Source organism: Embleya sp. L77, assembly GCF_055557415.1.
In genome coordinates this window covers 629,657-686,027 of sequence record NZ_CM145709.1, presented here as the reverse complement: position 1 = coordinate 686,027, position 56,371 = coordinate 629,657, and the positions used below count along the sequence as shown (strand labels likewise).

The window sequence follows — 56,371 nt, the reverse complement described above, 5'->3', positions numbered from 1 at the left end:
AAACCGGCGGCGATCAGGGTCGGGGTGCGGCCGTAGGCGCCGAGGTCGGCCGTGCCGTCGGCATTGCGGGCGGAGGTGTACTGGTAGATCTCGCCGTCGGTGCGGTCGCGGAACCACAGGTCGGCCAGACCGTCGCCGTTGATGTCGCCGGGGGAGGAAAGTTCCTGGGTCTGCCGGTCGATGCCGTCGAGGGCGGTGGCCCGGGGGGTGTTGGGAACATGCAGCCACAGGCGATGCACGCCCGTTGTCTCCGCCTCGACGGTGAGAAAGTCCCGGCGCCCGTCGCCGTTCACGTCGCCGGGGGCGACGAGTTGCTTCACCTGCGACCAGTTCTGCCGGTAGCCGACGCAGACACCGTTGGCCTGGGTGAGGTCGGTGCATCGAGGCGCGCGGGAAACGAAGAGCGTGCTGTCGCTCCTGAAGTACCCGTTGGTCGGGTTCAACGTGTTGCGGTAGAGCGAGATACTTGTGCCGTTGAAGGCGTAGAGGTCGTCCGCACGTCCTTCGCCGCCGCGGTGGCTGATCAGCGCGCCGGTCCAGGTGTGGTCGGCCATCGGTCCTTGCAGGGCCGACGAGGCGAGGCCGCTGCCGGTGGTCGGATCGCCACCCGCACTCTGGAATCGAAGGGCGCCGCCGGCGTCGGTACGGAGTACGTCCACCTTGCCGTCGCCCGTGATGTCACCGGGCTTGGGCGCGGGCGGGTTGGGGTCGGTCGGGACCTGGAACGAGTAGGTCACCGACCAGGAGCGATTGCCCGCACGGTCCACGCTCTGCGCGACAAGGCTGTTGCTTCCCCATTGGCTCACGGTCAAGGCCGGTGTCCGCCAAGTGCCGGACGGCGCATCGTAGATCGCCTGGGAGCCACCGCCCACCGGCATCGTGCCGTTGAGGACGTACCTGACCTCCGTCACGTCGGCCCCGGCAGCGCTTGCGTCGAAGACGAAGACGCCCTGCTGCCCCGCGTACTTGCCGCCGCCGTTGACCGGGAAGTCCGTGCTGGTGACGGTCGGCGCGCCGGGTCGCGTGCTGTCGACTGTGAATGTGCAGCCTGCGGTGCGCACCGGATCGGGCTGTCCGGCAAGCCCTGCCTCGACGCTCCACGCGTAGGACTTGCCGTCGGTGAGTGCACCGCCCGGCACCCCGGCGGTGGCCGAATGGGCGCCGTACTGCTCCGAGACCCACCCACTGTCCCAGGTGGTCGGGTCCCCGTTGCCGACCTCGTGGAGTTCGAAGTGGGCAGCAACCAAAGGCCCGTTCGGCTCTCCCACCGTCGCGGTCAGGTCCAGCGTGCCGGAGTCGCCGATTCCGGGGAGATAGCCGCACGTTCCGGTCGAGCCGTTGATTGGGGTCGGGTTCATCCGAAGGTCGGTGGGGGCGGTGGTGGTCGTGGTTGTCGCGCCGGCCGGTGCGGTCAGCAGGCCGCAGGCCAGGATGCCGACGACAAGACCGCCGGCCAGGGTGGGCAATCGGCGGCTGTGCGGGAAGGGTTTCCTGCGGTTCATGTGCACTCCTCGTGTCGCCGGAATCACCGGACGGCGGTAGGCAACCAGTCGCCTGGGACACTTGCAACGGGTATGCGAGGCACGGTGATCCACCATGATGACGGAGTGCTTTCGATCGACTCCGGAAGGCGATGGGGCCTGTCGTGATCCATCCATGTATCCGAATTGCCGGTCCGGGCGACGCTTGGGACGGCCGACGGGTTGTAGTGAGAGATGGCACATCGCGAGGCCGGCGCGGAAAATGCGTGGCTCGGGGGTCGGGGGCCTGACAGCGTGGCGCGCCACGGTGATGTTGCGGCAGGTTCGGGCCGATTTCGATGCCACGTCATTGGTGGTGTACCAGGCGTACGCGCCGGCCATTGCCGAACCGGCGTTGCGGGAGGGGCGGTTCGTGGCGCCGTTCTCGTTCGGGCGGATGACGTGGGTCAAGCCGTCGTTCTGCTGGCTGATGCACCGCAGCGATTGGGGCCGGAAGGCGGGCCAGGAACGGGTGTTGGCCGTGCGGATCAGCCGGGCGGGGTTCGAGCACGCGCTCGGGCGGGCGGTGTCGACCGAGGGGTCGGTGGCGGGTGCGGCGGTGCACGTGCAGTGGGATCCGGAACGGTCCCTGCGTGGCGCGGCGTTGAACCACTACAGCATCCAGGTCGGGATCGGGCGCGAGCTGATTCGCACCTTCAACGACGAGTGGATCGTCGGCATCACCGACCTGACGCCGTTGGTGCGGCGGGTGGCCGGGCTGCTCAAGGACGGCCGCGCGGCACAGGCACAGCGGTTGTTGCCGGCGGAGAAGCCGTATCCGCTGCCTGCGCCTCTCGCCCGGCGGGTGGGCGCGGACGGTTGAGGGGCCTCGGCGTCATCGCCCATGGGGTGTGTGGCCCGGGTACGCGGTTGGGTGAGCGCGCGTACCCGGGGGGCCGTCAGGCGTGTGTGCCACCGTCCACCCGGATTTCGGTGCCGGTGATGAAGGCGCCGTCGTCGGAGGCGAGCATGGCGATGACGCCGGCGATGGCGTCGGGGCCGGCCATCGGGGCGCCGCCGGATTCGAGGTCGGTGGCCAGGATGGGGGAGAGCTTGGCGAACAGCTCCCAGTCGGTGTCCGCCGGGAGGTAGCCCGAAGTCGCGTCGGTGATACCGGACTTGATGCTTCCCGGGGCGACGTTGACGGCGCGCAGACCCTGCTTGCCGTATTCCAGGGCGAGGGCGTGCGTGAAGGACTGGATGCCGCCCTTGCTCGCGGCGTAGGCCGCCATGTACGGGTGCGCGAAGGCCGCCGAGGTCGAGCTGAAGTTCACGACGACGCCGTTGCCGGCGGCCAGGAGGGCGGGCAGCGCCTCGCGCGTCACCAGGAACGTGCCGGTGAGGTTGACCGTGATGATCCGGTTCCACAGGTCGAGCGAGGTGAGGTGGGTGTGCTCGGCGCGCAGGATGCCGGCGGCGTTGACCAGGACGTCGAGGCCGCCGAGTTCGGTGACGGCGGTACGGACGCCTTCGGCTACGGAGGTCTCGTCGGCGATGTCGACCACGAGGGTGGTGAGGCGCTCGGCGGTGCCTTCCTCCGTGGCGAGGTCGCGGGTGCCGGCGAGGCCGTCGGGGACCACGTCGGCCGCGACGACCCGGCCGCCTTCGCCGAGCAGCCGTAGGGCCGTCGCCCGGCCGATGCCGGAGCCGGCGCCGGTGACCAGGATGCGGCGGGTGTCGAAGCGGTTCATGTGCGTCCTTCTTTCCGGGCGAGTAAGTCGGGGTCGTCCCCGTTCTTGCACGCTACGCCCAACGTGCACGTTGTGCCATTAATTCCCCGAGTGTCATTAGACTGGGCTGATGGATGCTGCTGCGGTCGGTTCGAATTCGGTCGGCTCGGACCCGGTGGGTTCGGTGGGTTCGGTGGATTCGGATGCGGTCGGCTCGGATCGGGTGGGTCGGCGTGGGGGGTCCGCTCGGGTCGGGCGGCCATCGTTGACGGAGCGGCGGAAGGCCGATACCCGGACCGAGGTGTCGCGGGCGGCGATCCGGTTGTTCGCGGAGCGCGGGTTCGACGAGACGACCGTGGAGGACATCGCGGAGGCATCCGGAATGGCGCTGCGGACCTTCTACCGCTACTTCCGGAGCAAGGAGGAGACCGTCGCGCCGGTGTTGTCGGCCGGGATCGCGGACTGGGTGGAGCGGCTGGCGGCCTGTGATCCGGCGGTCGGACTGCTGGAGGCGATGACCACCAGCTATCGCGCGGCGATGCGGCATGCGCGGGAGGTGGACGGGGTGGACGACGCGCAATTGCGGGTCGTACTGCGGACCGCGGACGGGCACCCGGCATTGCGGGCGGTGTGGTTGGGGGTGCACCACGACTGCGAGGAGCGGTTGCGGCCGGTGATTGCGGCGCGGGTGGGCGCGGCACACGCGGGGGCGGCGGAGGTGGACGGGCTCGCGGTGGACCTGGCCGCGGGAGCGGCGAACGTCGCGGTTCGTGTGGCGATGCGGCGGTGGGCGGCGGAGGGGACGGGCGATGCGGCGGACCGGGTGGCCGACGCGTTGTCGCGGGTCGCCGACGGGGGCCTCCTGCGCACGTGAGGGTGGGGGGTTCGGCCTCAGTCGCCGGCCGGGCTTGGCCTCAAGCGCCGGCCGGGCTGATGGGACCCGGCCTCCGGCCGAGGTGGCCTCAAACGCCGGCCGGGCTGGATTTGGTCTTGGCGTGCGGTGGGCGTTGGTTGCTTTGGGTTGGCCTCGAACGCCGGCCGGGCTGATTTCGTGTCGGTTTGCGTTGAGCGTTGGTTGCTTTGGATTGGGCTTGAGCGCTCGTCGGGCCGAGGGGGCTCATGTGCCGGAGGGGCCGATGGGTTCGAGTGGCGGCCGGGCCGGATCCCGGGTCTCGGCCGGTGTTCGGCGTCGGTTCGGGTCGTGGGGTGCGGGGGGTGGTTTGGGGAGGGCTATGGCTATGGTGAGGCCGCCGTGACGGTTGGCCGTTGTGCTGATGTGGGCTGCGTGGGCGTGCACGATGGCTTGGACAATGGAGAGGCCCAGGCCGGAGCCCCGGGCGGAGCCCGTGCGGTTGGGGCGGAAACGGCGGAAGGGCTCGAAGAGTTCGGGGATGCGGTCGGCGGGGATGACCGGACCGGTGTTGCGGACGCGGAGGGACCCGGCCGAGACGCCGACCGTGACGAAGCCGCCCGCATGGTTGTGGCGTACCGCGTTCTCGACCAGGTTGGTGACCAGTTGACGCAGCAGCAGTGGGTCGCCGGACACCACGCTGCCGGCGAGGTTCGCGTCGACCCGGATGCCGGCCTGTTCGGCCGCGGGCCGGGTCTGCCGGAGCACGTCGGCGGTCAACTCGTGCAGCGCGACCGGCGATGCCTGGACGTTGCCGCGCTCGCTCACCGCCAGGTTCAGCAGGCCGTCGATCAGACGCTCGGTGCGCCGATTCAGCGCCAGGAGTTGTTCGCGCGTCTCGACGATGTCCTGCGGCGAGTGCGGGTCGGCAAGGCCGATCTCGATCGCCGTGCGTTGGATCGTGAGCGGGGTGCGCAATTCGTGTGACGCGTTGGCGACGAACAACCGCCGGCTGTCGAAGGATTTCTCCAGTCGGTCGAGCATCCCGTCGAAGGTGTCGGCGAGTTGCTTGAGTTCGTCGTCCGGCCCGGGCATCGCGATCCGCTCGTGCAGGTTGTGTTCGGACAACCGGCGCGCCGTCGCGGTGATTCCGTGCACCGGGCGCAGCACCCGGCCGGACATCCACCAGCCGACCAGGATCGACGCCGCGGCCAGCAGCAGCAGCGCCGCGCCGAGCACGGTCAGCAGTTGACTCATCGTCACGTCCTGGCCGACAACGGTGGCCCGACGGATCGAGTCGGCGGGGATCATGGTGACAAGTGCCGTACCCGGCAAGGGTTGGGCCGGTTGGGCCTGGCCCGCGATGGTCTGGGTCTGGTCGTAGCCGTACGGGGAATCCGCCGCGAACGTCCTGGCCATCGCCCCCGGCAACTGCTGGGACAGTCGCTGATCGACGAACCAGTACACGATGCCCAGCAGCACCGTGCCGACCACGAGCGACATGCCGCCGTACATCAGCGCGAGCCGGGCCCGCGCCGACGGCCGACGGAACAGCGCCCGGAGGATCAGCCGCCCGTCCGCGACCAGCCGGCTCGTACCGGTTGTCCTCGTCGAGCTGCTCGTGGTGGTTGCCGCCCTCCGCCGGCTCTTCCCGGCTGCTGCCCTGGGGCCGCTCGCGCCGGGTCTCCGCAGGCCGCTCATATCAGGTATCCCGAGCCGGGCACGGTGCGGATGACCTGTGGGTCGCCGAGTTTGGCGCGCAGCTTGGACATGGTCACCCGCACGGTGTTGGAAAACGGATCGATGTTCTCGTCCCACACTCGCTCCAGCAGCTCCTCGGCGCTGACCACCGCTCCGTCGGCCGCCATCAAGGTCGCGAGCACCGCGAACTCCTTGTGTGCGAGCCGGATGTACTCGCCGTTTCGGGTGACCTGACGCCGAGCGTTGTCCAGCACGATGCCGTGCTTCCGCAGCACCGGCGGTACGGCCGGCATGGCGCGTCGGCCCAGCGCCTGCACGCGGGCCAACAACTCGGCGAACTCGAACGGCTTGGGCAGGTAGTCGTCCGCGCCCAGGCGCAGCCCCGCAACCCGCTCGGGGACCGTGCCGGCGGCGGTCAGCATCAGGATCCGGGTACGCATCCGACCGGCCACGACGGCCTGACAGACGTCGTCGCCGTGGGTGCCGGGCAGGTCACGGTCGAGGACCAGTACGTCGTAGTCGTTGACCGCGAGCCGCTCCAGCGCGCTGTCGCCGTCGTACGCGACGTCCACCGCGATCGCCGCCCGGCGCAGCCCTCGGGCGACCAGGTCGGCCAGCAGTTCCTCGTCCTCGGTCACCAGGACTCGCAAGGTCTCGTCGCTCCGCTTCGGGCCGGGGGAAGGGGGGTTTGCACACATCGGACCAACCCCACCGTTTATACGCGACCCCGTGTTAGCTCCGGATAACCAATTCGGGAGACGGCCGGGTAACCCGCCGCCGCGTAGACCTGCTGTCGTACCCCTCGCCGTCACGGCGAGGGGTGGCCACACGACCGACGGTAGGACAACAGGCAGGAGCGGCAGTGATGACGAGGTTCGGGCGCACGGGATCGGGGCGGCCCTTGGCGCTCAGGTTGGCGGTCGGGGTGGTTCTCGCGAGTAGCCTCGCCTTGACCACGGCCGGGTGCGGCGACGACGGCGGCTCGCCGAAGAGCAAGGTGGCCTCGGGCGGCGGCAGCGGCGGCGCGAAGGCCGAGGGCAGCGGCGGCTCGGACTCGGGCAAGGGTGACGACGCCGAGCGCCGCGACCAGATGGTCAAGTTCGCGAGCTGTATGCGTGAGCACGGGGTCGACATGCCCGACCCGGAGCCCGGCGAGGGCGGCGCGATGCGGATAGGGGCGATGCCCGCGGACGAGGGGTCGTCCAAGACGGAGGACGCCATGAAGGCGTGCGAGAAGTTCCAGCCGAAGAGCGACTTCGACCCGAACGACCCCAAGTTCAAGGAGTGGCAGGCCAAGCACATGGACTGTCTGCGCGAGAACGGGGTGAACGTGGGCGACGGCGCGGGGGGCGCGATGCTCACCATCGACGCCGGCGACGAGAAGGTCACCAAGGCGATGGATTTGTGCAACAAGAAGGTTCCGCCGCTGACGAAGAAGAAGTAGGGGCGGCCTCGTGGTTTCGATCGACACCCCACAGCAGTACGAGTACGACGGGGAGCCGGTGTCGGCTCCGGCCGAGCCGGACCGCACGGCATACCCGCGCGAGCGTCGGCGCCACCGTCGGCGCCGGGCCCTCGCCGCCGCTCTGGTGCTGGCCTCGGCGGGCGGCGCGGCGGCCGTACTGCTCTCCGATGGTGGCGACGGCTCCGATGCCTCCGCGAACCGTACGAAGCTGGACGCGGTCCCGGTGACCCGCGCGGACCTGGTCGACCGGCAGAACGTGGACGGCAAGCTCGGGTACGCGGGCACGTACTCCGTGAACGCGGCCGCGCCGGGCCCGGACAAGGAGACCCCGCCGGCCGGCGACGACAAGAACAAACCACAGGGCGGCGGCACTCCGGGGCCGAGTCGGAGCCCGGGCGGCGGATCCGCCCCGGGTACCGGGGGTTCGGGTGGGGGGCAGGGCGGTTCGCTTCCGGACACCGGGAACAACGCGGGTCCCGGCACCATCACTTGGCTTCCCGGCGTGGGCGAAACGCTGGCGCGCGGCGATCGGGTGTACGGCCGCGACGGTACCAAGGTGCCGCTGTTCTACGGCGAGACGCCGTTCTGGCGGGCGTTGACCGTCGGGGTCGACAAGGGGGTGGACGTACGGGAGTTGGAGCAGAATCTGCAGGCCCTGGGCTACGGCGGGTTCACCGTGGACGAGAAGTTCACCGACGCGACCGCCACGGCGGTGAAGAAGTGGCAGAAGGACATGGGCCACAAGCAGACCGGCCGGTTCGATGCCGGAGACGCGGTGGTGCTGCCGGACTCGGTGCGGGTCAGCGAGGTCACCGCGGTTCTCGGCTCGACCTCGCAGGGACCGCTGCTCAAGGCGAGCGGCACCGGTCGTCGGGTCACGGTCAACCTGCCGGTCAACAAGCAGACGTTGGCGAGCAAGGGCGCCAAGGTGCAGGTCACCCTGCCCGGCGGCAAGACCGCGACCGGCACCATCAGCCAGGTCGGCACGGTGGCCAAGGAGGGCGAACAGTCCCAGGGCGGTGCACCGCAGGGTCAGGACAAGGCCACCATCCCGGTCGACATCGCGCTCGACCAGCCCAAGGACGCCGGCACCCTGGACGGCGCGCCGGTCACCGTCGGCTTCACCGGCAAGGAGAAGAAGGGCGTGCTCACCGTCCCGGTCAATGCGCTGCTCGCGCTCACCGAGGGCGGCTACGGCGTCGAGGCGGTCGAACCGGACGGCAGTACCCGACTGCTGAAGGTCGAACTCGGAATGTTCGCCAACGGCCGGGTCGAGGTGACCGGCGACGGCGTGACCGAGGGCCTGAAGGTCGGGGTGCCCAAGGGATGAGGAGGCATCGCAGAGCGCCGGGCAAGGCGGCCGAACCGGGGCCGCCCGGCGTCCGCGGCACGGTACCGGTGATCGAACTCGACGGCGTCGGCCGGTCCTACCCCGGCGGAGTGCGGGCCCTGATCGACGCGAACCTGACCATCGAGGCGGGCGAACTGCTCGCCGTGGTCGGGCCGTCCGGCTCCGGGAAGTCGACCATGCTCCAGTTGATGGGCACTTTGGATCGACCGACCGAGGGGGTGGTGCGGCTGCTCGGGCACGACATCGCCGGCCTGAAGGACCGTCAACTCTCCGGAGTGCGGGCGAACTGGATCGGTTTCGTTTTCCAGCAGTTCTTCCTCACCGAGCACTTCACCGCCGTGGACAACGTGGCCAACGGCCTTTACTACCACGGGATTCCGGTACGCGAGCGGCGTGAACGCGCGGCCGACGCGCTGGCCCGGGTCGGGCTCGGCAGCCGGCTCGACCACGTCCCGCGCGAACTGTCCGGCGGTGAGCGTCAACGCGTCGCGATCGCCCGCGCCCTGGTCGCCCGGCCGGCGCTGGTACTGGCCGACGAGCCGACCGGAGCGCTCGATTCGCGCTCCGGGGCGACGGTGATGCGACTGCTGCACGAACTGCACGCGGACGGGACCACGATCGTGGTGATCACCCACGACCCCGGGATCGCCCGGTCGTTGCCGCGCCGGGTGGAGATCCTGGACGGCCGCATCCACGCGGACAGTGGTGCGTCGAGTGCACTGCCGGCGGGGGTGCTCGGATGACGACGACGGATCAGGACACCCGTGCCGCCCGGCCGACGCCGGTGCCGCTGCCGGACACCGCGCGGCTGGGACCGGTCGACGTGGTGCGGGTCGGCCTGCTCGGGGTACGCGGCCGGCCGATGCGCGCGATCCTGTCCGGCCTGGGCATCGCGATCGGGATCGCCGCGATGGTCGCGGTGCTGGGCATCGGTACGGCCAGTCAGGCCCGGCTGACGGACCAGATCCGGAGCCTGGGCACGAACATGCTCTCGGTCGGACCCGGCGACTCGATGTTCGGCGGCAAGGTGCCGCTGCCCGAGGACGCGGTGGACATGGTGCGCCGGATCGGCCCGGTGACGTCGGCCAGCGCCACCGCCCAGCTGGACGGCCGGAGCGTACGGCGCACCGACCGGATCGACCCACGCGTGACCAAGGGCATCACCGTGGCGGCCACCCGCGAGGACCTGCTCGACACGATCGGCGGCCGGGTGGCGAAGGGCCAGTGGTTCAACGCGGCCAACTCGCGCTATCCGACGGTCGTGCTCGGCGCCCGGGCGGCGGAGCTGCTTGGGGTCGACGGGCCGAACCGGCAGGTGTGGATCGGGGAGCGGTGGTTCACCGTGATCGGCGTCCTGGCCCCGGTGCCACTGGCGCCCGAGGTGGACCACTCCGCGCTGGTCGGCTGGTCGGCGGCGCGGGACCTGCTCGGCTTCGACGGGCATCCGACCAGGATCTACGAGCGCTCCGCCGAGGACGCGGTGGCCGACGTGCGCAACGTGCTCGCGGCGACGGCCAATCCGGCCGACCCCGCCGGGGTCAAGGTCAGCCGGCCGTCCGACGCGCTGGAGGCACAGCTCGCCGCCAAGAACACCTTCACCGGGCTGTTCGTGGGCCTGGGCGCGGTCGCGCTCCTGGTGGGCGGGGTCGGGGTGGCCAACACGATGGTCATCTCCGTGCTCGAACGCCGCCAGGAGATCGGCCTGCGCCGGGCCTTGGGCGCCGGGCGGGGCCAGATCCGCCTGCAGTTCCTGACCGAGGCGGTGACCCTGTCCGGCCTGGGCGGCGTGGCCGGCGTGGTCCTCGGACTGATCGTCACCAGCGGGTACGCCCGAGCCCAGGGTTGGCCACTGGTGCTGCCGTGGCCGGCCATCCTGGGCGGAGTCGCGGCATCGGTGGCGATCGGCGCGCTGGCCGGCCTCTACCCGGCCGGCCGAGCGGCACGGCTGCCACCGACCGAGGCACTCAGCTCGGGCTGAGGGCGGGCGCGGGCGCGAGTCGGGTCGGTGGGGCCGGTCGGCCCCACCGACCCGACTCCGGATGCCGCCTGTACGGAACCTGGGCAAAACCTGGGCACCAGCTGGGCAAGATTCGGCATTGATTCGGTATCGGCCCGCGCGCCGGCCGGGTCGGTGTCGATGCGGCGGGCGTCGACTCGGCCCGGATTCGCATCGCGTTCGACTCGATCCGGTCCGTTTCGATCCTTTCGGTGACGCTCGGCACCGGTTCGACTCCGGTACGAACGCGCACGTGTGTAGGCAACCACGCTCGACCGCCCGCACACGCAACCGCAGGCAACTGCGCTCGACCGCACGCGACCACACGGCAACCAACCGCACGCGACCACGGCAACCGCACCACACACGTGACCGACCGCGCTCGACCGGAAGCGCCCATTCCTCGGCGAAGCCGCCCGCTCGTGAATCCAGCCATTCGCGATCGGGCGGCGTTCGGCGTTCGGATTCCGGTTGCTCACCACGTGTTTTCCGGCCAACCCGGCGCCGAATGGTCGGCCCGGGCGGGTAGGCAACGCCGCCCGATCGGCATCGGTGCAGGTCGGCGCGGGAGGGGAGGTGATTCGTACGACCAGATGATGACGCAGGCATGGTGAAGTCATCGATTGGGTTGACGATGGCCCGCGCCGGCAGTCGGTAATCTTTGAGTCGGAAAGCGGTTCACCACCCCCCGCATCGCCCGGCCGACCGGAAATGTCGCAACCGCGGAGCGTCCGCCCAGCGTCAATTCACCGACCGGTGTGTCGTGTCCTCGTTTTACGATGACGCAGCTGAGGGCAGGGCGTGGTGCATGCCACACATCGCCACCGGCCCGGGTCCGTGGCCGCCGGACTCGACGAGTCGTTGGGGGTTGATCAGCAGTGTTGCGCGTTCTCGACGATTGCCGGGACGACGGCGACGGCGTCGCCGGCGGATCCGCCCCGACCGGCACGCTCACGCGGGCCCGGGTGCCGGAGGCCGCCGAGGTCCGGACCGCGGATGCCGCGAAGGCTCCCGGCGGCGGCGATGCGAAGACCGTGCGACGCGACTGGCGCGGCCGGCTGTGGTCCGCCCCCTGGCAACTGGTGCTCTTCCTGTGGCGAACCCTGTGCGGCGAGTGGCGCGGCATCGTCGCGGATCCGGTTCGCCAGTTGTGGCGCAGCCGCGGCAAGGGGCTCGCGCTCGCGGTCGTGGCCAGCTCCGCGGTGATCTTCTTCCACGCGATCGGGCAGACCCCGGCGGGCAAGACCGTGGTCCGCATCCTCGGTGGGGTCAGCGCCGATCTGCCGCTGTGGCTGGCCCTGTTGCGGACTCCGGTGTCGCTGTTCGTACCCGCATTGAACCTGCCGGTCTGGGCGGGCATCACGCAGTTGTTCCTCGCGTTCGCCATCGCCCAGCTCTCGCTCGGCGCGGCCCGCACGCTGATGGTCGCCTATGTGACCACCCTGGCGGGCACGATGGGCGCCCGGATCATGATCGCGATCGGTCCGGACCACGCGCTCGGCCTGCCGTCGTCGGCCGCGCACGTACTGGACACCGGCCCGTCGGCGGCGGTGGTCGGTCTGTTCACGTACCTCTCGATCATTCACCGCGCGCCCATACTCTTCACCATCACGGGCGGCTCGATGGTCCTGGAGTCGATCATCCTGCCCAACCTGGCCGGCCGTGAACACCTGATCGCGGTGGGCGCGGCGATCGTGCTTGGCCTGTTCGCGGGCCGCACTCGACCGGGATGGTTGGCCTGGACCGACGGCCCGAGGGCGCGGGTCCGGGCGGTGACGGCGGGTCCGCGAGCGCGGGCGCGGGCACTGAGCGCGAAGCCGGGCGAGTTGTTGCGGAGGTCGCGGAGGTTGCGGGGCGCGCGGGGTCGGTCGGGGTCGGTGGCCGATGCGGGCTCGGAGGCCGAGGCCGTGGTCGGCCGAACGCGCGAGAACGCCTGATTCGGCAGGTTGGTGCACCCACCCGCTCCACGCGTTGCGACGGATGCGGAGGCTGGGGTTCCACAAGCACCGCCCCGGCCCCGCAGCCCCCACGCCGACACCCTCGAACCCCGGCCGACCACCTCGGCCGCGTCGCACGAAGCCGGCACCCCGACTCCGGGGGCCCGGCCGACCACCTCGGCCACCCTCCACCAAGCCGGCACCCCACCCCCGGGCCCACCACGCAGCCGCCGCCGACGACAGCCACCCGCTCGTACCGGACGCGACGACGGCCCTGCCACCAGCGCCCCCGACCCAGGCCCCACCCCTCGTCACCCAGACACCCGAACCCGCCCCCGCCCCTCGCCTACCCCCAGGCGCGTCAGCGCCCCCGACCCGCGCCGCCCACGCGATCGACGCGCGAAGCGCGGAGAGCGGCGGAGCCGCAAAACCAAGACTTCGTGCCCCGGAGCGAAGCGGAGGGACACGAAGTCACGAGCGAGGGGCCACTTTTTTCTCGGAGGAGCGAAGCGGAGGAGAGAAAAAAGTGGTGCCTCGCGAGCCGGCGCCGAAGGCGCCCAACAAAGAGGTCCAGACCAATATTGCAACTCCTTCGGCCCGATGGATACCTTCGAGGCACCGCGCCGGACGTCGTTCCGGGGTGTTCGAGGCACGTCGGGTCCACCACTTCGTGCTCCGCTTCGTCGCAGCCGGAGGTATCACCCCATGCCCGCTTCTCCCGTGCCCGGGTCGGTGATGGCCGGTGAGATCGCGGCCCAGCCCGAAGGGTTGGCTCGGATCCTGACCGAAGGGCTCGACCCGATCCGTACCGTCGCCGCGGAAATCCGGGCGCGCGACCCGAGGTTCGTCCTGTTCACCGGGCGGGGGACCTCCGACAACGCCGGGTTGTACGCGCGCTATCTCACCGAGGTGCTGCTCGGGCTGCCCGCCGGCCTCACCTCGATGTCCACCACGACCGCCTACCGCGCCCGGCAACGCCTGGCCGGCTGCCTGGTGGTGACGGTGAGCCAGTCCGGTGGTTCGCCGGACCTGATCGCCTCCGCCCGACAGGCCCGCGCGGACGGTGCACTCACGCTCGCGGTGACCAACAACGCCGATTCCGTGCTTGCCCGCGAATCCGATCTGCATCTGGACGTGCTGGCCGGTCCCGAACTCGCGCTGCCCGCGACCAAGACCTACACCGCCGAACTACTCACCCTGTTCCTGCTGGTCGACCACCTTCGAGGTGGTACCGGCGAGGCCGCCCGCGCGCTGCCCGAGGCGGCGCACGCGATCCTGGATCGGCAGGCGGAGATCGAGGCGCCCGCGGAGCGCTACCGGTTCGCCGATCGGCTCGTGGTCACCGCGCGCGGCTACGGGTATCCGACCGCACGCGAGGCGGCGCTGAAGATCATGGAGACCAGCTACATCGGCGCCCAGGCGTTCTCCGGCGCGGACCTGATGCACGGCCCGCTCGCGATCGTCGACCGGGCCTGGCCGGTGCTCGCGGTGGCGCCGGACGGCGCGGGCGGGCAGGCACTGCGACCCGTGCTCGACCGGCTGCGCGAGCGAGGCGCGGACCTGTACGTGATCGGGTCCGCCGAGTCGGTGGCCGAGTACGGTCGGGGCTTCGTGCTGCCGACCGGGCACGCCGAGGAGGTGTCGCCGATCCTGGAGATCCTGCCGCTGCAACTGCTCGCCCGCGAGGTCGCCTTGGGCCGCGGCTGCGACCCGGACGCCCCTCGGGCACTGGCGAAGGTCACCGAGACGCGCTAGGCCGTGTCCGGCGGATCTTGGTGGGGCCGTGCCGCCTGGCATCCGCCCTTCGGGCTCGTCGCTGCGCTCGTCTCGCCGCACCGGAGAAACAGCCGAATAGAACCACTATGCGGCTGCTTCTCCGGCACGCCGAGCCACGGCACCAGACGACGCGACCTCATCCACCAAGATCCACCGGACACGGCCTAGCCGTACCGGGCCGCCCCTTCGGGTCGCGATCCGAGGGGGCCGCGCCCCGCCGCCCCGCCCGCTTCGGGGCACGTGGTCCGGCCGGAGCGGCGCGGCTCACGCGGCCGGGCTCACGCAGTCCGGTTCAGGTCCGTGGATGCCTCGCGTGCGTCGAGGAGTTCGTCCCAATTCGCCGCCGTCCACGCGCAGGCGGCGTCCATCGGGACCAGCATGCTGCGTCCCAGTGGGGTGAGGTCGTAGGTCACCCGGCGGACCGGGGTCTCGTGCTCGGTGCGGCTGACCAGGCCGTCGCGTTCGAGCGTACGCAGCGACTGGGTGAGCACCTTGGCGGTGATGCCGTGCAGGGGCACCCGCAGTTCGGAGAAGCGCCGCGGACCACCCTCCAGACAGCGGATGATCATCCCGGCCCACTTGTCGCCGAAACGGATCGGGGACAGGTCCGACGGACAGACCGGGTCGAACATGTCCGCGCGCAGGGGTTCTCGGATGGCCTCGCTCATGGGTCCACCGTAGTCGGTATCCGGGAGGTAACCACCGCCCTGGGTAGCGTGCGTGGCGGTGGTCGGAGCAAGGGCTCGACCCGGACGAGCGGGGGTGGATCGATGAGCGACATCATCGTTTTCGGCGCGGGTGGACGGACCGGACGCGCGGCGGTCGCGGAGGCGCTGCGTCGGGGGCACCGGGTCACCGCCGTGGTGCGCGAGCCGGCGAAGTACCCGGACCTGGCCGGCCCGGACGTGCGGGTGCTCGCGGGCGACGTGACCGACGCGGACTCGGTGGCCGAACTCGCGGCCGGGCACGATGCGGCGATCGCCGCGGTGTTCGATCCGGCGGCGATGCTCGGGGACTTCTTCGCGCGGGCGGTCCAGGCGCTGTTGGACGGGCTGGCCCGGGCGGGCGTCGGGCGGCTGGTGTGGGTGGGGCTGGCCTCGGTGCTGCCGACCGCCACCGGCGAACCGCTGATGGACGCGCCGGGCTATCCGCAGGAGTACCGGGCGTTCTTCCTCGCGCATGCCGAGGGCAACGCGGCACTGCGGGCGGCCGGCGGGTCGGGCGCCTCGGGTGTCGGCGACGCCTCGGGTGCCGTGCCGGAGTGGGTCGTGTTGAGCCCGGCCGGCGACTTCGACCACGAAGGCGTCCGTACCGGCTACTACCGCCCGGCACCCGGCGCAGCGGAAAGCCGGGTGTCCTATCCGGACTTCGCGATCGCGCTGCTGGACGAGATCGACGCGCCGAAGCTGCGCGGGGTGCATGTCGGGATCGAGGACGGGCGATGACCGAGCCGGTCGCGGCCCATCCCGATCCGTGGGTGGCCGCGCACATCGAGCGCTTCCTGGCCACGGACGGACGGCCCCGGGAGGGCATCGACGACCTGCTGTTGACCACGCGCGGGCGGCGCTCGGGACTGCTGCGGCAGACCCCGCTGGTGTACGTGCGCGACGGCGACGGGTGGATCGTGACCGGCTCCAACCGGGGCGGCGATCGGCATCCGGCCTGGTACCTGAACCTGGTCGCCGAGCCGATCGTCACGGTCCGGATCGGCGGCGAGACCTTCACCGCGCGCACGCGCACCGCGACGGCGGCGGAGAAGCCGAGGTTGTGGGCGCTGATGGTGGCGGCGATGCCGGCGTACCGGGCCTATCAGGAGGGCACGACCCGGGACATTCCGGTGGTGATCATCGAGCGGGTGCCGGCGGGAGCGGAACCTGCCTCCTGCTGACCGGGCGGCGGCGGTCGCGGGCCCGTGTCTTGACCGGGCATCGCGGTCGGGCCCGTTTCCTGATCGGGCGGCGGCGGTCGAATCCGTGTCTTGACCGGGCACCGGCCGTCGAATCCGTGTCCTGAGCGGGTGTCGGCGGTCTGGACGCGCGCCCCGACCACGTGGCGAGGGCCGAGACCCCGCGTCCCCGTCCGCGCGGCGGTGGCCGCCGGGCCGGTCCGTCCCGACCGCCGCGGTCCGCGAAAGGTCGTGTCAGGCCCTGGCGGAGCCCGTGTGTTCGACCGCGAACAGGCGGTTCTCGACCCGGTCGAGGGCCACCCGTACCGCGCCGAGGGCCACGCCGTCGGCGCCCAGGGCGGACAGTTCGACGCGCGGCATCCGCAGGCACAACCGGCGCAGCTCGGTGGTCAGCGGCGGGACCGCGTCCGCGAGGCCGGCCGCCCAGCCGCCGATCACCACGATCTCCGGGTCCAGCGCCAGCACCAGCGCGGTGACGTCGTGGATCAGCCGCTGGACGAATCGGTCCACCGCCTCGGTCGCGGTCCGGTCGCCCTCGGCCGCGTGCCGGAAGACCTCGCCGACGGCCGCCTCGTCCAGTGGCGGCAACGGCGTGCCGGTGGTGGACAGCAGGTTCTCCGGGGTGACCTGGCGGCCCAGCAGGTGCAGTGCGCCGATCTCGCCGGCGGCGCCGCCGAAGCCGCGATGCAGGCGGCCGTTGATGAACGAGCCGGCGCCCGGGCTGAGGCCGGCCATCACGTAGACGATGTCGTCGGAACCGACCGCGACGCCCTTCCAGCGTTCGCCGATCGCGGCCAGGTTGGCGTCGTTCTCGACCTGGACCGGACAGCTGAACGAGCGGCCGAGTCGGCCGCCGAGGTCCAGGCCGGTCCAGCCCGGCATCGCCGAGGACAGCGTGACCACGCCCTCGGTGTCCACGATCCCGGGCGTGCCCACGCCCACACCCCACAGCGAACCCCGGGAGACCTGGGCCCGGCGCAGGGTCTCGCTGACCAGGCCGCGCACACGTTCGAGCCGGTCCTCGGCCTCGCAATCCTCCTCCACGGTGCGTGCGGCCCGGCCGACGATCGTGCCGGCGAGGTCGGCGAGCACGACCCGGATGTGGTGCACGCCGACGTCGATGCCGAGCAGGTGACCGGCCTCGGCGTGGAAGCGGAAGCGTCGGGCCGGACGACCACGCGGTCGACTGCCGTCCTCGCTCTCGGCGGTGGTGGTCTCCACGACCAGACCCTCGGCGAGCAGGCCGTCGACGACTTGCTCGACGGTGGGGCGGGACAGACCGGTGGCCTCCATCAACGCGGTCACGGTCAACACCTCGCCGGCGCGCAACGTGCGCAGGGTTGCCGCGGAGTTGATCCGCCGGACCACGGAGGAGTCTCCGCCGGTCGCCTGTGCCACAGCTCTTGTCCTCTCATCGCGCCGGCGCGCGGTACGTCCGTCCGGGCCGCCGCGCCCGTCGTACACGTCGCTGCTCAGGCGCGGATGGTACCCAGGTTTCGCGTCGAATCAGGACGCGGGCCGCAACGCGGTCGGCCCCGTCTCGGCGAACGCCAGCCGGCAGGTGTCCGCGCGGTAGGTCGCCACGGTGACCGCGGCGGTCCGGCCGAGCGCGGTGTACGTCGTGGTCACGATCAGCACGGCGGTACCGGGCGGACGCTCCAGGTAGCGCGCCTCCTCGGCCTCGGCCACGCCCAGCTCGACCGCGCGGTGCCGGCTCTCCAGGCGGTGCCCGCGCAGTTGACGCAGCATCAGCGAGGCCCGCTCGAAGCCGGGGACGCGGGTGGACAACGAGGGCACGACGGCGCGGGAGACGTACAGGCATTCCAGGCCGACCACCTGGCGCATGGAGAACTGGCGGCGGCGCAGCCGGTGTACCAGGGCGGACGGGCGGCCCTTGAGGGTGTCCGCGAAGTCGTCGGTCACCGGCACGGTGGCGCAGTCGATCACCTCGCGGTCGCGCAGGTCCACGCCCGGCCAGCCCTCGCCGTCGGCGCTGAGCGAGACGTCCACGCGCGGTCCGGCGACGGTGGTGCCGGCGCCGCGCTTGCGGACCAGGCGGCCTTCGAGTTCGAGCTGCTCCAGCGCGTGCCGCAGGGTGGCCCGGGCGACGCCGAAGCGGGCGGCGAGGTCGCGCTCGTTGGGGAGGATGTCGCCGGAGCTGAAGTCCTCCTCGATCGCCTTCAGCAGCGAGGTGCGCAGTTGCCAGTACTTGGGCTCGCCGAAGACCGCTTCGTCCGGCAATGTCGCCATGCTGCTCACGGACGCCCCCTCGGCTGGCCGACGCCTGCGCGGCGCGGACTTATTGCATGCTCGGTTTAGTAAAGACGGTTGAATATAACCGCGTCGGACCACGAAAGGTCCAGACCAAGTCGGCCGAAGTTCCCGGTGACCTGGCTCACATCACCCTGACCGGACCGCCGGCGCCTAAGCTGACCTGCGCGAATGGTTCACGCCCCCGACCGGGGTGCGTGTCGCAAGAGGGAATCCGGTGCGAGTCCGGAACTGCCCCGCAGCGGTGAGTGGGAACGAGAGCCGTCAACACGCACTGGACGCCGAGCACGGCGTCCGGGAAGCGACGGCCGGTAGGTGTCGGTGCCCGGACGGGCCGACGTGCCCACGAGTCCGAAGACCTGCCTTCGCCCGTGCGCGGCCCGACCGTGCGCGGCCCGACCGGAGCCCGGTGGGAGGGTGGGTCGCGTGTTCGTGGCCGGCTCCGCCGCGTCGTCTCGGTCGGGACCCGGATCGAACTCGCGAAGGAGAGTTCCCATGACCCGCTCGGACCGCTCGCAACGTGCCGCTCGTCGTGATCGCGCGGCGCAGTCGAAGCAGTCGAAGCAGCCCGCGCCGCCCGCCGGTTCGGCCGCCTGCACGATCACCGTGTGCCGGGGCTGCTGTTGCGGCACCGCCAAGATCGCGGGTACGGATCACGCGGGCCAACCGGCCGCGCTGGGCGCGGCCCTGACCGGCACTCGGGTCGCGGTCCGGCTCAGCGACTGTCTGGGCCCGTGCGAACGCGGCAACGTGATCGTGGTGCAACCCTCGCCGACGGGCCGTGCGGCGGGCGGCCGGCCGACCTGGTTCGGGACGGTCAACGACCCGGACACGACCGGTGAGATAGCGGCGTGGGCGGCGGCGGGCGGCCCGGGGATCGCGGACGCCCCGGGGGTGTTGGACCTGTACGAATTCACACCGAACCGCAAGGCCCGGCAGGGGTTGGACTCCTGACGAGGGCTCATCCCCGAAGCCTGCCCGGCCGCGAAGACGACCCGACGAAAAGGCCGCCCCACCCGGGCAACGCCCGGACGAACATCGGGCGCCGGACCGGCCGGGCGGCCGACACCGACGCGGAACATCGGGAAAATTGGTCCAGTCCAATGTATTGACGGGCCGGAAGCGGAAGGCCACCCTTTGGCCATTGGTCTATACCAAGTCCATCGAGGGAGTCCCCCGTGGCACGTCGCTACGTCCCCGTCCTGGCCGCCGCCGCCGCGTCGGCCGGATTGATCTCGCTGTTCGCATTCACCGGTGGTGCCACCGCCGCCGGTCCCGCCGCGTCCCCGGCGGCCACCGGCATCGGCAGCAACTGGTACGCCGCCGCCCCATACCTGATGCCGCTCGACAACGACCCGCCGGACGCCGGCGCGGTGATGGACGCCACCGGCCTGAAGGCGTTCCAGCTCGCCTTCATCCTGGCTCCCAACGGCGGAGGTTGTACGCCGACTTGGGACGGCACCAAGCCGACCTCGACGGATACCGCGGTGGCCGGTGTGATCGCCGCGATTCGAGCCAAGGGCGGTGACGTCTCGGCGTCCGCCGGCGGCTACGGCGGCACCAAGCTCGGCCAGACCTGCGGCACCCCCGAGGCGACCGCAGCCGCGTACCAGCAGGTGATCGACAAGTACTCGCTCAAGGCGCTGGACTTCGACCTGGAGGAGCCCGAGTACGAGAACGCCGCGGCCATCCACAACGAGATCGGCGCCGCAAAGATCATCCAGCAGCGCAACCCGGGCATCTACCTCTCGGTGACCACGGCCGCCACCGCCGACGGCACCGGCTGGTTCGGCAAGCAGATGTTGAACGAGGCCAAGGCGCAGGGCTTCGTCCCGGACAACTTCTCGATCATGCCGTTCGACGGCGGGTTCAACGGCGCCGCCGCGCAGACCTCGGCGCTGACCAACTTCAACACCATCCTGCGCGACACGTTCGGCTGGGACACCGCCACCGCCTATGCCCACGAGGGCGTTTCGCAGATGAACGGACGCAGCGACACCGGCGAGTACTTCCACCAGGCCGATTTCCAGACCGTGTACGACTACGCGGTCAGCCACCACATGGCGCGCTTCACGAACTGGTCGGTCAACCGGGACCGGCAGTGCACGCCTCCGGACAACAACGGCAAGACCTCGGGCGTGTGCAGCAGCGTGCCGCAGGGCGCCTACGACTTCACCAAGTTCTCCGTGCGGTTCGCGGGCGCCACGCCGCCCACCACGACCCCGCCGACGACGACCCCGCCGACCACCGTCCCGCCGAGCACGTGCAGCACGACGGCGTGGGACCGCGCCGCGATCTACGTCGCGAACAACTCCGTGTCGCACAAGGGTCATTCGTGGAAGGCGAAGTGGTGGACCCAGGGCGAGGAGCCGGGTACGACCGGTCAATGGGGCGTGTGGCAGGACCTGGGCGCGTGTTGACCCGGACCTTGCGCCGACCCGAACCACCGCGGGACCGGCGCCGCCGCGCGTGACGACGCAGCGGTGAGCGCGTGGACGGGTCGGAGTCGCCGATGCGGCGGCTCCGGCCCGTCGGCGTCCGCGGTTGCGGGGTGCTGCGGCCGACTCGGCGCGGCAGTGACTCGGTGACCCGGGACGAGAGCGGCTCCCGGCGCAGTCGCGCGGGCGCGGGGCTGTCGAGGGATGCGTCAGGGCAGGCACGCGAGCTGCCGAGAGCCGCGCCACGGCGGACGTGAGCCACGGCGGACGTGAGCCGAGGCAGAGGTGAGCCCCGGCCGATGTGGGCCCGGCGGCCGCGAGCCCGCGCAGCGCCACACCCGGCGCTGAGTCCGCGCGGCGCCGCCCGGCGCGGATACTCGCTCGTACCGATTCGGCGGCCTGCCTAGGATCGAGCGATGACCACTTCCGACCGCGCCGTCGTGCCGGACGCCGTGACGCAGGCCGTGCGCCGCGGCGACGTCGGCTGGCTCTCCGCCTACTTCGACGGGATGCCCTGCCCGGTCGCGGTGCTGCGGCAGTTGATCGGGCATCCGGACCCGGCGCTGCGCCACCTCGGCGTCGTGCTGCTCCGTGAGCGCGCGGGGCGACCCGATCAGGGCCTGCTCGCGGAGTCGGCGAGCGAAAGCCTGGTCGCGGAGTCGGCGAGCCTGCTGTCCGGGGTGTCGCCCGGGTCGGCCGAGACGGCGGCGGTACTGGCCGAGGCGTGCGCGCGACTGCGCGTTCCGGCGCCGGAATGGCGGTCGGCGGCGTGGCCGGCCAGGGTGCGGATCGCCTGGCTGCGCGCCGAGATCATCGGCCGACCCGAGCCGACCGTGCGGGCCGAACCGCTCGGCGAGGAGCTGTACCAGGCGGTGCGCCTGATCGACGCCGACGCGCCGGCCGACCTCGACGGCTACCTGCGCGGTCTGATCGCCCGGCCCGATCCCGTGCTGCGCGAGGCGGCGCTGCGGGTGCTGCGTGCGGCGGTGTACGGCGCGCTGCTGGTTCCCGAGCAGGCGCGCGGCCGGTTGGTCGAGCTGCTGGATCCGGCCGGCGGGGCGCGGGTGGTCGCGGGGGCGCTGGCCGAATTGGCCGAACCGTGGGCCCACGGGGACGCGCCGGCGGGCCTGGAACCGGCGTTGCGACGGGTGGTGTCGGAGTATCCCGAGGCCGTGGAGACGGCGGCCCGGTTCGGCCTGGCCGGGCTGCTGCGCGAGATCGCGGCGGATCCGGGATTGCCGGGGAACTCGCGGCGGCGCGCCCTGGAACTGGTCGGGGAGTTCGCCGAACGCGGCGATACGGCCGCACTGTCGGCGCTTGCGGGCACGGACCCGCTGCTGTTCGCCGCGCCGTTCGCCGCGTGTCTGCGGGCGATGCATCGACGCGGTCACTTCGTCCGAGCCGACGACGTGCCGGCCGTGATCGAGATGGCACTCGCCGACTACCGCGTGTCCACCGCGGACTTCGCGATCGTGTTGTTCACCGTGCGGCACGAGGTGTTGCGGGCTCTGACGGCGGTTCCCGACGACGACCCGCACTGGCCACGCTGCGCCGAACTGCTGTACGCGCTGGCCGCCCAGGGCGCGCCCGACCTGCCGGTCGGTGAGGTGCTCACCGCGCGACTCGCGGGCTCGGCGCGACCCGAGCCGATCCTGTCCGTCCTGCGCGAACTGCGGTACACGGACGCGGAGGGCGTCGTCCTCGCCACCCTGCCCCGCGCACCCCGGGCGGCGCTGCGCGCGTTGGAGGCGATCGGCGGGCCGGCCACGGTCGCGGCGCTGCGCGAGGCATTGGGCGTCACCGACCCCGACCGCGTGGTCGCGCCGTATCTGCGCGCGGTGGCGGACCTCGCGCTGGAGGTGTTGTGGCTCCTCACCGACGACCCGGCCGCGCGCCGGGAGTTGCGCGGTCGGCTCAATCGTCGCGAGCTGCCCGAACGGGTCGCGGCGGACCTCGGCATTCCCGACGCGGACGAACTCCCGGCGCTCACCGCGGACTTGGATGTGCTTCGACCGGACGACGCGCTGTGCCGACTCGCCGACCACGGCGATGCGCGCACCGTTCCCGTGCTCGCGGACCTGCTGCTGCGCGGGGTGAGCGAGCTCGTGGCCAACCGCGGCGAGGAGGTCGCCGAACCGGTTGTGCCGGACGGCGTCCGGCGATCGATCGGCGCACTCGGCGAACGCCTGTACCGACGGCGCGCGTTGCGCCCGGCCTGCCTGCTCGACGCGACGTCCGCGGAGGCGGCGCGGGACGCGCTCGTCGTGGATCTGACGCTCGATGTCCTGGGGCGCGCCGGAGTCACCGACGCCGAACTGGTCGTGCTGCTCGAACTCCTGGGCCGGGTACCGTCGGCACACGTCAAGGACCGCGTGCACCACCTGATCCGGCACCGCGATCCACACGTTCGCAAGCACGCCATCGCACTGCTCGCCCGGGACGCCGACGTGGACGCCGCACGTTCCCTGTCCGCGAGCCTGATCCCGCTCACCTCGGCCGCCGACCCGCAGACGGTGCGTCAGGCCCTGCACGCCCTCGGCCATGCGCGGGCCCGTTGGGCGGGGGAGTCGATCGCGGCGTGCCTGGACCACCCGGTGATGAACATCAAGAAGACGGCGGCCCAGGCGTTGATCGACGCCGGTACGCCGGCCCAGGTCCCCGCGCTGCTCCGATGGCTCGGCGGCCATGACAACCCGGGCCTGCGCGAGTCGCTGACGGCCGCGATCCGCGCCGTCGTGGGAAGGGCGTACGCGGCGTGCGTCCTGTCGGCGGCGGAACGGGCGACGGACGCGCGCGAACGCGAGCTGCTGCTCGATGCCTTGGACGGGGAGTTGTCCGTGCGGGCCGTGACGACCCTGGTCCGGCGCGGATCCCCGGTCGCGCAGCCGCTGCTGACCCGCTTGGCGGGCGGTGCGACGGCGTTGGGAGGTGGCGAACCGCAGGATCTCACCCGGGAGTTCGCGGCGTATGACATCGCCTGGACGCAGCCGTCGGCCGGCGAGGATGCCGAGGTGCGGGCCGATCTGATCACACTCGCCCGGCAGGGCAGACCCGGTCACGAGGCGCGCGCGGTGCTGCGCCTGGCCGAGCAGCCCGGGAGGATCGGGGCCGAGCAACGAGCCGCCCTACGGGCGGCGTTGCCGCAGTTGCTGGCCGTCGCGCGTGATCAACCCGCGGATCGGCCCGGGGATCGGGCCGCCGTGCTGCGCCTGGCGCTGGACGCGTGTCCCGCGCCCTGGTCGGCCGCCGAGCGCGGCGCGTTCGCGGAGGCGTGCGACGTGCTCGCGGCGGAACTCGGCGCCGTGGCCGGGGCGGGGGAGGTGCTCGAAGGGATCGCGGACTCGTTGTCCGAGGTCGCCGCGTTCGTCCTGGCAGCCCGCATCCGTGCGTTGCCCGCGCGATCCTTCGCGGGACGGACCCCGTTGGCGGTGCTGCGCCGCTGCGGAGCCGTACTCACCCGCGACGACGTGGACCGGGCGTTGGCCGGCGCGCGGCGGGGTCCGAACCCGTGGAAGGCGGAAGTCGAGGTGCTCAGGCTCGCGTTCGGGTCCGAGTCCCCGGCGGGCGCGGCGACCGGCGAGCGCGATCGGCGTGCCGGCAAGCCCGATCCGCGTGCCGGCGAGTCCGGCTCGGTCGAGGACCCTGCCGCACCCCCGGATCCCGACGCACGGGCCCGCGTCGCCGCGTGGCGGTCCGCGTTGCATGTCGCGGTGCGCTCGGCCCGAGCCTTCGCCGCCTTCCGCGCCCAAGCCGGCTCGGCGGACATCGACTCCCGATCGCGCGTCGACGCACTGCTCGAGGTCTTCCCGGATGCCGATCCCGAGCACCGGGCGGCCCTGCTCGACTGGTTGACGGAGCTTCAGCCGATCGACGCGCCTTCGTGGGTCCTGGCCGAACGAGCCGCGCGCGTCGTCGCGCCCACGCGCGTACCGGACCCGACCGACCTGGACCAGCCCCGCTCCACCCCGCAACGCGAACGTCTGCTCGCCCTGCTCACCGCCGAGGACCCGGCGCGCCGCAGCGCCGCCGCCCGCATGCTGAGCGACTGGGACGAGCCGCAGGTGCGGCGGGCGACCCTCGACGCCTGTCTGCGTGGCACGCTCGACCTGCCACCGCAGCTCGGACTTGCCCGGGGCCTGCTCGACATCGCCCACGGCACCGACTTCGCGGACTACGACGAGGGCGGTCGGGAACGCGCCGCCGAGCTGAGCGCGGTGCTGCCCGCGGACGACCTGGAGCAACTGGCACCGCAGCTCGTCTCCTGGTGGGAGAACGGCACACCGGCGACCAGGGCATGGGTGCTCGCCGCGACCCGCCGAATCCCCGCCGACGCGCTCGCCGAGGTGTTGCGGACCCGACTCGAAGCCGGCCGCTGGGGCTGTCTGGACCTGCTGCTCGATCGTCGGATCCGGCGCACTCCGGAACTCACCGAGACCGTGTGCCGGTTGCGCGCGGAGGGGCGCACGGCCCTGGCCGACCGACTGAAGCCGACCGACGGCCTCCTGCTCGGCGTCGACGCCGCCACCCGAAACGGCACCGCCCTGGCCGCGTTGCGCACCCGCTCCGTACCCGTGGGCGCGGAGCGCCCCACCCGCGACCAATTGATCGCAACGATCCGAGGTGATGCCCCGGAACAGGCCCGCCGGGCGCTGTCCCGGCTCGCCGACGAGTACGCCGGCGACGACGAAGTACGGGCCCTCGTGGTCGAGTTGCTGGGCCATCCGGTCCCGAGGGTGCGGCTGCACGCGCACCGGATCTCGCGCCGCCTCCTGGACCGCGCCACGTACCTGCGGCATACCGAGGGCTTGCTCGCCGATCCGCGTCGGGACATCGTGCGGATGGCCATTCGTACCCTGTCGTACGCCCGCTGGGAGCCCGCCGTGCCGACCCTGGTCACCCTGTTCGGTGCCGCCGACCCGGTGCTTCGCGAGGCCGCCGCCGAGGGACTGGCCCGGATCGGCGTGCCCGCGCTGCCCACCCTGCGCAAGGCCGCCGCCCACGCCCGCCCGGACCACCGCGCCCGCTACACAAGGCTCCGTGACCGGATCGAGGCCGCCCCGGGCTGACCTCCGTGGAGACGGGGAGGAGGGGCGGCGATCACGGAAGCTGCCGGTGCAGCCACATGTCCAGGGTGACCGGACTGCCACGGCGGTCGCGGACGATCGCCGGCGCGTCGGCGCGCACGAACCCGGTGGTCCGGGCCACACCGATACTGGCGACGTTGTCCGGCGGGATTCGCAGCCCCACGGCGTGCACGCCCACCACGTGGTAGGCGTAGCCGGTCATCAGCCGGACCGCCTTCACGGCAAGTCCCCGCCCGCGATGGGCAGCTCCGATCGCGTAGGCCAATTCGGCCTGATCGTGGCGGTCGTCGAGGCCGACGAACAACATGACCACGCCGCACGGTTCGCCACCGTCGAGGGTCACGGCCAGTTGGATCGAGCGGTGTTCGGCCCTGGCCAGGCGGGCCTTGGCGAGGAACTCGCGGGCAGCTTCGGCATCGAAGGGCGAGGCGAGTGGGGTCCATCGGGCCGTCTCGACCTCGTCGAAGAGGTCGGCCAGTGCCGGGAGGTCGGCGTCGGTCCATTCGCGCAGTCGGATTCCGGGGCCGGTCAGTTCGACGGCGGAGGCCAGTCGGTACGTGCTCGGGGGTTCGGTGGACATGGGTCGAGTGTGCCCGGTGTACTCCGGGCCGAGTCGCAAACCGGGCGGCCGCGAGGCGGGTGTCCCGAGCCCGGCGACGACACGAAGCGGGGTCGCGAAGCGGCCGGTCACGGCGAATCGGCCGGTCACGACGGACGGGGTCCCGCGCCGAGCGCGGGACCCCGTCCGTGGTGAGCTGGTGGGTGAAGGTCAGCGGCGGTTCGTGGCCGCGTCGCGTGGGTCCTGGACCTTGGTGCGGTACAGCCACAGGGCCACGCCGACGACCAGCACCCCGCAGGCGACCCCGAGTTCCTTGTAGCCGCCGTAGCCGGTGATGGAGAAGCCGGTCGCGCCGACCACCAGCACCACGGTCAGGAACGCGGCGAGCAGCCAGGCCAACGGGACGAAGAAGTTCGGCAGCCGGATCGGGCGGGCCAGGTCCGGGCGGTCCCTGCGCAACATCGCGAAGCCGGAGATGGCCAGGATGTGGGTCAGGATGTAGCCCAGGTTGCCGGTCACGATGATCGCCAGCGGCGTCTTGAGCGCGATCAGGATGACCACGTTGACCACGAGCGCGATCATCAGTGCCCGGGCCGGCACGCCGCGCTTGTCGAGCACGCCGACCTGCTTGATCGTGGTGCCTTCCTTGCCCATGTTGTAGAGCACCCGGGAACCGTCGGCCAGACCGGTGATCATGATCAGCAGCAGCGAGGCGATCAGGAAGACCACCATCAGGTCGGCCGCGCCGCCCACCAGGTCGTTGAACGCGCCGACGTAGAAGGTGGTCGGGTCGAGCGCGATCGCACCCTCGCCGACGTACCCGGCCAGCGCCAGCGGCAGCAGGATGAACACGCCGAGCGAGAACAGCACGCCGGCGCGCAGCGCCCTGGAGGTGTCCTTGACGGTGTCCTTGTACTCCGGCGCGAAGGTCGCGCAGACCTCGACGCCGAACGACGTCCAGGCCATCACGTACAGCCACACCAGCGACTCGCGGATGCCCGCCGAGCCGTGCAGGTTCCAGTGCAGGTTGCTCGCGCTCCAGTCGCCACTGGCGAACGGCAGCACGATGAACACCGCGAGCGGCACCAGGAGCATGCCGCCGGTGACGTAGACGACCCACATCGCGACGTGCAGGCCGAACATGGCCGCGCCGAACAGCAGCACGATCACCGCGAGGCCGACCACGATCGGGAAGGTCAGCTCGGCGATGCCCAGGTCGAGGGTCCAGTCCTGGCCCTTGAACCACTGGGCCTGGACCAGCGAGCCGATGATGCCCGCGTACACGGACAACGCGGTGGTCCAGGGGAACCAGTAGCCGATACTGGCCAGCGGGCCGACGAACGGTGCGCGCTTCTTCCAACCCTCGGTCGCATAGTGCGCGATGCCGCCGGAGGACTCGGGGAACATCGCGGCGAGCTCGGTGTAGATCCAGTTGGCGATCGTGGCCAGGACCATCGAACCGGCCCACAGCGCGATCGCGCCCCACGCGCCGAGTCCGCCGATCGACGCGCCGAGCGAGGCGATCAGGGCGGCGGGCATGGTCAGCGACATCGCGAAGCCGTCGTACCAGCGCATCTTCTTGGCGAGCGCGGGCGGATTCGCCGCGGTGCCGGTGGCGGGGCCGGTGGAGCCGGAGGCGGCCGGCTGAGTTGATGCGGACATCTGTGTCCCCTTCGCGGGGTGGGAGCGGCCGGTGGGTGATCCCGGGGGACGGCCGCTAGGGGGAGGGGTCGCGGGCTCCGGGGGCGCCGCTGTCGGCGACGTCGTCGGCCCTGCTGATGGCCCTGTTATAGATGCGAGTTTTCGACCACGTCAAGGGTTCGTCTTTGTTCATTCGACAAATGAGACCTGTGGAAGTTGCTCATTAAGACCTATTGACAGGTCAAAGTTGCTGATGAAGTCTGAGCACACGCCGTCCGAGGACAGAGAGGGAACCCCCCGCATGAGCAGCAACGGCTCCGCCCGCCACCAGTTCTTCATCAACGGCGCCTACGTCGACGGCTCCGGCGCCGAGGGCTACGACGTGATCAGCCCGGTCACCGGCGAGTACGTCGCCACCATTCCGGTCCCCACCGCCGCCGACCTGGACAAGGCCGTCACCGCCGCCAACACCGCACAGCGCGCGTGGGCGAGGGTCAACGTCTGGCAGCGCGCCGAGCTGTGTCACCGCATCGGCGACGAGATCACCAAGCGCGTCGACGAGCTGGCCCGCCTCCAGACCCTGGAGCAGGGCAAGCCCCTCGCCGAGTCGGTCGCCGACATCGAGGAGGCCGCGCAGCTCTTCCACCTGCACGCCGAGGACGCGGTCCGGCTGCACGGCGAGACGATGCCCTCCACCGACGGCACCAAGCGGATGTGGACCTTCTACGCGCCGGTCGGCACCTGGGGCATCATCACCCCCTGGAACTTCCCGCTGCTCATGCTCGCCGAGTTCGTCGCCCCGGGTCTGGCCACCGGCAACGCGCACGTGGTCAAGCCGCCGGCCAACACGCCGCTGACCGTGCTCAAGGCGATGGAGGCGTTCGTCGCCGCCGGCGTCCCCGAGGGCCTGATCAACATCCTCCCGGGCGAGGGCGCCACCGGCGACGCACTCGTGCGGCACGACGGCATCGACGCGATCGGCTTCATCGGCTCCTCCGCCACCGGCGCCAAGATCCAGGCCGCCGCCGGCCTCAAGCGCTCGATCATGGAGTGCTCCGGCAACGGCCCGCTGGTCGTGCTCAAGGACGCCGACCTGGACGCCGCCGCCAAGGCCGCGGTGTACGGCGCGTACCTGTGCGCGGGCCAGGTCTGCTGCGCCACCGAGCGGGTGATCGTGGTGGACGAGGTGCACGACGCGTTCGTGGCCGCCGTACTGCGCGCTGCCGAGGACGTGGTGCTCGGCGACCCGTTCGACGCCGCGACCAACCTGGGCTCGCTCAACAACGAGGGCGTCGCCGCCAAGATGGACCGGCACATCGCCGACGCGCACGAGCGCGGCGCCAAGGTGCTGCTCGGCGGCAAGCGCCGCGAGGGCATGCCGACCGACCTGTACTACGAATTCACCGTGGTGGACCAGGTCCCGGTCGACAGCCTGCTCTCGCGCGAGGAGTCGTTCGGCCCGGTGGTGCCGATCATCACCGCCGCCGACGAGGACGACGCACTGCGTCTGGCCAACGACGACAAGCTCGGCCTCCAGGGTGCGGTGTTCACGAGCAGCATGCGCGCGGCCTACCGCTTCGTCGAGGAGATGGCCGTCGGCCAGGTCGTGGTCAACGACAGCACGTGCTTCTGGGACGTGAACATGCCGTTCGGCGGAGCCGGCAACCGGGGCACGGGCTGGGGCCGGATCGGCGGCAAGCACACCCTGCTGGACATGTCCGACCTGCGCACGGGCGTCATCAACCTCTGAGGCCCTCGATTGCCGGGCCGGGCTGTTCGACCTCGATCGCCGGCCATGACAGCCCGGCCGGCATTCGAGGCCAAGCAGCCCGGCCGGCGCATGAGGCCAAGAACAGCCCGGCCGGGGCTCGAGGCCACGGAGCCCGGCCGGCGTTCGAGGCCCAGGCGGCCCGGCCTGCGCATGAGGCCAAGCAAGAGCACGTACATCGGCCACAACCCGCAAGGGAAACCGCATGACCCCCAGCCACCGCACCGCCTTGCGCCGCACCGCCCAGGAACCGTTCTGGCTGGACCGGCCCGAGTGCCCGGAGCCGCTGCCCCGTCAGGTCGGGGACACCCGGACCGACCTGGCCGTGGTCGGCGGCGGATACACCGGCCTGTGGACCGCGCTGATCGCCAAGCAACGCGATCCCGGCCGCGACGTACTCGTGCTCGAACAGGGCACCTGCGGCCACGCCGCCAGCGGGCGCAACGGCGGTTTCTGCTCACCCAGCCTCACCCACGGGCTGGCCAACGGCCTCCAGCGCTGGCCGGACGAGATCGACACGCTGCAACGCCTGGGCACGCAGAACCTGGACGCGTTCGAACGCGACCTGGACACGCACGGCATCGACTGCGGCTTCGCCCGCACCGGCAAGGTCGCGGTGGCCGCCACCCCGTGGCAGGCCGAGGCGCTGCGTGCGTCGGTACCGGTGGCCAACCGCCACGGCGAGAAGGCCGAATACCTCGAACACGACGCCCTGCGGGCGTACGTCGACTCGCCGCTGTGGTCGGCCGGCGTGTGGCAGCCCGACTATGCGCTCCTGGACCCCGCCCGCCTGGTCTGGGGGCTGCGTCGGGCCTGCCTGGACGCGGGCGTGCGGATCGTGGAGCGCACCGAGGTCACCGCGATCGACACCAAGCCCACCGACCTGATCCGGCTCACCACGGCGTACGGGATCGTCGGCGCGCGCCGGGTCGCCCTGGCCACCAACATCTTCCCGCCGCTGCTGCGCCGGCTCGGCCTGAGCATGGTGCCGGTCTACGACTACGCGCTGACCACCGAGCCGCTGACGGACGATCAGCTCGCCGCCATCGGCTGGACCGGTGCGCACGGCGTCACCGACGCGGGCAACCAGTTCCACTACGTGCGCAAGACCGAGGACAACCGCATCCTGTGGGGTGGCTACGACGCCATCTACCACTTCGGCAGCAAGGTGGACGAGGCGCTGACCCAGCGCCCGCAGACGTTCGACGTGCTCGCCGAGCAGTTCGCCGCGACCTTCCCGCCGCTGGCCGACGTCGCCTTCTCGCACGCGTGGGGCGGCGTGATCGACTCGACCACCCGGTTCTGCATGTTCGCCGGCACGGCCGCGGCCGGCCGGATCGGCTACGCCCTCGGTTTCACCGGACTGGGCGTGGGCGCCACCCGGTTCGGCGCGGAGGTCGTGCTCGACCTGCTCGCGGGCACCCGGTCCGAGCGTACGGAACTCGAGATGATCAAGCGCAAGCCCATCCCGTTCCCGCCCGAACCCGCGCGCTGGATCGGCATCCAGGCCACCCGCTGGTCGATGGCCCGCGAGGACGCGCACGGCGGCCGCAACATGTGGCTGCGTACCCTCGACCGGCTCGGGCTGGGCTTCGACTCGTGAGCGACGCGAGCGGGGCCGGCGGGCCGGGCGTGGCAGGGGAGTCGGCCGAACAGGGCAGGATGGCTGCCGAAGATCGAGAGGACGTGCCGAACTCGGCGCCGCAGCAGACCCGGAGCAGCCGTATGAACCCCGCAGGCCCGCTGGACGACATCGACCGGCGCATCATCGCCATCCTCCAGGCCGACGGCCGCCGTGCGTACAAGCAGATCGCCGAGGACCTGGGCATCCCGGCGTCCTCGGTGCGCTACCGGGTGCAGCGCCTGGAGGAGAGCGGCACGCTCCAGATCGTCGGCATCGCCAACCCGCTGACGATCGGCTTCGATCGGCTCGCGATGATCGGCATGCGGGTCCGGCCCGGCAGCGCCCGGGAGGTGTGCCGCGAACTGCGCGAACTGCCGGAGACGTCCTACGTGGTGATGGTCGCCGGGCAGTACGACGTGATGGTCGAGGTGATCTGCCGTGACACCGACCACTTCACCGACCTGCTCAATCGCCGGCTGCTGCTGATCGACGGCGTGCTCTCCACCGACTCCTTCTTCGTCCTCGAAGTACACAAGTTGGCCTACGGCTGGGGTGTCGGCGGTGTGGAGTCGTCCCTGCTCGACTCGCCGGAGATACCGCCGGGATCGGGTCTGGACCAGCGCGACAACCGCTGAGCCACGGTTCGCCCGACGGTCCTTTTCCGTGGTGCCCGGACGTTGTGCCAGACGGGTGTGCGGGTGGTGCGTTGCTGCGGGCCGCGCGGGCCGGGCGGGCTGTGCGGGCCGGGCGGTCGGAGAATGAGAGAGAGGCCGGAGTTCCCGCGATGGCTCGATGGTGGGCGGTCGCTCGGTGGGCGGCGGACCGTGGGGCGAACCGCATGGCGGTAGGCCAGCACGGAGCGCAGCACACTCGGGTTCGTCCGGTCTCGGCCGTCGAGTCCGGGGCGTCGGCGGCGGGCGAGCAACTCGGTGATCGCGGCCGGTGGATGGATGTCCAGGAACACCACGGTGTCCGCCGCGGCCAACCGCATGGCCAGCGTGGGGGCGTGGTTGCCGGCCAGGATCCAGCCGGGTGCCGCCATCAGTGCGCGCTGCGCGTCGGCGAACCCCGCGGCGAACTCCTCGGCGGGCGCGGTCGATCGGTCCTCGCGGCGGTACAGGGTGTCCAAGTGTGTGACGGGGAGCCCGAGTCGGTTGCCGAGTGCATCGGCCCACCCGGCCCGGCCGGCTCCGCCGACCCCGACGACGACGATCTTGCGCATGGTCTCGCAGCCTACGGAGGCGGCCGAGGCCGCATGACGGGAATCCGGGGAACCGACCCTATCGGGTGGGCGGATCGCCCCCGAACGCGTCGTGGCACGACGCCGGCCGGGCCGTGGACGGCCCGGCCGGCGGTTGGTGTCGTGGCCGGTGAGGGTTGCCGGCCACGACACGGGTGGGCCGACCCGGTCAACCGGCGGCGGCCGGGACCCGCGATTCGGGTCGCGGATCGGCGACGGGGAAGAGTACGCGTTCCGCCAACAGCCCGAAGACCAGGCCGAACGTGGTCCAGATGACGGTGTGGATGCCGAGCGAGGCGACCCGGAAACGCCATACCACCGTGGCCGAGAACTCGGCCGGGATCTCGTTCACCATGGGCATCGCCCACATCGCGACGCCGACCGCGACCACGAACGCCGCGACCGCGAGCGGGACGGCGTTCCAGATCCCCAGCGTTGGGGTCAGCCGCCGGGCGAGCAGTATCGAGGCCGCCGCGAACAGCACGGACAGCGCGAGCATGCCGAAGTGCAGCGCGGTGCGCCGCCCGATGGTGTCCGGGTCGCCGACCGCCGGCGGGTTCGCCGGGTACTTCAGGAATGGCACCACGATCACCGTCACGAACCCGAGCAGCGCCAGCAGTCCGGCCGTGGCACGAGGGCGCAACGGCCCGATCCTGCCGTAGGCGAAGGCGAAGACGAGCGCGAACAAGCCGCCGACGGCGATCCCGTACACCCCCACGCCGGTCAGCATGCCGATGGTGCTCTGCACGCCCCGACTGACGATCTCCTCTTCGGGATCCTCAAGCGCCGGCCCGGCTATTTGGCCTCAAACGCCGGCCGGGCTGTCGATGGCTTGCCTGGGCTGTAGTTGGCTTGCGCGGGTTGCGGTGGCTTGCTTGGGCTGTGGACGGCCCTGGGCTGTGTAGATGGCGTGTCCGGGCTGTGGGGGCTTGGTCGGCTGTTGGTTTGTGGGGGGCCGGGTTGGGTGGGGTGTGAGGGTGGTCAGGTTGTTGCGGTGCCGGTGAGTCGGGTTGGGGTGAGGCGGATGGTGATTCGGACCGACTCGGGGGGCAGCGCCAGGTATTCCTCGCCCGCGCCGGGGCCCTCGTACTTCTCGGCCAACGCGACGGCGAGCCGACGGTCGACGTCCTCGGTGATCGTGGTGGTGCCGCGCACCTCCAGGTAGACGTCGGGATCGGCCGGATCGTAGATGGTCAGGCTCGCGCGCGGCTGCCGACGCAGGTTGCGTTCCTTCAGACGGCCGGCCTCCGACGAGATCAGCACGTCGTCCCCGTCGCGCTCGACCCACACCACCGAGGTCTGCGGCCCACCGTCACGATTGACGGTGGCCAACACCGCCGGGTGAGCCCCGTCGAGGAGCTTGCGGGCGGCATCGCCCAGCGAAATCGTCATGTTCGGGATCCTACGGCGTGCCCTCGATCCCGGAGGAGTGTGCGGGCTCCTTCGCCGAGCGCCGTTCTCGCGCTCGTGTGCGCCGGTGCTGCGCCGTGACGACATGCCGCGCCGCACGCACCACGGCGCACACCGCTACGGAGCCGCTTCGCGGAACCGGGGGTAGGCGGGGCACCTGCCGCCCGCGCTCGAACCCGGCGCCGTCACCGCCCAGGCTGCGGCGGCCTCGGCGTTGTTGTTTCGGGGCGTGGCCGAACCAGGCCCCGAGCTGGGGCCGTTGGTGGAGGCGCGACGAGTGCTTGCCGAGTATTCCCCGACCGAGCTCAAGGAGCGACAGGAGCGACTCGTGGCCAGGCTCGAAGAGCGCTCGGCTGTGCGTGGCTGAGGACGGGCGATGCGGATCTACGGCCGGATGACGGTTTTGCCGAGGGGGCGGCCGGTGAGTTGGTCGCGCAGGACGGTGGGGAGTTCGGGGAGGGTGATCTCGTCGGTGATCAGGCGTTCCACGGGCAGGCTCGGGAGAGTGGTCAGGGCGGTGGCGAAGTCGGCAGAGGTGGTGCCGTAGCTGCCGGCGACGGTGACCTGGCGGCCGCACCATGTGGTGTGGACCGCGTGTTCGTGCCGGCGGACGTGGTCCAGGTCGACGGCCAGGCCCGACAGTTCGTCGCCGGGCGCGGTACCGCCGTAGAGCAGGGCCAGGCCGGACGGGACGAGGACGTGCAGGGCGTCGGCCAGGACGTCCGGGCGGACGAAGCTGGTGGCGATCACCGCCACGTCGAAGGTGGAGGCGGGCAGCGCGGCGATGGCACACACCTCGAAGCCCCGGTCCCGGAGGAACTTCGCCCGGTCGGCGCTGCGATTGGCCAACGTGACCTCGGCGCCGGCCAGTTCGGCCAAGCGGGCGATCAGCAGACCTGCCGCGCCCGCGCCGAGCACGACCACTCGGCGGCCGGCCGGCGACGTGCCCAGGTGGCCGGCCAGTGCCGCGACGCAGTGCCCGGCGCACGCGAGTGGCTCGGCGAACACGGCCTGTCGGGAGGGGAGTCGGTCCGGGACCCGGGGGAGTGCGGTGAGCAGGCGGTCGGCCGGCCCGGCCGCGTACATCTCGGTCGCGAAGCCGGTGGTGCGGGCGAGCCGGACGTTCGGGTCCAGGGCCACCCGCCGACCGGTGGGCAGCCGATCCGGAAGGGTGGATTCGGTGATCACGCCAACGAGTTCGTGCCCGAACTGGCTGGGGCCGTGCCGCTCGCGGGCCACCTCCTTGAGGTCGGAGCGGCACAGGCCGGCCAGTTCGACCCGGATCAGCACCCGGTGCTCACCCGCCGGCGGGTCCGGCCGGTCGTGCCGCAGGCAGGGGCCGTCCGGGCCCAACTCGACCCTCATTCCGGCGAGTCCGAGGGGGTGGTCGAGGTCGCCGCCGCGGACTCGGCCGGTCGAACCGGCGGGCACGGTGTCCCCGCGGCGGGGCGACCCGAGCGCGCCTCGGGGACCGACCGCGTCTCCGGGCCCGACCGCGCCGCGGCGGCGGTGGTTGCCGCGGCAGCCGTACGGGCCGCCGGAGCCGGAGCCGGAGCCGGCCGCGAAGCCGAAGCCGGACCCGGGTGCGAAGCCGAAGCCGCACCCGTGCGCGTCGCCGGAACCGAAGCCGAAGCCGAAGCCGAAGCCGGGCCCGGGTGCGAAGCCGAAGCCGGACCCGGACCCGCACCCGCGTGCGTCGCCGAAGCCGGCGCCGTCGGCGCCGTCGGCGCCGTGCGCGCCGTCTGCGTCCGCAACATCTCCAGCGCCTCGCCGAACCCGTCCGCGATCAGGTGCGCGTCGGTCGGGGTCAGGATCAGCGGCGGGCGCAACTCGATCACGTTGCCCAGGCCGTGTTCCGACACGCGGGTGAGGATGCCCCGCGCATGCAGGTGGTGCTGGAACGCCTGGGCCAGCTCCGGCGCCTTCGCGCCGTCCGGGCGGACCAGTTCCACGCCGATCATCAGGCCCGGCCCGCGGATGTCGCCGAGCACGGGGTGCTCACGCTGGAGCACCCGCAGCCGCTCGCTCAGGATTGCCCCGACCCGGCGTACGTTGGCCAGGAATCCGGGTCGGCGGACGATCTCCAACGTCTTGACCGCCGCCGCCGCGGCAAGCGTGTGGCCGCCGTAGGTGAACCCGTGCAGCGACCGGTCCCAGTCGGCCATCCGTTCCTCGGTCAGGATCGCCGCGAGCGGCAGGCCGCTGCCGGTCAGGCCCTTGGAGACGGTCATCATGTGCGGGGCCACGCCGAAGTGGTCCGCCGCGAACATCTCGCCCGTCCGGCCGAACGCGGTCTGGATCTCGTCGAAGATCAACACGATCCCGTGTTCGTCGCACAGCGCCCGCAGCGCCTGGAAGTACCCGGGCGGCGGCACGATGTTGCCGCCCATCCCGCTGATCGGCTCGATCAACACACACGCGACGCTGCCGGAACTCGCGTACGTGATGAAGTCCTCGATCCGCTCCACGCACAACATTCCGCAGGTGTCCGGAGTCTGCCGGTAGAAGCAGCGGAAGCAGTAGGCATCGGGCACGTGCAGGGCGCCGGCGGCATGGGCCGGAAACGGCGCGCGCATCCGGCTGCTGCCGTTGAACGCGGTGGCCGCGATGGTCTGCCCGACGTGGCCCCGGAACGGCACGATCACATCGCGCCGCCCCGTGTGGTGTCGGGCGATCTTGATCGCGCCCTCGTTCGCGGTCGAACCGCCGCTGCTGCGCAGGTTCACCCGGGTCAGGCCGGCCGGTGCCAGGTCCACCAGGTCGCACATCAGGCGGTCGGTGGGCTCGGTGCGGAACGAGGATGAGGCGAAGACCAGTTCCTCGGTCTGTGCGCGCACGGCCGCCATCACTTCGGGATGGTTGTGCCCGAGCACCAGGTTGAACGTCCCGGACACGCAGTCGAGATACTCACGGCCGGTGGAATCCCAGGAACGAATGCCCTCGCCGCGCACCAACACCGCGTTGCCCAACTGGTATTGCGCGACCTGCACGGCCCCGGCCGACGGTTCCCGTGCCGGCTCAGTCATCGCGGTGGTCCGCATCCAGCCAGGCCAACTGGGTGCGGACCCAGGCCTCCAGGGTCCACGGCTCGGCCACCCGGCGCCGTCGCTCGGCCGCCGCCTTGCGCTCGGCGGCGGGTGCGGTCAGCGCGGCGACCAACGCCTCGGCCTGTTCGACCAGGTCGAAGGGGTTGACCGTGCGGCAGACCGGACCCAGGATCTCCGCCGCACCGCACATCTCGGACAGGATCACGTCCGCATCCCGCTCGTTGACGAGTGGCGCCTCGAACGTGCTCAGGTTCTGGCCGTCCACCGTCGAGTTGAACATCAGCACGTCGGCCCGACGGAAGCAGCCGATGGTGTGCTCGACCTCGTTGTCGCAGTGCAATCGCACGGTGTCCGGGCCCAGTTCGGCGTTCGCCTCGGCGATCGTGTACTCCACGCGGCGCAGGTATTCGGCGTTCGCCTCGACGTAGAGCCGATTGGGATTCATCCGGATCAGCAACCTGGACGAGCGCACCGACGGTTCCAGGCGATGAGCCGCCACGAAGGCCCGCACCGCACGCTCGGCGTTCTTCATCGGGTCGGTCCGGCCGCTGTGCACCACCAACGGCACGTCGCCCGCCCACTCCGCGATCCCCTCCGGGAGGCGAGGTCGGTCCGCCTCCAGGGCGAGCGGACTGTAGCCGAGCGGCATCGTGCGCACCCCGGTGCGCCGGCCGCGCCAACGCACCACGCCCGCGTTCCGGTCCACCTCCGCGTCGGGTATCAGATCCGCGACGCAGTCCAGGAAGTTGCGGCACCAGCGCTCCGCGAAGAAGCCGATGGTGGTCGCGGGCAACATGCCCTCCAGGATGCCGACCCGCATCGCCTTGGGCAGGATCCGCCAATAGTCCGGCGACGGCCACGGGATGTGCACGAAGAGCAGGATCGGCGCGTTGGTCCGCACGGCGCGCAACCTGGCTGGCACGCCGACGAGTTGATAGTCGTGCACCAGGTAGGCCGGGTCCGCCACGTCGGCCGAGTCGGCGAGCAGCGCACCGGCGAAGTCCTCGGTGAACCGGGCGAACCGGTCCAGCGCGGCGTAGGTCTCGGTCCCGAAGGTCGGCGTCTTCCACCTGTCCCAACCGTAGTTGTTCGCGGCCCACATCAGCTGTGCGGTGAGGAAGTTCTGTACCACCTCGAAGGTGTCCCGATCGTGTCGGAGCAGGCGGACCCGGATGTCACGGCCGGAACGCAACCGCAGATCCAGGCCGTTCGGATTCTCCCGGGCCGCCCGATGGTCGTCGTCGGTATCCGCGCTGGCGATCCAGGTGACGTCGAGCACGCCCGCCTGCTCGGCGACCACGTTTCCGGTACCACCCGGGGCGAGCCATGGTCGCAACGTGCCGCGCTCGGGATCCGGGGCGAAACTGACGGCGGCGCGCTTGCTGGCCAGGAACAGATGACGGTCCATCAGGGCTGGTCCCTTCCGAAGACGACGGGGGCGTCGAAGGCGGCTGAAGCGTCGAGGGCGGCTGGGGTGTCGGTATCGGGTGCGGCTGCGGTGTCGGGGGTGGCCGGGGTCCGGTGCGGCCCGGGCGAGGGATGGTCAGCTGCCGGCGCGGCGATCAGTGCGACGTCCGCGGCGAAGACGTCCACCGGTGCCAGGCCGCGCAGTTCGGGCAGGTGCGCGGCGCGCTCGCTGTGCAGGCACGCGTTGCGCGGGCGGCACGCGTACGCCGTGTCCCCCTGCGGTACGGCCGTCACGAGCGCGGGGTCGACGCCGTAGGTCGTCGCGATGTGCCGGGCCCATCGGACCCGGGAGAGCCGGCGCGGACCGCCCAGATGCACCACGCCGGTGTGCGGCGAGTCGAGCAGCGCGGTGGTCCAGGCCGCGACGTCGTCGATCAGCACGGGGGTGTTCCAGTGCCGGTCCGGCACCGCGACCGGCGCGCCCACGGCCAGGCGTTCGGCACACGTGGTGAAGAAGTTCGGCCGCAGACCGGCCCGGTCCCACCCGTACACCAGGCTGACCCGCAGCACGAGCGCGTCGCCGCCGGCCAGGTAGGCGGTCTCGGCGGCCAGTTTCGCGCGTCCGTAGGCGTTGGCCGGCGCGGTGGGATCGGATTCGACACAGCTGTCCGCGTGTCCGGCGAACACGTTGTCCGTGGAGATCAGCAGGGTCCGCGCGGTCCGACCCGCGAGGGCGGAGACCACATGCCGGGCTCCGGCCGCGTGAACGGCCGCCGCCCCGGCCGGATCGGCCTCGCACCAGGTGATGTCCGAGGGCCCGTGCGCGGCCACCACCGCGTCCGGGCGGACCGCATCCACGACGGTACGCACCTGGCCCGGATCGGCGACGTCCACCGGGAGCCAGCGCAGCCCGCGGGTCTCCGGAGTGCGCGGGCGGCGCCGCGAGCCGAGCACCACGCCGTGGCCGAGGCGGCTCAATCGGGTGCCGACGTGGCCGGCTATGTACCCCGACCCGAACACCAGGACCCGGGTCATCGGGAAACCCCCTTCCGGTTCGGCCCGTTGGGCCGGTCGGGCCGGTGCGAACCGCTCGGGCCGCCCGATTCGCGCGATCCGCTCGGCTCACTCGAACCGTGCGATCGGCTGGGGGCGTGCGGTGAACTCCGGTCGTCCGCACGGTCGGTCCGGCCCGCCGGATCCGTCGCCGGGTCGACGCTCGGGCCCGCCGGGCCCACGGTCGGGTCCACCGGGTCCACCGGGTCCACCGTCGGTTCCGTACCCACGTCGGCCCCCGGATCACCAGCCCACTCGCTCGGCAGCAACCGCAGCGCCTGACTGCCCGTCACCACCACCACCCCGCACAGCGCGACGAGGCCGAGGACGGTGCCCAGGCCGAGGTGCCCGGCCAAGGTGCCGACCAGCGGCGGAGCGCCCAGGAAGCCCGCGTACGAAACCGTGGTGACCAGCGAGATCGCCTGCGGGCGCTGCTGCGGGGCGACCGCGCGCCCGGTCGCCGCGAGCAGCGTCGGCACGACCGGGGCCAGCCCGACGCCGGCGAGCGCGAACCCGGCGAGCGTGCTCGCGGTGGACCAGGCCGCCGCCGCGACGGCGAGTCCGAGGCCGCCCAGCGCCCCGCCGACGAGCACGAGCGTCCGGTCGCCGACCCGTTCGCCGCGCCACTGGGCGAGCACGCGACCGACGGACAGGCCGGCCATGTAGGCGGCCGGGCCGCACGCGGCGAGGAACGAACCCGCGCCGAGGTTGTCCGCGAGATGGATCGCGCCCCACTGCTCGACGGTGTTCTCCATCAGCAGCACGGTGCCGCCGACCGCGCCGACCACGAACAGGGCGACCAGAAGCCGGCCGTGCGCGCGGTCGGTCCGCGCGGCCGGCTCGGAGTCCGGCTCCTGCTCCTGCCACCGCCGCCGGTCGATCGCCAGGATCGCGCTGAGTGCGACCAGCACGGCGATCGCCACCAGGATCGCCCGTGCGGACGCGCCCAGATGCAGGGCCAGGCCGACCGCCGGCGCGGCGAGCACCATCGCCAGCGGGGTGGCCGCCTGAACCTTGTTGAACAGCCGCTCGCCGGTGAGCGCCTCGCGTGCGGCGGTGGTGGCGTTCAGCGCCACCTCGATCGCGCCGCTGGCCGCACCGATCAGGAGCAGCGCGGCGGCGAACGTCCACCGGGATCCGGCCCCCGCGACGGCGAGGGTGCCGAGCGCGAACGCGGCGGTCACCAACGGCAGCGTGCGCGGCCCGAGTCGCCGCGCGAGCGGCCCGGTGAGCAACATCGCGGGTACCGCCGCGACCGGGACCGCGAACAGGGCCAGGCCCAGTTGCCGGTCGTCCAGCGCCAGTTCGTCCTTGAGCGTGGGGATCAGCGCGGCCCATCCACCCCAGAACAGCCCCCAACTCGTCGCGGGAGCCACCAGCCCCAGCACACCGCCGCCGTGCCGCATCGACGCTCCGTCCGTGAGGGGTGACCGAGAGTGCCGCCCACCGTACTGCCCCGTCACCACTCTCGGCCGGCATCCTGCACGGGTAGCGTGACCTGGAGCATTGCATTTCGGCGCATTGCACTTCGACGGACCGGGGAGGCTTTCGACCGTGGGATACCGGGCCGGCAGGTATTGGGCGATCGACGCCGGCGGCACGCGCACCACGGCCATCGCGCTCGACACGATCCGGTACAGCCGGGAGTCGGTGAACCCCGCCTCGGCCGGCGCGGCGGCCGAGCAGACGTTGGCGCGACTGTTGTCCGAGATGGCCGCAGACCTGGGCGGCGCGTCGGTCGGCTGGTTCGCGAGCTCGACGATCACCATGGACACCGCGCCGGAAGCGATTGACCGACTGGCCGCGCTCGTGCGCGAGCAGGGCTTCGAGGGCCGGCTCGTGGTCTCCGGCGACGTGCCGCCGCTGCTGTTGACGCCGCCGCTGTCCGGCCGCGGCGTCGTGGTGGTGGCCGGCACCGGCTCGGCCTGCGTGGCGAGTGCCGGGCCGGACGCGGGCCCACCCGTCGTGATCGGCGGGTGCGAGTATCTGGGCAGCGACGAGGGCAGCGCGTACGCGCTCGGCGAGGCGGGCCTGCGGGCCGCCGTGCGCGGGGCGGACGGCCGCGGGCGGCCGACCTCGTTGTTCGCCGCATCCGGCCCGCGCGAACTCGCGCGCCGGCTGGCCGCCGAGCCGTTCCCCAAGGCGGCGGTGGCCGCACTCGCCCCAAAGGTGTGCGCGGCCTGGCAGGCGGGCGACGCGGTGGCGGGCGAGGTGGTGCGCGCCGGCCTGGACGAGTTGATCGCGGGTGTGCGCGCGGCCCGGGACGCGGCCGGGCTGACCGGGACCTGGCGGGCCGTGCTCAACGGCGGCGTGTTCCGCGGGTGTCCGCCGTACGCCGCCGAGCTGAGCCGGCGGATCGTCGGCGAGCTGGGCGCGGCCGAACCGCCGACCGTGATCGCCGATCCGGTCGCCGCGGTGTATGCCGCGCTGCTGGCGAACGAGGGTTCACCACCCAAGAGTTGGGCACATATCCGCAACCTCTGATGGGCCGGGGCACAGCCGAGCGAGGGGGATCGCCGATGATCGGGCAACCGCACGAACGGGCACCAGGAGGCGTCCCGCGACCCCGGCAGCCCGGGACGGAATCCGCCGCCGGCCGGGCGCACGCACGCGCGGACGACGCCGGGCCGATTGGGCTCGGGCTGTGTCTGGCCGCACTGGCGCCCGTGGGGCTGAGCGGGGCGTTGCAGGTGGCCCGGGATGCGGGGGTGGGCGTGGTGGATCTGCCCGCGGACGCCCACTTCGCGCTGGTGGACCGCGGGCGGCTCGCCGATCCCGGCCTGCATCGCGAGGTACGCGAGGAATGCGCGGCGGCCGGGGTCGAGGTGGGCTGTGTGAGCAACAGCCGGGACACCCAGTTGGTGCTGGGGCCGCACGGGCCGCACACCGACCCGGTGCTCGTCGGGACGGCCGAGGCCAAGCGGGCGCACGGGCTGCGGGCCGCGCTCGACACGGTACGGCTGGCCGCCGGTCTGGGCGCACCGCTGGCCCGGTTGATGCTGGGGGTGCCCGATCTGGCGCGCTGGCTGTCCTGGTCGGGCAGCGACGCGAGTTGGCAGGACAACGTGGATGCGTGGGCGCTCGCCGCGCGGCCGATCCTGGATCTCGCGGACGCGGTGGGCGTGCGGGTCGTGTTCGAGCCGCACCCCAAGCAGGTCGCGTACGACCCGGCGAGTGCGAGAGCACTGCTCTCGGCGGTGAGCGGTGTTCGCCTGTGCCTCGATCCGGCCAACCTCGCCGCCACCGGACACGACCCGGTGGCGGCCGTGCGCGGTTGGGGCGAGCGGCTCGCGGCCGTGCACGCGAAGGACCTCCAGCGCTGGTCCGGCTCCGAATCGCCGCGCGGCGCGGGCTGGTCGCGCTATGGCCCCGGCCCGGCGATCCGCTTCCGCGCACTCGGCGCCGGCGACCTGCCGTGGCCGGCCATCGTGGCCGCGCTGCTCGACGACGACTACCGGGGAGTGATCTACGTGGAACACGAGGACGCCCTACTGCCCACGGAGCAGGGCATCACCACGTCGCTCGCACTGCTGCGCACCCTGATACCTGCCGGACCGGCCCAGGGGCGGACCTGGTGACCCTCGACGGAGTACGCGGCGCGCTGCTCGCGGGCGGCCTGGGCGAGCGCATGGGCCCGCTCACCGCCGACGTGTGCAAACCCCTGGTGCCGTACGCCGCGTCGTGTCGGCTGGTGGACTTCAGCGTGGCCAACGCGATCCGCTCCGGCCTGCCCGAACTGGTCCTGCTCTCCCAGCATCGGGAATCCGACCTGGTCCGGCACCTGGTCACGCAGTGGGACGAAGTCCCGGGCACCCGGCTGCACTTCGGCCCCCACGACGCACTGGCCCGAAGCGGGCCGGGAGCGATCCTGCCCGCGCGCCCGGCCGAACGCGGCACCGCCGACGCGCTGCTCGCCAACGCGGAGTACCTGTTCGCCCCGGGCGCGAGCGATCTGCTGGTGCAACACGCGGATCACGTCTACGAGTTCGACTATGCGCCGCTGGTCGCCGCGCACCGGGCCGCGGGCGCCGACTGCACGATCGGCGTGCAGCGGATCGAGCGTCGCTACGTGCACCTGTTCGGGATGGTCGAGACCGATGCGGAATTGCGGGTCCGAGCGCTGGTCGAAAAGCCCGCGCGGCCGACGTCGGACCTGGTGTTCACCGCGTTCTGCGTGTTCCGGATCGACGCGCTGCGCGAGGTCCTGGCCGAGTTGGCCGCGCTCGGCGAGGACGGCTGGCAGCACGACATCAGCCGCGACGTGCTGCCCGCGATGATCGCCCGGGGCCGCCGGGTGACGGCGTACCGGGTGCACGACTACTGGGCCGACATCGGCACGGTCGAGCGCTACCGCACCGAGCAGCTGCGGCTCGTGGAGCAACCGCACCCGATCCGGTCCGAGACGCTCCCGCGCACCCTGGCGGGCCTGCCGGACGGCTTCCCGCGCTACGTCGCCGGGAGTCTGCTGGGCGCCGAGATACCGCCGGGGGCGCACGTCGAGCACAGCGTCGTGCACCCCGGTTGCCGGATCGAGCCGGGCGCGAGCGTACTGCGCTCGGTGCTGCTGCCCGGCGCCACGGTCCGCGCGGGACACACGGTTCGGGACGCCATCGTCACTCCGACCGGCATTCTCCAGCCGGCCACGCCCGTCGACCCGCCGCCCCGGCCGGCCACCGAGCCGCCCTCCGACCCGCCCTCCGAGGCATCCGCCGACCGCTCTCCCGACCCCGTCAGGAGAGCGCACGGTCCAACTCTTTCGCCGTGATGAACGACGTGTGCGTGCCCGCCGTCCGGACGGCGTGCGCGCCCGCGTGGGTGCCGGCGGCGGCGCAGCCCGCCCAGTCGCGGCCGGCCAGGTAGGCGTACAGGAAGCCCGAGACGTAGCTGTCCCCGGCGCCGTTGGTGTCCACCACCTCGTCGACCCGCATGGCCAGCGCCGGTACGTGCCGCATCGGTTGGTCCGCCAGTACCAGGAAGCTGCCCCGGCCGCCGGCCATGGCGACCACGATCTTGGCCCGGCCCCGGGCCAGCACGTCCCGCGCGGCCTCCTCGACCCGGTCGCCGAGCCGGTTCGTGGAGGTGAACACCAGGTCGGCCCCGTACGCGAAGTCCGCCCGGCCGGGGTCCTTCCCGTCCCAGCCGTGCAGGTCGGTCGAGGTGGACACGCCCGCCGCGATCGCCTCGGCCAGCGCGGGCCGGGACCACCCGCCGATCGACACGTGTGCATGCCGGGTGCGGGCGAGCGCCGGGCGGTACAACTCGGGGTCGACGACCAGGTCCGCGGGCAGCCGGCTGTCGTGCAGCGAGAGTCGTTCGCCGTCCGGGCCGACCAGGTTGACGCTGCGCGGGGTACCGCTGGGGTGGGACACGTGCGCGAAGGACAGGCCCTGTTCGGCGTAGTGGGCGAGCACGAAGTCCGCCTCCGGGTCGGCGCCGAGCACGGCCGCGAAGTGAGTGCGCAGGCCCAGCGCCCGGCAGCCGAGCGCCACCCCGTTGCCGGTGTGCGCGACGTACTGACGGATCGGCGGGACCTTGAAGTCGCTTATCGGCAGCGGTAGTTCCGGCACGCGGACGATGATGTCCACCCCGACGCCGCCGACCACGAACACATCCAGCTCAGTCATCGGTGCCTCCGTGGCTGCGGGCGAACGAGACCCCGGCGGCGGCGGGGGAGACCACGAGCGCGGCGTGGATCTCCTCGTCGCTCACGTCGTCGGTGATCACCGTCTCGCCGAGCGCGGTGGGCAGCACGAACCGCAGCCGGCCGTCTCGGATCTTGCGGATCTGGCCGAGCGCCTCGACGGTGGTCGCCGGGTCGAGCCGGGCGGGCAATCCGGCCAGCGTGGTGGGCAATCGCACCCGGTCCAGCAGCCCGGTCACCCGCGCGCACAGGGCCGGGTCGAGCAGCCCGCGTCGTTCGGCGATCCGGGCCGCGCAGGCCATTCCGAAGGCGACCGCCTCGCCGTGCAGGATCGGGCCGTAGCCGGTCGCGGTCTCCACCGCGTGGCCGATGGTGTGCCCGAAGTTCAGCGGCCGGCGAAGGTCGCGCTCATAGGGATCACGGGCGATCAACCGGCACTTGAGCACGCTGGAGGCATGCACGAGGGCGGCGGTGGGCGCCGGTTCGGCGGCCAGGATGGCCGCATGCCGATGCTCGATCAGCTCGAACAACTCCGGCGAGGCGATGATCCCGGTCTTGATCGCCTCGGCGAGCCCGGCGCGCAGCCCGCGACGGTCCTGGGTGCTCAGATACCCGACGTTGGAGACCACGGCCCTGGGCTGGTAGAACGCGCCGATCAGGTTCTTCGCGGACGGATGGTCGATGGCCACCTTGCCGCCGAGCGCGGCGTCCACGTGGGCGAGCAGCGTCGTGGGCACGTTGATGTACGGGATGCCGCGCATGTACGCGCTGGCCACCCAGCCGACCGTGTCCATCACCACGCCGCCGCCGACCGCGAGCAGGATGTCGCGGCGGGCGAGCGAGGTGCCGGCCAGCCAGTCCAGCAGGGTGCTCGCGGTGGGCAGGCTCTTGCTCGCCTCGCCGGCCGGGAACGAGGTGTGCACCACGTCCAGCCCGGTCGCGGACAGGCGTTCGGCGAGCCGGCGCCCGTGCAGCCGGTAGACGGTGTCGTCCGTGATCAGGGCGACGCGCCGACCGTCGATCTCGGCGCACAGCCGCGCGAGCGCGGTGGCCTCGTCGAGGCACACGTGTACCGGATACGTGTCGAGCCGCCGGGCGGAGGCCATGATCGGATCGACCGGACCGCGTGGCAGCGCCAACTGTTCGGACACTCGGACGTATTCGGTCATATATTCACACCCCGGCGGCTCAACGAAGACGTCGCAGACAATCCGGATATTCGCTGCCGAAATAATTACGGCGAGCGCTACGAAAAGTCAACAAGGACTCACCCAGAGTGCGTCCGCGCGGTTATATCAGACCCCTCGACGCTATTCCCGGCATTCGCCGATGCCGCAAAACTTCGCCCGGAAACGGCCTACGCGGCGGGCTGCGCAGGGTTCTGCGCGCCGGCCGTCGCGGGCGCGGTGGCCACGATCTGCTCGACGTTCTCGTGCCCCCACACGCCCAGCGGCAACAGCGCCTCGTTGAGCGAGCGTCCCAGCGGGGTCAGCGAGTAGACCACCTTGGGCGGGACCTCGCGAAACACCTCGCGGTGCACGATTCCCCGGCCCTCCATCTCGCGCAGCTGCTGGATCAGCATCTTCTCGCTGATACCGGACACCGCCCGGCGCAACTCCCCGAAGCGCCGCTCCTCGACGTGCAGCGCCCACAGGATCAACGCCTTCCACTTGCCGCCGATGACATCCATGGCGGCATCGAGGCCGCACTGGTAACGCCGAGCCATGCGCGTCTCCCGTTCCTGGCGATCCCTGCCGATCCCCACCGTTCCCGAGCCATCCTTACCGACAGGTAGGTACTGCTCCATATTGTCCGTACGCATTCGGCCGAAGGCAAAGGAATCCCCACCGCGGCCGTGTCGAGGACGCGCAACCGGGGTGTGGCTGCGCGAGCATGGCGGGATGAGTGAGCATGTCGTGTCACGGGTTTTCCGGGTCAGCACCGGCCGGCAGGAGCGGGTGTACGACCTGAGCGGTAAGTGTGCCGAGTTCCTGCGGGAGGTGGCCGGCGGGCGGGACGGATTGCTCAATGTGTTCGTGCCGCATGCCACCGCGGGGGTGGCGGTGTTGGAGACCGGGGCGGGCAGCGACGACGACCTGCTCGCGCTGCTGGCGGATCTGCTGCCGGCCGACGACCGGTGGCGGCATCGGCACGGCAGCCCCGGGCACGGGCGTGATCACGTGCTGCCCGCGCTGGTCCCGCCGCACGCGACGCTGCCGGTGATCGGCGGCGAACTCGCGCTGGGTACCTGGCAGTCGGTCACGATGGTGGACACCAACCGGGACAACCCGGACCGGACGGTACGGCTGACCTTCATGGGCTGAGCCGGCCGGGGGCCTTCCCCGCTCGTGTGGGCCGAGTGCGCCCGGTGTTCGGCCGTGGGTCGAACACCCGGGCGCGCTCGCCGTTTTTCGACGCTCTTGCGCCGTTTTCGGCCACCGGGCGGCCGCACCCTCGGCCCCTCCGGCCGCCGGGGAAATGTTCCGGCCAATCCGTCGAAGGTGCGCACTGATCTCCTCGGCAATGGATATTTCCTGTATCGGCTCGATCACGTCCCGTTTTCCTGCCGATCGCGTACTTTCCGCCCGAGAAAATGCGAGGCGGTATTCCGCTTCCGCCGGTGGACCGGCCGCCGGGCACCACCGCCCGTCCGCCCGTCAGCCGAAGGGATCCGATTCTTGAAGGTTCGACACCATGCCCTTCGACGTCGTCTTCGACCGATTCCGGTACGACCACCCGGTCGACGGCGACCAGCCGGAGAACAGTAACGCCGAAGGCGAGGAACTGCCGCGGCCTCGCGGACGCGTTGCTCGGCGGATGGTGGCGGATCGAACCGGACCGCGCGACCCTGCTCGGCACATGATCGCCTGGGAACTGCCCGGCCGATTGGCGGGTGTGACCCGGGTCGAGGCGTATCCGGCCGGTGCCGGACGCGAGTTCGGGATCGGGGCGGGTCGCGGGCCCGGGTTCGTGCCCAGCGCCGGCACGGTCGTCGGGCCGACGCGCGCTACGCGCTGTTCCGGCACGCCCTGTTGGAGCGCGGAGTACACGTCGACGCGGTCGGTTCGGCGTGCTGGTTCGTGTCCGCGGCGCTCACCGACCACGACGTCTCGGCCGCGTGCACGGCGGTGGACGCGGCGTTCGTACTGCTTGCCGGGGTGTGAGGGATCGGCAGCCGGCGTACGGGTGGGCCGGCTTCGGCTGTTCGGGGGTCCGTCGGGGTGTCGTACGCGCGGGTCGCCCACGCGTCGGCCGAGGCCATGACTAGCCTTACGTAACCGTCCTGATCATCGGGACGGCGTCCCCCACACAGGTAAGGATTCGCCGATGGGTTTGAGGAGTCTGCTGCGCAACGTCTTTCGTTCGCGGACGTCCCGCGAGGCGGCGGAGACACCCGAGACGACGGACGTGGCCGCCGCGCCGACCGACCTCGGCGGCGCGCCGACCGAGCCCCCGGTCGTCGCGCCCGAGCCGGTCGCCGGAGCGGAGCCGAAGACACGCGTCGAGACGACGACGCGCGTGGAGTCGGTGAGCCCGGAACCGGTGATCGAGCCCGAGCCGGTCGCCGTGGACGAACCGGTCGCCGTCCGCGAGCCGATGGTCGAGCCGGAACCGGCAACCCGTGCGGAACCGGTCGCCATCGAGGAGGCGACCACCCCTGAGGAGCCGACCATTCTCCCGGAGCCGGTCGTTCTCCCGGAGCCGGTCGTCATCCCGGAGTCCCGGGCGGAGCTCGACGCCCCGGGGCCGGCGCCGACATCGATTCCCGTACCGGCACAGTCGATCGCGACACCCGCCGAGGTCGAACAGGTCGAGGCCGAGACCGTCGTCGAGCCGGCCGCCGCGGAGGCGTCGGCGACCGAGGTCGAGGCCGAGCCGTTCGTGGTCGCCGAGGCCGCGCCGGTTCCGACCACCGTCGCGGTGGTGCCGCCGGCCCGGGCCGAAGAGGTCGCGCCCGGCCTCGGCGCTCGCGTGGAGACCGCCGCGGCGGCCGTGGCCAAGTGCGGCCTCGCCGGCCGCAGCGTCGCGGTCTACCTCGTCCTGGACCGCTCCGGCTCGATGCGCTCCTACTACAAGGACGGCACCGTCCAGCACCTCGCCGACCAGACGCTCGCGCTGTCCGCGCAACTCGGCGAGGCCGTCGTGCCGTTGGTGTTCTTCTCCACCGACGTCGACGGCGTCGCCGACCTCGACCCCGGCAATCACGTCGGCCGGATCGAGGAACTGCACGGCTCCTACGGGCACATGGGCCGGACCAACTACCACTGGGCGATCGCCAAGGTGGTCGAGCACTACCGCGCGTCCGGCAGCACCGACCCGGCGCTGGTGATCTTCCAGACCGACGGCGCGCCGACCAGCCGCCCCGCCGCCGCGAAGGCGCTGTGCGAGGCGGCCGGGCTGCCGATCTTCTGGCAGTTCATCGGCTTCGGCGACCCGGAGGCCAAGGGTTTCGACTTCCTCCGCAAGCTGGACGAACTCACCGTGCCGGAGCAGCGTGTGGTCGACAACGCGGGGTTCTTCCACGCGGGACACGACCCGAGGCTGCTCGGCGACGCGGAACTGTACGACCAACTCCTCCTGGAGTTCCCGGAATGGCTGAACGAGGCGGTCGCGGCGGGCGTACTGGCGGCGGACCCGGTGGACGCGCTGGTGTAGTCGAAGGCGGGATCACGCCCGACGGTCGGCCGGACGGCCGACCGTCGGGCGTTTTCCCGGTGGGTCGAGGGCGCCGGTCGGTCATGGGCGTTCGGGACGGGGGAGCAGCGGGCCACGGCGCCGGTGGCGCGGATGCGAGCCACCTCCGGGACGCATGCGGAGTCGGCTCGTGCGTGCCCACCGGGACCGCACGCGAGGCCGCCGGGCGGCGGGTCGCCGCACCGGCACCGTCACGCCGGATCCCCGGGCTCCTCCAGCGCGCGTACGGCCCGACCGATGTCCGCCTCCGTCGCGCCCGACAACACCACCTCGACGTCGCCGCGCCGGATCACGATGTCGGGTCCGCCCGGGCCCGCCATCGGTGCACGCGAGCGGCGCCAGCCGGCGATCGCCACCAGCAGGCCGCCCAGACCGATGCCATTGCTCAGCACGACGTTGACCACATCGAGCGTGGTCCCCATGCCGCCGACCGTGTCGTCCTCGGCGTAACTGGTCGCGGTGCCGCCCGAGACGTCCGGGTCCATCGCCAACCAGCGTTGCAATGACGCGACTTCGCAGCCCTCGTCGCCGACCACGCGCACCTGCACGAGCACTTGCCGCCACCCTTCGGAGACCGTCGGGGGCCCGCGCGCGGCGGGCCGACCTGCCCGGGCCATGATGCCGGCACGCCTTCGGCGGCAATTCACGGCCGGTACGGGTTCGGCCCGCCGTCCGACGCGGTGACCGGTCGCGGCGCCCACCGGCCCGACGTGCCGTCGTTCATCCGCGTGCGACCACACGCGCAACGCCGGTTCCGCCGCCGCGACGTGGGCCGGCTCGCCGCCGGTCAACACGATCAGCGTGCCCGCGTGGATCGCCGGCACCGAACCCAGCACCGGCGACTCCACGTAGCGCAGCCCGGCCGCGTGTGCCGCCGCCGCGAGCCGGCGACTGTTCGGGAGCCGGCGTCATCGCGTTGATCACGAGCGTGCCGGGGGGCGGCGCCTGCCACGATGCCGTCCGGCCCGAGCAGGACCGCCTCGGCGGCCGGCCCGTCGAAGACGCACAGCACGACGGCGTCCACGCCACGCGCCGCCTCGGCCGCGCCCCCGCCCCGACCGCGCCGGCCACCGTACGCGGCGTCCGGTTCCAGATCGTCACCTCGTGCCCGGCCGTCGCCGGCGCCTCGGCGGCGGCCGTGCCCATCCGGCCCGGACCGCACACGGCGACTCTCAGGCGCCGGCTCCGTTCGGGTCGTGGCTCGTGTCCTCGTCGGCGTCCGCGACCAGCGCGAACGCCTCGACCTCCAGGAGCAGATCGGGCCGGAACAGGGCGCCCACCTGGACCGCGGAACTGGCCGGCGGCCGGGTCATGTCGACGAACTCGTCCCGGGCCGCGCGCACCGCCGGCAGATGCCCGACGTCGGTGAGGAAGTAGGTCAGCTTGATCACGTCGTCGAAGGTCGCCCCCGCCGCGGCCAGGCAGCGCCGCAGGTTCTCGAACACCTGGCGGGCCTGCGCGCCCGGGTCGCCCTCGCCGACCAGGTTGCCGTCCTCGTCGAAGGCGACCTGCCCGGAGACCGCGACCAGCCGGCCGGTGCCGGTGACCACGTTGGTGTAGCCGTTGCCCGGTCGCACGCCCTCGGGCGCCGGGATGTGGGTCAGGCGATTCGATGTCGTCATGACGCCCATCCTCACCCGTCCGCCACCCACCCCACCAACGCATCCCGTGCAGAGGGGACATGCATGGCGCGCATGGCTCGAAGGTCCCGGACAAGCCCTGGAGGCACCGCGCATGGAGCTGCTCGCCCTGCGTTCCCGCGTCGAGGTGTGCCACCACGGCTCGATCAGCGCCGCCCCGCGCACGCTCGGCTACACCCAGTCCGCGCTCTCCCGCCAGGTGGCGGGTCTGTGGCCGCCGAACAAGATCGTTAAGCCTGTCGCGGCCGGTTTCACCAGATCGAGCGAGAACCGATCCGTCGCCCGCTCGGACGCGTTCACGCGACCTAGCGTGTGCCCTGGCGAAAGGGGCGCACCGATGCCACAACCCTTCGAACTACCGCAGTTCTACGTGCCGTATCCCGCGCGACTGAACCCTCACCTGGAGGGCGCGCGCGAGCATTCCAAGGCGTGGGCCCGCCGGATGCGGATGATCGAGGGCTCGAACATCTGGGACGAGCACGACTTCGACTCGCACGACTACGCGCTGCTGTGCGCGTACACCCATCCCGACTGCACCGGGCCGCAACTGGACCTGGTCACCGACTGGTACGTGTGGGTCTTCTTCTTCGACGACCACTTCCTGGACATCTTCAAACGCACGCACGACATGGCCGGCGCCAAGGCATACCTGGAACGCCTGCGTGCCTTCATGCCGGTCGACTCCACCGCCGAGATCCCCGCGCCGACCAACCAGGTCGAGGAGGGCCTGGCCGACCTGTGGGCGCGGACCGTGCCGAGCATGTCGCAGGACTGGCGGGAGCGGTTCGCCGAGAGCACCCAGGCGCTGCTCGAGGAGTCGATGTGGGAACTGGCCAACATCAACGAGGGCCGGATCGCCAACCCCGTCGAATACATCGAGATGCGTCGCAAGGTGGGCGGCGCGCCGTGGTCGGCCAACCTGGTGGAGTACGCGGCGAACGCCGAGGTGCCCGCGGTGATCGCGGCCTCACGTCCGCTGCGCGTGCTCAAGGACACCTTCGCCGACGGCGTGCACCTGCGCAACGACCTGTTCTCATACCAGCGCGAGGTGGAGATCGAAGGCGAGAACGCGAACGCGATCCTGGTTTTCGAGAAATTCCTCGGCTGCACCACCCAGGAGGCGGCCGAGGCGGTCAACGAAGTGCTCACCTCGCGCCTGCACCAGTTCGAGCACACCACGTGCACCGAACTCCCGCCGCTGTTCCTCGAACACGGCCTGGACCCGCAGTCCTGCCTGGACGTGATGGCCTACGTCAAGGGCCTGCAGGACTGGCAGTCCGGCGGACACGAGTGGCACATGCGCTCCAGCCGGTACATGAACGGGGCCGGTGCGGGAGCCGGTTCCGCCGGTGGGCCCGCGGTGCCGACGGTGACCGGGGTCCTGGCCGGGCCGCAGGGGATGGGCACTTCGGCCGCGCGGATCCTGCCGGGCCTGGTGGCCGGGCTGCACAACGGGCTGCGCGCGTTCACGCACGTGCCGTTCCAACCGGTCGAGCCGTACGACATCCCGGACTTCTACCTGCCGTTCCCGCCGCGACTGAACCGACATCTGGACACCTCGCGGGAGAACCTGGTCGAGTGGGCCGCCCGGATGGGCATCACCCGCGAGGGCATCTGGGACGAGCAGGCGCTGCGTGGATTCGACCTGGCGCTGTGTGCGGCCGGTATCGCACCGGACGCGACGCTCGACCAACTCGACGTGGCCTCGGGGTGGTTGGTCTGGGGCACCTACGGCGACGACTATTACCCGATCGTGTTCGGCCGCTCGCTCGACCAGGCCGGCGCGAAGGCGTACACCGAGCGGCTGAAGACGCTGATGCCGATCGACGGCGAGCCGACGCCCGTGCCGACGGACGCGATCGAGCGCTCGCTGGTGGACCTGTGGACGCGCACCGCCGGGCCGATGCCGCCCGCGTCGCGCCGCAGGTTCCGGCGCACCATCGAGGACATGATGGACAGTTGGCTGTGGGAGCTGGCCAACATGGCGCTCAATCGTATTCCGGACCCGGTCGACTACATCGAGATGCGCCGCCGCACGTTCGGTTCCGACCTGACCAAGAGCCTGTCCCGGCTCTCGCACGGCGAGGTGGTGCCGGACAAGGCGTACCGCTCGCGCGCGGTGCAGGCGATGGAGAACTCGGCCGCGGACTTCGGCTGGATGATCAACGACGTGTTCTCCTACCGCAAGGAGATCGAGGTCGAGGGAGAACTGCACAACTTGCTGCTGGTGGTGCAGAACTTCTTCGGTTGTGACTTCGCCCAATCGCTGGCGATCGTGAACGACCTGATGACCTCCAGAATGCGGGAATTCGAGCGGGTGGTCGCCGTGGAACTCCCGGCGATGTACGACGATTTGGCACTGGACGCGGCGGCCAGGGCGGCACTGGACGGGTACGCGGTGGCGCTCGGTGACTGGAACGGGGCGATCCTGAAGTGGCACCAGGACTGCCTGCGCTACGCGCACCCGAAGCCGCTGGTGCCCTTTCCCTGGCAGCCGGCCGGTGACCGCCTCGCACACGTGCCCGCGGCCCGCGGTGGGCCTGCGGGTGGGTCGGCGGGTCGGTCGGCGGCGCGGGCCGGGGCCGAGCCGCCGACGGTGCCGCGGGTGCGGTACGGGCCGCGTGGGCTCGGCACCTCGGCCGCTCGGTTGGCGGGCGTCCGGGCAGGGGTTCCGGGACGATGACCGGTGGCGAGCGGGCCGACCCGCGGCCCGCTCGCCCCGCACAGCCGGATGGGCCGCGGCCTGCTTGCCCTCAACGCCGGTCGGGCAGCAGCCCGTTTGTCCTCACACGCCGGACGGGCTACAGCCCGTTTGTCCTCACACGCCGGTCGGGCTGCAGCCCGTCTGTCCTCACACGCCGGACGGGCTACAGCCCGTTTGTCCTCACACGCCGGACGGGCTGAACTCGGCCCGACCCGCGTTCGCCGGCGACGCCTCCGCCATCAGGTGGTCGACCAGCGCCAGCAGCACGTCCCGTCCCGACGAGCGCACGCGCACATCGCAGGGCAGGATCGGTACGCCCGGGCCGAGGTCGAGGGCGTCGCGGACCTCCTCGACCGTGTACTCCACCGCCGCGTCGAAGCGGTTGATGGCCACGACGAACGGGATGCCCCGGCGCTCGAAGAAGTCGATGCTGCCGAAGCCGGCGTCCAGGCGCCGGGTGTCCACCAGCACGATCGCGCCCAGCGTGCCGATCGCCAGGTCGTCCCACAACGACCAGAACCGCTCCTGACCGGGTGCGCCGAACAGGTACAGCACCAGGTCCTCGGACAGCGTGATCCGACCGAAGTCGAGGGCGACCGTGGTGCGCGACTTGCCCTCGACGCCCGCGATGTCGTCCACGCCCACGCCGATCTCGGTCATCACCTCTTCGGTGTGCAGCGGCGGTACCTCGCTGACCGTGCCGACCAGGGTGGTCTTGCCGACCCCGAACCCGCCCGCGATCAGGATCTTGACCGCCGCCGCATGCTCGGGCAGCCGGTCAGAGCCGAAGGAGACCATCACGTACCTTCTTCAACAGGGCGGGATCGGGGGTTCGGGCCAGGGCCAGCGGGGCGCGCACGGTCACCAGGCCGTCGCGGAGCAGGTCGTCGACGAGCACCTTGGTGATGCTCACCGGGAGATCGATCAGCGCGGCCACCTCGGCGACCGCCTGCGGCTCCCGGCACAGTTCCAGGATCTGTTGGTGCTCGGGCTGCCGGCCGCGCCCGTCCCGAGCCTTGCGGCGCGCGGCCGCGGACGGATCGTCCGCGGCCTGGGTGCGGCCCGCGGGCTCGTCCGGCGCGACCGTGGTGACCAGCGTGATCAGGGTCAGATCCGCGTCGCGTACGGCCTTGGTCCGGCCCCGGGTGAGCGTGTAGGGCCGCACCAGCGGGCCGGCGTCCTCGTCCCAGGGCTGCTCCCAGCGGGACGTCATGCCCGACCGCCCGCCGGATCGGCGGCCTCACTGCCGCGTGGGCGCGTTCCGAGGTATTCGCCGACCTTCTTCACCAACATGTTCATCTCGAACGCGACCACCCCCACGTCCGCGCTCTGTTCGGCCAGCACGGCCAGATGCGCGCCCTTGCCGGCGGCGGTGAGGAAGAGGAAGGCGTCGTCCATCTCGACCAGCGTCTGGCGCACCGAACCGCCCGCGAAACCACGGCCGATGCTGCGTGCCAGACTCTGCAACCCGGCCGCCGCGGCGGCCAACTGCTCCGCGTCGTCGCGCGGGATGGTCTCGGACCGGCTCATCAGCAGCCCGTCCTCGGACAACACGATCGCGTGCCGGGTCTGATGCACGCGCTTGACCAGGTCGGTCAACAACCAGTCCAGGCGACTGTCGGTTGCGGTGGTGGCCGTGCCGCCGGCGAGATCGTGCGTGTTCGTCATGACGGTTCCCCAGGGTGCGTGGTGCTTCCGGCGGCGGGGTTCGGACCCGGTGCGGGCTCGGTCCCGGTTCCGGGTTCGGTCTCGATCGCGGACTCGTCGCCGGCCGCGCTCGGTTCGGATGCCTCGCGTGCTCGTTGGCTCGCGAACCGGAACGAGGACAAGGTAGCCGCAGCTTCACGCGGAGAGGAGGGCTTCGACCCGGTTCGTGGGTCACTGTCGCTCCCGGTGGCCGGCTCGGTACGCAGCGGCATCGGCAGATTGCGCTGCCGGACCCGACGCGGCAGGGCCCGACGGCCGTCGGCGGTGGTC

General features: G+C 71.9%; 50 protein-coding genes and 1 riboswitch (2 of these 51 cut by a window edge). Of the genes, 23 read left to right on the top strand and 27 right to left on the bottom strand.

All coding sequences use genetic code 11. From position 1 onward, the window contains the following. Positions 1-1,502, bottom strand: the 5' portion of a protein-coding gene (locus ACZOOI_RS02840; RefSeq protein WP_465279244.1) for an FG-GAP repeat domain-containing protein. It extends 169 nt beyond the left edge of the window; only the first 1,502 of its 1,671 coding nucleotides appear in the window; its start codon is at positions 1,500-1,502; the stop codon falls past the left edge of the window. 289 nt (positions 1,503-1,791) lie between these two features. Here ACZOOI_RS02840 and ACZOOI_RS02835 point away from each other — a divergent pair, with 289 nt between their 5' ends. After that, positions 1,792-2,343, top strand: a complete 552-nt coding sequence (locus ACZOOI_RS02835; protein ID WP_465279243.1) for a DUF4291 domain-containing protein — start codon at positions 1,792-1,794, stop codon at positions 2,341-2,343. 76 nt (positions 2,344-2,419) lie between these two features. Here the strand turns inward: ACZOOI_RS02835 and ACZOOI_RS02830 are convergent, their stop codons facing one another. Continuing rightward, complete coding sequence (locus ACZOOI_RS02830) at positions 2,420-3,211, bottom strand: SDR family NAD(P)-dependent oxidoreductase (protein WP_465279242.1); 792 nt, start codon at positions 3,209-3,211, stop codon at positions 2,420-2,422. 244 nt (positions 3,212-3,455) lie between these two features. On the opposite strand from ACZOOI_RS02830, the gene ACZOOI_RS02825 reads away from it, so the two are divergent. Then, a complete protein-coding gene (locus ACZOOI_RS02825) occupies positions 3,456-4,064 on the top strand; it encodes a TetR family transcriptional regulator (RefSeq protein ID WP_465279241.1) in 609 nt (202 codons plus the stop codon). Positions 4,065-4,307: 243 nt separating this feature from the next. On the opposite strand, the gene ACZOOI_RS02820 is transcribed toward ACZOOI_RS02825, so the two are convergent. Together ACZOOI_RS02820 and ACZOOI_RS02815 are read right to left on the bottom strand one after the other, a co-directional pair. After that, entirely contained in the window at positions 4,308-5,741 is a 1,434-nt protein-coding gene (locus ACZOOI_RS02820; RefSeq protein WP_465279240.1) for a sensor histidine kinase, read from the bottom strand. Then, complete coding sequence (locus tag ACZOOI_RS02815; protein WP_396008646.1) at positions 5,738-6,391, bottom strand: response regulator transcription factor; 654 nt, start codon at positions 6,389-6,391, stop codon at positions 5,738-5,740. The genes ACZOOI_RS02820 and ACZOOI_RS02815 overlap by 4 nt, the downstream gene beginning before the upstream one ends. 299 nt (positions 6,392-6,690) lie before the next feature. Between ACZOOI_RS02815 and ACZOOI_RS02810 the strand changes: the two genes are divergently transcribed. The 6 genes from ACZOOI_RS02810 (at position 6,691) to ACZOOI_RS02785 (ending at position 14,245) form a co-directional block, all read left to right on the top strand. After that, a complete protein-coding gene (locus ACZOOI_RS02810) occupies positions 6,691-7,185 on the top strand; it encodes a hypothetical protein (protein WP_465279239.1) in 495 nt (164 codons plus the stop codon). Positions 7,186-7,195: 10 nt separating this feature from the next. Beyond that, positions 7,196-8,536, top strand: coding sequence for a peptidoglycan-binding protein (locus ACZOOI_RS02805; RefSeq protein WP_465279238.1), 1,341 nt, complete (start codon positions 7,196-7,198; stop codon positions 8,534-8,536). Further along, positions 8,533-9,300: an ABC transporter ATP-binding protein gene (locus tag ACZOOI_RS02800; protein WP_465279237.1), complete on the top strand. Its 768-nt coding sequence runs from the start codon at positions 8,533-8,535 to the stop codon at positions 9,298-9,300. Before ACZOOI_RS02805 ends, ACZOOI_RS02800 begins: the two co-directional genes overlap by 4 nt. Beyond that, positions 9,297-10,535 (top strand): ABC transporter permease, encoded by a 1,239-nt coding sequence (locus ACZOOI_RS02795; protein WP_465279236.1) that lies wholly within the window; start codon positions 9,297-9,299, stop codon positions 10,533-10,535. The genes ACZOOI_RS02800 and ACZOOI_RS02795 overlap by 4 nt, the downstream gene beginning before the upstream one ends. Positions 10,536-11,431: 896 nt before the next feature. Then, positions 11,432-12,490: a hypothetical protein gene (locus tag ACZOOI_RS02790; protein ID WP_465279235.1), complete on the top strand. Its 1,059-nt coding sequence runs from the start codon at positions 11,432-11,434 to the stop codon at positions 12,488-12,490. A 705-nt stretch (positions 12,491-13,195) separates the two neighbouring features. Continuing rightward, entirely contained in the window at positions 13,196-14,245 is a 1,050-nt protein-coding gene (locus tag ACZOOI_RS02785; protein ID WP_465279234.1) for an SIS domain-containing protein, read from the top strand. A 299-nt stretch (positions 14,246-14,544) separates the two neighbouring features. Here ACZOOI_RS02785 and ACZOOI_RS02780 read toward each other — a convergent pair whose 3' ends face one another. Next, positions 14,545-14,934 (bottom strand): winged helix-turn-helix transcriptional regulator, encoded by a 390-nt coding sequence (locus tag ACZOOI_RS02780; RefSeq protein ID WP_465279233.1) that lies wholly within the window; start codon positions 14,932-14,934, stop codon positions 14,545-14,547. A gap of 102 nt (positions 14,935-15,036) precedes the next feature. Between ACZOOI_RS02780 and ACZOOI_RS02775 the strand changes: the two genes are divergently transcribed. Further along, positions 15,037-15,711: an NAD(P)-dependent oxidoreductase gene (locus ACZOOI_RS02775; RefSeq protein WP_465279232.1), complete on the top strand. Its 675-nt coding sequence runs from the start codon at positions 15,037-15,039 to the stop codon at positions 15,709-15,711. Further along, on the top strand, positions 15,708-16,154 hold the full coding sequence (locus ACZOOI_RS02770; protein WP_465279231.1) for a nitroreductase family deazaflavin-dependent oxidoreductase: 447 nt from the start codon (positions 15,708-15,710) through the stop codon (positions 16,152-16,154). The genes ACZOOI_RS02775 and ACZOOI_RS02770 overlap by 4 nt, the downstream gene beginning before the upstream one ends. 252 nt (positions 16,155-16,406) lie before the next feature. On the opposite strand, the gene ACZOOI_RS02765 is transcribed toward ACZOOI_RS02770, so the two are convergent. Both ACZOOI_RS02765 and ACZOOI_RS02760 read right to left on the bottom strand, forming a co-directional pair. Beyond that, on the bottom strand, positions 16,407-17,570 hold the full coding sequence (locus ACZOOI_RS02765; RefSeq protein ID WP_465279230.1) for an ROK family protein: 1,164 nt from the start codon (positions 17,568-17,570) through the stop codon (positions 16,407-16,409). Positions 17,571-17,678: 108 nt separating this feature from the next. Then, the gene (locus ACZOOI_RS02760; protein WP_465281101.1) at positions 17,679-18,422 is read right to left on the bottom strand and encodes a GntR family transcriptional regulator; all 744 of its coding nucleotides are present in this window, start codon (positions 18,420-18,422) and stop codon (positions 17,679-17,681) included. Between the two features lie 175 nt (positions 18,423-18,597). Next, positions 18,598-18,824, top strand: a riboswitch (cobalamin riboswitch). 114 nt (positions 18,825-18,938) lie between these two features. Here ACZOOI_RS02760 and ACZOOI_RS02755 point away from each other — a divergent pair. The 3 genes from ACZOOI_RS02755 to ACZOOI_RS02745 all read left to right on the top strand — a co-directional run bounded on the left by ACZOOI_RS02755 (position 18,939) and on the right by ACZOOI_RS02745 (position 25,947). Further along, positions 18,939-19,397, top strand: a complete 459-nt coding sequence (locus tag ACZOOI_RS02755; RefSeq protein ID WP_465279229.1) for a (2Fe-2S) ferredoxin domain-containing protein — start codon at positions 18,939-18,941, stop codon at positions 19,395-19,397. Between the two features lie 224 nt (positions 19,398-19,621). Next, the gene (locus ACZOOI_RS02750; protein WP_465279228.1) at positions 19,622-20,863 is read left to right on the top strand and encodes a carbohydrate-binding protein; all 1,242 of its coding nucleotides are present in this window, start codon (positions 19,622-19,624) and stop codon (positions 20,861-20,863) included. Between the two features lie 434 nt (positions 20,864-21,297). Then, positions 21,298-25,947, top strand: coding sequence for a HEAT repeat domain-containing protein (locus ACZOOI_RS02745; protein WP_465279227.1), 4,650 nt, complete (start codon positions 21,298-21,300; stop codon positions 25,945-25,947). 31 nt (positions 25,948-25,978) lie between these two features. On the opposite strand, the gene ACZOOI_RS02740 is transcribed toward ACZOOI_RS02745, so the two are convergent. Next, the gene (locus ACZOOI_RS02740; RefSeq protein ID WP_465279226.1) at positions 25,979-26,545 is read right to left on the bottom strand and encodes a GNAT family N-acetyltransferase; all 567 of its coding nucleotides are present in this window, start codon (positions 26,543-26,545) and stop codon (positions 25,979-25,981) included. A gap of 189 nt (positions 26,546-26,734) precedes the next feature. Then, entirely contained in the window at positions 26,735-28,186 is a 1,452-nt protein-coding gene (locus ACZOOI_RS02735; RefSeq protein ID WP_465279225.1) for an APC family permease, read from the bottom strand. Positions 28,187-28,466: 280 nt separating this feature from the next. Between ACZOOI_RS02735 and ACZOOI_RS02730 the strand changes: the two genes are divergently transcribed. The 3 genes from ACZOOI_RS02730 (at position 28,467) to ACZOOI_RS02720 (ending at position 32,192) form a co-directional block, all read left to right on the top strand. Beyond that, positions 28,467-29,915, top strand: a complete 1,449-nt coding sequence (locus ACZOOI_RS02730; protein WP_465279224.1) for an aldehyde dehydrogenase family protein — start codon at positions 28,467-28,469, stop codon at positions 29,913-29,915. Between the two features lie 223 nt (positions 29,916-30,138). Beyond that, positions 30,139-31,536 (top strand): NAD(P)/FAD-dependent oxidoreductase, encoded by a 1,398-nt coding sequence (locus ACZOOI_RS02725; RefSeq protein WP_465279223.1) that lies wholly within the window; start codon positions 30,139-30,141, stop codon positions 31,534-31,536. A 122-nt stretch (positions 31,537-31,658) separates the two neighbouring features. Next, positions 31,659-32,192, top strand: a complete 534-nt coding sequence (locus ACZOOI_RS02720; RefSeq protein ID WP_465279222.1) for an Lrp/AsnC family transcriptional regulator — start codon at positions 31,659-31,661, stop codon at positions 32,190-32,192. Here ACZOOI_RS02720 and ACZOOI_RS02715 read toward each other — a convergent pair. The 8 genes from ACZOOI_RS02715 to ACZOOI_RS02680 all read right to left on the bottom strand — a co-directional run bounded on the left by ACZOOI_RS02715 (position 32,099) and on the right by ACZOOI_RS02680 (position 41,120). Further along, entirely contained in the window at positions 32,099-32,779 is a 681-nt protein-coding gene (locus tag ACZOOI_RS02715) for a P-loop NTPase family protein (RefSeq protein ID WP_465279221.1), read from the bottom strand. The two genes, ACZOOI_RS02720 and ACZOOI_RS02715, sit on opposite strands and share 94 nt — an antisense overlap. A gap of 187 nt (positions 32,780-32,966) precedes the next feature. After that, positions 32,967-33,596, bottom strand: coding sequence for a CbtA family protein (locus ACZOOI_RS02710; protein WP_465281100.1), 630 nt, complete (start codon positions 33,594-33,596; stop codon positions 32,967-32,969). Positions 33,597-33,778: 182 nt separating this feature from the next. Next, complete coding sequence (locus ACZOOI_RS02705) at positions 33,779-34,189, bottom strand: PPOX class F420-dependent oxidoreductase (protein ID WP_465279220.1); 411 nt, start codon at positions 34,187-34,189, stop codon at positions 33,779-33,781. A 402-nt stretch (positions 34,190-34,591) separates the two neighbouring features. Beyond that, positions 34,592-35,572, bottom strand: coding sequence for an alcohol dehydrogenase catalytic domain-containing protein (locus ACZOOI_RS02700; RefSeq protein WP_465279219.1), 981 nt, complete (start codon positions 35,570-35,572; stop codon positions 34,592-34,594). Next, complete coding sequence (locus tag ACZOOI_RS02695; RefSeq protein ID WP_465279218.1) at positions 35,569-37,233, bottom strand: aspartate aminotransferase family protein; 1,665 nt, start codon at positions 37,231-37,233, stop codon at positions 35,569-35,571. The genes ACZOOI_RS02700 and ACZOOI_RS02695 overlap by 4 nt, the downstream gene beginning before the upstream one ends. Further along, the gene (locus ACZOOI_RS02690; RefSeq protein WP_465279217.1) at positions 37,226-38,662 is read right to left on the bottom strand and encodes a trehalose-6-phosphate synthase; all 1,437 of its coding nucleotides are present in this window, start codon (positions 38,660-38,662) and stop codon (positions 37,226-37,228) included. The genes ACZOOI_RS02695 and ACZOOI_RS02690 overlap by 8 nt, the downstream gene beginning before the upstream one ends. Then, positions 38,662-39,696, bottom strand: coding sequence for an SDR family oxidoreductase (locus tag ACZOOI_RS02685; RefSeq protein WP_465279216.1), 1,035 nt, complete (start codon positions 39,694-39,696; stop codon positions 38,662-38,664). The genes ACZOOI_RS02690 and ACZOOI_RS02685 overlap by 1 nt, the downstream gene beginning before the upstream one ends. Beyond that, positions 39,693-41,120, bottom strand: coding sequence for an MFS transporter (locus ACZOOI_RS02680; protein ID WP_465279215.1), 1,428 nt, complete (start codon positions 41,118-41,120; stop codon positions 39,693-39,695). The genes ACZOOI_RS02685 and ACZOOI_RS02680 overlap by 4 nt, the downstream gene beginning before the upstream one ends. A 148-nt stretch (positions 41,121-41,268) precedes the next feature. On the opposite strand from ACZOOI_RS02680, the gene ACZOOI_RS02675 reads away from it, so the two are divergent. From ACZOOI_RS02675 to ACZOOI_RS02665, 3 genes are read left to right on the top strand one after another with little or no spacing between them, the layout of a single operon-like run. Beyond that, positions 41,269-42,198: a BadF/BadG/BcrA/BcrD ATPase family protein gene (locus ACZOOI_RS02675; protein ID WP_465279214.1), complete on the top strand. Its 930-nt coding sequence runs from the start codon at positions 41,269-41,271 to the stop codon at positions 42,196-42,198. A 35-nt stretch (positions 42,199-42,233) separates the two neighbouring features. Beyond that, positions 42,234-43,292, top strand: a complete 1,059-nt coding sequence (locus tag ACZOOI_RS02670) for a sugar phosphate isomerase/epimerase family protein (protein ID WP_465279213.1) — start codon at positions 42,234-42,236, stop codon at positions 43,290-43,292. After that, on the top strand, positions 43,289-44,479 hold the full coding sequence (locus tag ACZOOI_RS02665; protein WP_465279212.1) for a sugar phosphate nucleotidyltransferase: 1,191 nt from the start codon (positions 43,289-43,291) through the stop codon (positions 44,477-44,479). The genes ACZOOI_RS02670 and ACZOOI_RS02665 overlap by 4 nt, the downstream gene beginning before the upstream one ends. Here ACZOOI_RS02665 and ACZOOI_RS02660 read toward each other — a convergent pair. The 3 genes from ACZOOI_RS02660 to ACZOOI_RS02650 form a co-directional block, all read right to left on the bottom strand. Then, positions 44,445-45,338, bottom strand: coding sequence for a carbohydrate kinase family protein (locus ACZOOI_RS02660; RefSeq protein WP_465279211.1), 894 nt, complete (start codon positions 45,336-45,338; stop codon positions 44,445-44,447). The two genes, ACZOOI_RS02665 and ACZOOI_RS02660, sit on opposite strands and share 35 nt — an antisense overlap. Further along, positions 45,331-46,524 (bottom strand): 3-dehydroquinate synthase, encoded by a 1,194-nt coding sequence (aroB, locus tag ACZOOI_RS02655; RefSeq protein ID WP_465279210.1) that lies wholly within the window; start codon positions 46,522-46,524, stop codon positions 45,331-45,333. The genes ACZOOI_RS02660 and aroB overlap by 8 nt, the downstream gene beginning before the upstream one ends. Before the next feature lie 188 nt (positions 46,525-46,712). Beyond that, entirely contained in the window at positions 46,713-47,081 is a 369-nt protein-coding gene (locus ACZOOI_RS02650) for a winged helix-turn-helix transcriptional regulator (RefSeq protein ID WP_465279209.1), read from the bottom strand. Positions 47,082-47,256: 175 nt separating this feature from the next. Between ACZOOI_RS02650 and ACZOOI_RS02645 the strand changes: the two genes are divergently transcribed. From ACZOOI_RS02645 to ACZOOI_RS02635, 3 genes are all read left to right on the top strand, one after another. After that, positions 47,257-47,679: a YjbQ family protein gene (locus ACZOOI_RS02645; protein ID WP_465279208.1), complete on the top strand. Its 423-nt coding sequence runs from the start codon at positions 47,257-47,259 to the stop codon at positions 47,677-47,679. Positions 47,680-48,387: 708 nt separating this feature from the next. After that, entirely contained in the window at positions 48,388-48,519 is a 132-nt protein-coding gene (locus tag ACZOOI_RS02640) for a hypothetical protein (protein WP_465279207.1), read from the top strand. Between the two features lie 163 nt (positions 48,520-48,682). Continuing rightward, positions 48,683-50,011 carry a VWA domain-containing protein gene (locus ACZOOI_RS02635; RefSeq protein ID WP_465279206.1) on the top strand — a complete coding sequence of 443 codons (1,329 nt, stop codon included), beginning with the start codon at positions 48,683-48,685 and terminating at the stop codon, positions 50,009-50,011. A gap of 230 nt (positions 50,012-50,241) precedes the next feature. Here ACZOOI_RS02635 and ACZOOI_RS02630 read toward each other — a convergent pair whose 3' ends face one another. The 3 genes from ACZOOI_RS02630 to ACZOOI_RS02620 are packed head-to-tail and all read right to left on the bottom strand — an operon-like array spanning position 50,242 to position 51,681. Next, positions 50,242-50,886, bottom strand: a complete 645-nt coding sequence (locus ACZOOI_RS02630; protein WP_465279205.1) for an effector-associated constant component EACC1 — start codon at positions 50,884-50,886, stop codon at positions 50,242-50,244. Beyond that, on the bottom strand, positions 50,771-51,196 hold the full coding sequence (locus ACZOOI_RS02625; RefSeq protein WP_465279204.1) for a hypothetical protein: 426 nt from the start codon (positions 51,194-51,196) through the stop codon (positions 50,771-50,773). The genes ACZOOI_RS02630 and ACZOOI_RS02625 overlap by 116 nt, the downstream gene beginning before the upstream one ends. Before the next feature lie 26 nt (positions 51,197-51,222). After that, positions 51,223-51,681 (bottom strand): RidA family protein, encoded by a 459-nt coding sequence (locus ACZOOI_RS02620; RefSeq protein ID WP_465279203.1) that lies wholly within the window; start codon positions 51,679-51,681, stop codon positions 51,223-51,225. A 346-nt stretch (positions 51,682-52,027) separates the two neighbouring features. Between ACZOOI_RS02620 and ACZOOI_RS02615 the strand changes: the two genes are divergently transcribed. After that, a complete protein-coding gene (locus ACZOOI_RS02615; RefSeq protein WP_465281099.1) occupies positions 52,028-54,373 on the top strand; it encodes a terpene synthase family protein in 2,346 nt (781 codons plus the stop codon). 201 nt (positions 54,374-54,574) lie between these two features. Here ACZOOI_RS02615 and ACZOOI_RS02610 read toward each other — a convergent pair whose 3' ends face one another. The 4 genes in view from ACZOOI_RS02610 to ACZOOI_RS02595 are tightly spaced (each overlapping or abutting the next) and all read right to left on the bottom strand, a layout consistent with a single transcriptional unit that may run on beyond the window. Further along, the gene (locus ACZOOI_RS02610; RefSeq protein ID WP_465279202.1) at positions 54,575-55,192 is read right to left on the bottom strand and encodes a GTP-binding protein; all 618 of its coding nucleotides are present in this window, start codon (positions 55,190-55,192) and stop codon (positions 54,575-54,577) included. Beyond that, the gene (locus tag ACZOOI_RS02605; protein ID WP_465279201.1) at positions 55,173-55,607 is read right to left on the bottom strand and encodes a DUF742 domain-containing protein; all 435 of its coding nucleotides are present in this window, start codon (positions 55,605-55,607) and stop codon (positions 55,173-55,175) included. Before ACZOOI_RS02605 ends, ACZOOI_RS02610 begins: the two co-directional genes overlap by 20 nt. Beyond that, positions 55,604-56,062: a roadblock/LC7 domain-containing protein gene (locus ACZOOI_RS02600; RefSeq protein ID WP_465279200.1), complete on the bottom strand. Its 459-nt coding sequence runs from the start codon at positions 56,060-56,062 to the stop codon at positions 55,604-55,606. Before ACZOOI_RS02600 ends, ACZOOI_RS02605 begins: the two co-directional genes overlap by 4 nt. Further along, on the bottom strand, positions 56,059-56,371 hold the 3' portion of the coding sequence (locus ACZOOI_RS02595) for a sensor histidine kinase (protein WP_465279199.1). Its footprint extends 2,261 nt past the window's final position; 313 of the gene's 2,574 nt are visible here — the last part of the coding sequence; the start codon falls outside the window, past its right edge — the gene reads right to left on this strand; it ends in the stop codon at positions 56,059-56,061. Before ACZOOI_RS02595 ends, ACZOOI_RS02600 begins: the two co-directional genes overlap by 4 nt.

Coding starts and splice junctions, on each gene's coding strand:
- ACZOOI_RS02635 (WP_465279206.1), top strand. CDS start 48,683: ATGGGTTTGAGGAGTCTGCTGCGCAACGTCTTTCGTTCGCGGACGTCC.
- ACZOOI_RS02690 (WP_465279217.1), bottom strand. CDS start 38,662: ATGGACCGTCATCTGTTCCTGGCCAGCAAGCGCGCCGCCGTCAGTTTC.
- ACZOOI_RS02820 (WP_465279240.1), bottom strand. CDS start 5,741: ATGAGCGGCCTGCGGAGACCCGGCGCGAGCGGCCCCAGGGCAGCAGCC.
- ACZOOI_RS02730 (WP_465279224.1), top strand. CDS start 28,467: ATGAGCAGCAACGGCTCCGCCCGCCACCAGTTCTTCATCAACGGCGCC.
- ACZOOI_RS02695 (WP_465279218.1), bottom strand. CDS start 37,233: ATGACTGAGCCGGCACGGGAACCGTCGGCCGGGGCCGTGCAGGTCGCG.
- ACZOOI_RS02650 (WP_465279209.1), bottom strand. CDS start 47,081: ATGGCTCGGCGTTACCAGTGCGGCCTCGATGCCGCCATGGATGTCATC.
- ACZOOI_RS02605 (WP_465279201.1), bottom strand. CDS start 55,607: ATGACGTCCCGCTGGGAGCAGCCCTGGGACGAGGACGCCGGCCCGCTG.
- ACZOOI_RS02745 (WP_465279227.1), top strand. CDS start 21,298: ATGACCACTTCCGACCGCGCCGTCGTGCCGGACGCCGTGACGCAGGCC.
- ACZOOI_RS02645 (WP_465279208.1), top strand. CDS start 47,257: ATGAGTGAGCATGTCGTGTCACGGGTTTTCCGGGTCAGCACCGGCCGG.
- ACZOOI_RS02670 (WP_465279213.1), top strand. CDS start 42,234: ATGATCGGGCAACCGCACGAACGGGCACCAGGAGGCGTCCCGCGACCC.
- ACZOOI_RS02660 (WP_465279211.1), bottom strand. CDS start 45,338: ATGACTGAGCTGGATGTGTTCGTGGTCGGCGGCGTCGGGGTGGACATC.
- ACZOOI_RS02830 (WP_465279242.1), bottom strand. CDS start 3,211: ATGAACCGCTTCGACACCCGCCGCATCCTGGTCACCGGCGCCGGCTCC.
- ACZOOI_RS02740 (WP_465279226.1), bottom strand. CDS start 26,545: ATGTCCACCGAACCCCCGAGCACGTACCGACTGGCCTCCGCCGTCGAA.
- ACZOOI_RS02780 (WP_465279233.1), bottom strand. CDS start 14,934: ATGAGCGAGGCCATCCGAGAACCCCTGCGCGCGGACATGTTCGACCCG.
- ACZOOI_RS02720 (WP_465279222.1), top strand. CDS start 31,659: ATGAACCCCGCAGGCCCGCTGGACGACATCGACCGGCGCATCATCGCC.
- ACZOOI_RS02835 (WP_465279243.1), top strand. CDS start 1,792: ATGTTGCGGCAGGTTCGGGCCGATTTCGATGCCACGTCATTGGTGGTG.
- ACZOOI_RS02755 (WP_465279229.1), top strand. CDS start 18,939: ATGACCCGCTCGGACCGCTCGCAACGTGCCGCTCGTCGTGATCGCGCG.
- ACZOOI_RS02685 (WP_465279216.1), bottom strand. CDS start 39,696: ATGACCCGGGTCCTGGTGTTCGGGTCGGGGTACATAGCCGGCCACGTC.
- ACZOOI_RS02700 (WP_465279219.1), bottom strand. CDS start 35,572: ATGAGGGTCGAGTTGGGCCCGGACGGCCCCTGCCTGCGGCACGACCGG.
- ACZOOI_RS02625 (WP_465279204.1), bottom strand. CDS start 51,196: ATGGGCACGGCCGCCGCCGAGGCGCCGGCGACGGCCGGGCACGAGGTG.
- ACZOOI_RS02600 (WP_465279200.1), bottom strand. CDS start 56,062: ATGACGAACACGCACGATCTCGCCGGCGGCACGGCCACCACCGCAACC.
- ACZOOI_RS02620 (WP_465279203.1), bottom strand. CDS start 51,681: ATGGGCGTCATGACGACATCGAATCGCCTGACCCACATCCCGGCGCCC.
- ACZOOI_RS02800 (WP_465279237.1), top strand. CDS start 8,533: ATGAGGAGGCATCGCAGAGCGCCGGGCAAGGCGGCCGAACCGGGGCCG.
- ACZOOI_RS02680 (WP_465279215.1), bottom strand. CDS start 41,120: ATGCGGCACGGCGGCGGTGTGCTGGGGCTGGTGGCTCCCGCGACGAGT.
- ACZOOI_RS02760 (WP_465281101.1), bottom strand. CDS start 18,422: ATGGCGACATTGCCGGACGAAGCGGTCTTCGGCGAGCCCAAGTACTGG.
- ACZOOI_RS02785 (WP_465279234.1), top strand. CDS start 13,196: ATGCCCGCTTCTCCCGTGCCCGGGTCGGTGATGGCCGGTGAGATCGCG.
- ACZOOI_RS02795 (WP_465279236.1), top strand. CDS start 9,297: ATGACGACGACGGATCAGGACACCCGTGCCGCCCGGCCGACGCCGGTG.
- ACZOOI_RS02725 (WP_465279223.1), top strand. CDS start 30,139: ATGACCCCCAGCCACCGCACCGCCTTGCGCCGCACCGCCCAGGAACCG.
- ACZOOI_RS02610 (WP_465279202.1), bottom strand. CDS start 55,192: ATGGTCTCCTTCGGCTCTGACCGGCTGCCCGAGCATGCGGCGGCGGTC.
- ACZOOI_RS02770 (WP_465279231.1), top strand. CDS start 15,708: ATGACCGAGCCGGTCGCGGCCCATCCCGATCCGTGGGTGGCCGCGCAC.
- ACZOOI_RS02735 (WP_465279225.1), bottom strand. CDS start 28,186: ATGTCCGCATCAACTCAGCCGGCCGCCTCCGGCTCCACCGGCCCCGCC.
- ACZOOI_RS02775 (WP_465279232.1), top strand. CDS start 15,037: ATGAGCGACATCATCGTTTTCGGCGCGGGTGGACGGACCGGACGCGCG.
- aroB (WP_465279210.1), bottom strand. CDS start 46,524: ATGACCGAATACGTCCGAGTGTCCGAACAGTTGGCGCTGCCACGCGGT.
- ACZOOI_RS02615 (WP_465281099.1), top strand. CDS start 52,028: ATGCCACAACCCTTCGAACTACCGCAGTTCTACGTGCCGTATCCCGCG.
- ACZOOI_RS02705 (WP_465279220.1), bottom strand. CDS start 34,189: ATGACGATTTCGCTGGGCGATGCCGCCCGCAAGCTCCTCGACGGGGCT.
- ACZOOI_RS02715 (WP_465279221.1), bottom strand. CDS start 32,779: ATGCGCAAGATCGTCGTCGTCGGGGTCGGCGGAGCCGGCCGGGCCGGG.